This window comes from Aneurinibacillus aneurinilyticus ATCC 12856, assembly GCF_000466385.1.
Classification (GTDB): Bacteria; Bacillota; Bacilli; order Aneurinibacillales; family Aneurinibacillaceae; genus Aneurinibacillus; species Aneurinibacillus aneurinilyticus.
Genome location: NZ_KE952862.1, coordinates 8,510 through 51,564, shown reverse-complemented (window position 1 = coordinate 51,564; position 43,055 = coordinate 8,510). Strand labels below are relative to the sequence as shown.

Below are 43,055 nucleotides of genomic sequence, written 5' to 3'. Positions count from 1 at the left end.
CCTTCCAACCACGTTACCCTGTTAAAATATCAAGCGTAACTTAATATAGTACTTCATATGTATAGGGGCGAGACAAGCAATGAAGAAATATGCATCGATACTATTAATGATGTTGCTCATGGTTTTAATAGCGGCATGCGGTGCGAACCCTGCACCGAAGCCTTCCGGTGATACGGCACAAACTCCTGTCCAAGGACAGTTTCCACTTACTCTTAAAGACAGCACCGGAACAGAAGTGAAGATTGAGAAGAAGCCGGAGCGACTTGTCTCTGTTATGCCAAGTGCAACAGAAATCGCATATGCGGTAGGCGCCGGCGATAAGGTAGTAGGTGTATCTAATTACGATAATTACCCGGCAGATGTAAAAAAGAAAGAAAAAGTAGGCGACTTGAAAGTTAATATAGAGAAGGTTGTCTCGCTAGAGCCGGATGTCATCCTGGCGGACACAGGGAATGGGGAGGCTGTTGATGCATTACGCAAAACAGGGTTTCCTGTAGTTGTAATGGAAGCAAAGACATTCGATGAAATCTACAAATCGATCGAAATGATCGGTAAGGTGACAGGTAACGATACGAAGGCGAGTCAAGTAGTTAGCAAGATGAAAGCGGACGTACAGGATGTGCAGAATAAAGTGAAAAATGTGCCACAAGAGAAGCGACCGAATGTTTGGATCGAGGTGGACCCTTCTCTGTTTACAGCTGGCACAGGTACATTTATGCATGATTTAGTCACGATGGCAGGAGGCAAAAACATAGCGGGCGATCTGGACGGGTGGAAGCAGCTATCTGAAGAGAAAGTATTGCAGCGGAATCCGGATGTAATCCTGAATACATATGGCTACTATGATAAGGAAGCCGCCGCAAAAATTAAGCAGCGGCCGAAGTGGCAGCAGGTAAAAGCGATAAAGGAAGGGAAGGTATTTGCAGTTGATTCCGACGTAGTTAACCGTCCTGGACCACGCATTACTGAAGGATTGAAAGAAATCGCAGAAAAATTGCATCCGGAGTTATTTCAAAAATAAGGACTGATGGGTTTGAAGGAAGGTCAACGAAGGGTTGGGAAGAAGCTGGGATTCTGGCTGCTTCCCCTTCTTTTTGCACTTCTGTTCGTAATTATCGGCAGTGTTTCATTAGGGAGTGCGCAGCTATCTTTTTATATGGTATGGAAAATTATTCTTTCTCATGTTCCTTTCATGCCTGAGATGGAGAAAGATTGGTCTAAAGCGGCAGAAGTCATTGTTTGGAATATTCGAATGCCACGCATTTTACTAGCGGTTCTGGTCGGTGCAGCACTGGCGGTAGCCGGAGTGGCCTATCAGGGAGTGCTCCGCAATCCATTGGCTGATCCGTATATTCTCGGCGTATCATCGGGAGCCTCACTTGGTGCTGCGTGTTTTATGATGTTCGGACAAGGCATTGCGTTTTTCGGACAGTGGACGTTGCCGCTCATCGCCTTCATTTGCGGAATGGGGACATTGTTTGTCGTATATCGGCTTGCTTATATTGCCGGAAAGGTTCAGATGGAAACACTGCTTTTGTCCGGTGTAGTCGTACAAGCGTTTCTCGGTGCTGGACTTTCGTTGGTGATGTCGATGTCGGGCGAGAAAATGCAGCGTATCTTTTATTGGCTGATGGGAAGCCTGACCTTGAGTGATTGGTCTTCAGGTGTGGTTGTGGCACCGTATGTTATTGTCGGCGGCATTATTATTTTTCTGTTTGCTGGTGAATTGAATTTGCTTGCATTCGGAGAACAAAAAGCTCATCATCTTGGCATGAATGTAGAACGTACACGCCTGATGATTCTGATTGCTGCTTCGCTGACTGCAGGAGCCGCAGTATCAGTTTCGGGTGTTATCGGATTCGTGGGACTCATTGTCCCTCATATTATGCGGACGATCGTTGGCTCCGATCATCGTGTGCTGCTGCCGGTGTCCGCAGTAGCGGGGGCCATTCTGCTCATTGCGGCTGATACGATTGCGCGCACCGTAATGGAGCCGCAGGAGCTGCCCATTGGTGTAATTACCGCATTTTTGGGTGCTCCGTTCTTTGGGTATTTATTGCGTAAAAGAAGGCAACGTTTCTTCTAACGATATGGGAGAAGGAGACATGCATATGATTCAAGCAACTGGCGTAAGCCTGCAAATCGGACAGCGGGAGATATTATCGAACATTAGCTTTCAGGTAAGAAGAGGAGAGACGCTGGGAATTATCGGCCCGAATGGCTCCGGTAAGTCATCGCTCATAAAAGTAGTATCGCGCCTGCTCACACCATCAACAGGCAGCGTTTCGGTGGATGGGAAGCCCCTTGCCTCCTATTCTTCGAAAATGCTGGCGCGCAAAATGGCGGTCGTTAGTCAGGAAGGCATGGCGCCGTTGCCAATTACGGTAGAGGAAGCGGTGGCGATGGGACGCTATCCGTATCATGGCTTTTTTCGGCGCAATACGGCGCAGGATGCGGAAGTCATCCAGCATGCGCTTGCACGTACCGGTTTGGAGGTGGTGGCATGCAAGCTTCTGGATCAGTTGAGCGGTGGAGAGCGTCAGCGGGTCGCCATCGCTTGTGCAATGGCACAGGAGCCGGAGGTGCTGCTGCTCGACGAGCCAACAACCTATCTTGATATTGGCTATCAGGTAGGTATTCTCAATCTTGTGCGTGAATGGCGAAAGGAAACGGGTGGAACGGCGGTACTGGTGCTTCATGATTTGAATCTAGCTGCACAATACTGTGATCGGTTGATTCTAATGGAAGGTGGCACAATGACGCACAATGGTACCATCGAAGAAATTATGCAGGCACAGTTACTGTCAGAGGTATACGGAATAAAGCCTCTAATCGTCACCCATCCGAATTTGCAAATCCCGCAGATTCTTCTTGAACGCTCTTCCTGACAAGGTGGACAGGAAGTTTTGGGAACGAAGTAGAAGAGTTGAAAAGGATTTTTTACCTTGTCTATCGAATACACAAAGAGTTTGAAACACAAAATCATGTTAATTTGTCAAAATTGTATTTATACAGCGGAAGGATCGTGACTATATGGCAGACATTACAGCATATTTATATAATAAGTGCGGCACATGTCGCAAAGCGAAAAAGTGGCTGGAAGAGCAAGGCATTGCTTACTGTGAAGTGCCGATTGTAGATTCGCCGCCAGAAAAAGAACAGCTTCGTACATATTGGCAGCAAAGCGGACTTGAATTAAAGAAATTTTTCAATACGAGTGGACAATCGTACCGTGAACTTGGTCTGAAGGATCGTCTTAAAGATATGTCCGAAGAAGAAATGCTAGATCTCCTTGCAACAGATGGTAAACTGATTAAACGACCGCTGATTGCAGCAGAAGGAAAAGTGACTGTCGGCTTCAAGGCAGAGGAAATGGAGAAAACGTGGAAGTAGGGAGGAAGCCGTGTGGAGACAATGCGTACAATTCAGCCCGCTAAACGCCTATCTGGGCTTACATCAGCCATTTTTACAGAGATGAACCGCAGAAAGCGGATCATACAGGCCCGTGGTATGGAGGTTATTGATCTAGGTATTGGAAGCCCGGATCAGCCGCCTTCTCCGCTGGTAATGGAAGCGCTCACGAGAGCTGTACAGAACCCGGACAATTATGGGTATCCGACATCAGAAGGCTCCGTCCGTTTCCGAGAGACGACGGCCCGTTGGTACCGCCATCGTTTTGGTGTAGAGCTTGATCCAGAGTGCGAAGTATTGTCACTCATGGGATCGCAGGATGGTCTGGCTCATCTGGCCCAGGCTTGGGTTAATCCAGGAGATGTTGTGCTTGTGCCGGACCCGGGCTATCCAATTTATTTTGCCAGTGTTACGCTCGCGGGTGGAGAGGTGTATCCGCTGCCGTTACGTGAAGAAAATAATTTCCTTCCAGACCTTTCGAATATTCCGACGGAGATTAAGAACAGGGCTAAGCTGATGGTACTAAACTATCCGAACAATCCTGTGGCGGCGATAGCCACAGAGGATTTCTTCGCAGAGGTCGTTGCCTTTGCGACTAGCAACCGAATGATTGTAGCCCATGACCTTGCCTATTCGGAGCTGGCATTTGATGGCTACCGCCCGCCGAGCTTTTTGGAAACACCAGGCGCAAAAGAAATCGGTGTTGAATTCAACTCATTCTCTAAAAGCTTTAACATGGCTGGCTGCCGGATTGGTTATTTGGTCGGAAACAGTGAAGTTATCAAATCGTTAGCCATAATTAAATCCAACATTGATTACGGTGTATTCCTCGCTGTTCAGGAAGCGGCCGTAGCCGCGATGGAGCATGACATCGAGCATCCCGAGGAAAACGGGAATGGAATATTGTATCAGACTCGCCGTGATGTTTTGTTAGACGGGCTCAGGGAAATCGGCTGGAATATTCCGAAGCCGAAAGCGACTATGTTTGTCTGGGCACGTGTGCCAAGTGGATGGACTTCAGAAACATTTGCGTTTACGCTGCTTGAAAAAGCCGGTGTGGTCGTAATCCCTGGCAATGCATTTGGTGTACAAGGAGAAGGGTACGTGCGCATTGCTTTGGTGAAATCGGTCGACGTTCTGAAAGACGTAATTACGCGCATTAAAGAATCAGGAATACTTTTTACATAAATTGCACATGTTACGTGATGTGTGTTGCATTTCTGTAACAGCCTCTTCATAAAAGTTTAACATGCTTAATTAGAATAATTACAATCTTGTATTGACTGTCATCTTGTTGCTTGTTATGATGAAGGAGAACAAAAAAACATTCACTATTCCGGGTTGTCCCGGATTAGAATATTTCTATACTAGGAGGTAGTTACATATGGCAGAACGTTTAGTAGGCTTGCAGGCTCCTGATTTCCAAATGGAAATCGCTCAAGGTGACGGTGAGAATTTCGGTAATGTGAAGCTCTCTGATTACAAAGGAAAATGGCTGGTTATGTTCTTCTATCCGCTGGATTTCACATTCGTGTGCCCAACGGAAATCACTGCAATGAGCGACGCTTACGAGCAATTCCAAGAGCTGGATACAGAAATTCTGGCAGTCAGCACAGACAGCAAGTTCTCTCACCGTGCATGGATTAATACATCCCGTGATGAGAATGGTCTGGGTAAGTTGAACTTCCCAATCGCTTCTGATAATACACATAAAGTATCCCGTGACTATGGTGTACTCATCGAAGAGCAAGGTGTGGCACTTCGCGGCCTGTTCATCATCGATCCAGAAGGAACGTTGATGTACTCCGCAATCCACAATCTTGATGTTGGCCGTAGCGTAGATGAAACGCTTCGTGTGCTGCAAGCTTTCCAATCTGGCGGACTGTGCCCTGCGAACTGGCGTCCGGGACAAGCTCATCTCCAAGGCAAGTAATAGTGTTTGCCCTTTGAGCAGTCGATGTACGAGTAATGAAAAGGACCTAACTTTTGCGAAATTGTTAGGTCCTTTTTTACAATTATATTTGCTTGCGTTTGAATTGTTTTCGCTTCCACGAATACTCCGTGATTTTGATTCCTATACTAAGAAGTGGAAGAAAATTGGAGTGTTTTATTTTTAAGGAGGCGTTTTACATGAAACTGCGCGAGGAAATGCCGACATTTGACGGTGTAACAGAGTGGGTCAATGGTGAAGTAAGAAAAGCAGGCCTAAAAGGCTCGCCAGTTCTTGTTCATTATTGGTCCATTAGCTGTCATGCTTGCAAAGAAACGCTACCACAGTTGAACGAGTGGCGTGAACGTTATAAGGAGCGAGGTCTTCAGGTTGTGAGCATCCATATGCCTCGTTCGGAAAAGGATATGGAGCTGGGCCCGGTAAAGGCGGCGATTAAGCAATACGAACTCATTCATCCTGTAGCCATCGACAATGGCTATAAGCTAGTGGACGCCTATAAGAACCAATATGTGCCTGCATACTACCTCTTTGATGCAGAACAAAAGCTGCGTCACTACCAGGCAGGTGAGAAAGGGTTAAAGATGCTAAAAAAACGCCTGGATCGTATCTTGATGCCAGATGAGGCGGAATAATAATCTAAAGCAGACATAAGGGGGACTCGAAAAGATGAACTTGCCAGCAAACTTGAAATACAGCGAAGAGCACGAGTGGGTACGTATAGAAGGAAATAAAGCGTATATCGGTATCACAGACTTTGCACAATCCGAGCTGGGCGATATCGTATTCGTAGAACTGCCTTCTGTAGGAGATGAAGTGAAGCAGAACGAATCATTTGGCAGCGTAGAATCTGTTAAAACGGTATCTGAACTGTATGCGCCACTTACCGGAAAAGTGGTGGAAGTAAACGGCGAACTGGAAGATTCGCCGGAATTGGTAAACGAATCTCCTTATGAGAAGGCATGGATGATAGTTGTTGAGTTAGCGGATGAGGGCGAAGTAAGCAAGCTGATGGATGCAAAAGCTTACGAGGAAATGGTGAAGGAATAAAAATGGAGTAAAAAACGACTCTCTATGTTTAGGGTCGTTTTTTTGTTTCCATTAAGAAAATTCATCTCATTTTTATCAGACGGATTTTCTTCAAAATCACAATCCATCATAATAAAAATCTGCGTTCTTCGGCATACTATTGTTATCTTTTACACAAGGAGGGATTCTCATGTCACAGCTTCCTGATGTAAATCGGATTGATGTCACGAATAAAGTGCGTGGAGAAATGACGGAAGATTGTATTGTCCTAACGCTGAATGGACAGGAGATTGGTCATATTCCATTTGATATGGCGTCCTGTACGATGAATGCCGGATACGCAGTGGATCAGCAGCGTATTTTTCGTTTAGACTCAACCGACACGACTCATCCTTCCAGTTATGTGGAAGATTGTGGTTGGGGCTGGTGTTAAATTGATTTGGTTCACTGGAAGCGGAATTCTCCGCTTCTTTTTTTGCATAATGAAGTTGATACAGCAATACATATATAATAAAACGCGTATTTTCTATGCTTGTTTTATTTCAGGTATGGTAGAATAATAGAAAGCCATGCACATCTGATTTGATAACTGGACACATGTTTGTGGTGGGAGGTAAGAAAAGAAGGAGCGCAGGGCGCATCCACCTGCTTCTTTTTTCCGAATCTTCTCCTTTCAACCACTTGAACTTTTGATAATATGTCAAGTGATTTCTATATAGACAATTCCAGTAATTACGCATAGGAAAAGAAGAACCTCATCGTTACAATAGAAAATAGACACTTTTAGCATAGCTGCTATAGATAAAGGAGGAGTCCGGATGAGTTTTTGCTGCGGAGCCAGTATGATCGGCGCGCTGGGCAGTTTACGTCATTTCAAGACGCAGATTCATAACGTTCCTATTCTGTATTGCCCTGTGTGCAACCGTATTGACGTTCATCCAGAGATAGAAGAAGAATATGATATACTATCGGAATATGCACAGGCCGATTTGGCTCCCGAAGTTGACTTTCGCGATTATGTAACGGGAGAGCATGTTGACAGCACATTTGAGAATTGTGTTTCCATAGATAATGGAAATATTTCTTATATTCTTCGCAGTCAGATTGATAATGCGCTGGATTTGATGTCCGTTGCGAAACAGCTAGAAGATGAAGAATGGAGCAACGAACTAAAGCGCAGATTAAATAAGCTCAGTCAGCGGTTAAGTCGCTGGGAAGCCCAGAGCAACAAAACGCTTCCCTAAAGTATTAAGGTATTGAAAAAATGAAAACTTTATTTTAAGATTAGTCGCCAGAGCCTGCTCTTCTTTTATGGTAGAGAAAGGAAGGTGACTTTTTTTATGAAAATTTTATTTTGGGGAGAAGACAGAGAGGGTGTAAAGCCGTTGCTTATCTCCGTTTTTTTACCATGAAAGGTTGCCAATTCCTACATTTGTGAATAAGCTTATATTTGTTAAGATATGATTTTTTTATTTTTATTACATACAGCCTTATTACTCCCCCCTAAAAAGGTTTGGAGTACGCGAATAAATATGAAGCGAGGTGAACGTTCTTGTTACTCACACTTTTCCTGGGAAAATGGCGCCGTAAAGAAAAATCTCTACAGGAGAAAAATGAGACTGAGCACCTTCATCGAATGATCGAAAGAATTCACCAGGGCGAAGATGAGTTGCGCAACGAGTTACTTCAGCAGTACCGGCCGTTTATCGGTACGGTTGTTTCAAAAGTGTGCAAACGATACATTGATCAAAGCCACGATGAAGAGTTCAGCGTTGGACTAGAAGCGTTTAACGAAGCGATATCACAGTATTCCAGCGAGAGAGGTGGCAGTTTTTTGTCGTTTGCGGATCTTGTGATACGCAGGCGTGTTATAGATTATATTCGGAAAAATAAGCCGCGTGCCTCCTTTGTTTCTTTTGATGAAACGATGGACTCCGAATCACCGGAATACAATGTCTGGGATGTACAGGTAGCAGTTGAACAATATCAGGCAGAGCGCGAGGCGGATATGCGGCGGGAAGAAATCCTGCACTACCGGGAGCGTCTGAGTGAGTTTGACATTGCTTTGGAAGAGCTTCCTGAATATACGCCCCGACATGCAGATGCCCGAAATAATATGATTCGTATTGCCCGGATGATTGCGGACAATGAAAAATTGCGGGAATCGTTTCTGGAGAAGAAAAAAATTCCGGTTAAGTACCTTCTTCAGTTTATTTCCTTCTCCCGCAAAACGGTAGAAAGGAATCGGAACTACATTGTGGCAATTACGCTTATCTTCATTGGGAACTATCGGTTTTTGCGCTCCTACATTCAAATGGATGAAACGGAAGGAAAGGAGGAGCTCACGCGTGAAAAAGAAGGGCATCGTGCTGGAGATACGGGGACAGTATCTTATTGTCATGACATCCAGCGGAGAGTTCTGTAAGATTCCGCCTACCGAAGGACTGATTACCGAAGGCGAGGAGATTGAGTTTACTCATACGCTGGAAGCCAATGACTCCACTCCTGCGCGAGGCAAGCGGTATGCATGGAAAAGCTGGACGTATGCGGCAGCCGCCTGTTTGCTGCTGCTGATTACTGCGCTACCGCTCTGGAACATGGTATTTGCTTCTGCTTATGCCACAGTTTCCATTGATATTAACCCGAGCTTTGAGCTTGAAGTGAACGAAAGGTACGAAGTGACCGGTGTTCATGCGTTGAATAAGGATGCGGAACGTATAGTACCGGACATAGATTGGAAAAAACATACGCTGATTGAGGTCACAAAGGATATTATTTTTGAAGCCCGCAAGCAAGGATATCTGGAGAAGAACCATGATGTGCTTATTGTTCCTGTGGGGATGAAAAATCCGGCTGCCTCCCAAGAGCTGCTTGAGATTATGAAGAAGGAAGTGCCGGTCTTTACCAGCAGCGGTATGGGAGAGCTAACTGTTACGATGATGGAAAGTACAAAAGAGATGCGTGAACAGGCTCGCAAGCTAGGGATTTCCGCTGGAAAATATGCGCTTTATGACTCTATGAAGAGCATTGATAAAAGTTTGGGTGAAGATAGTATTCGTAGGATGAGCATTAGCGAAGTATCATCGGCGATCGGTGGATTTAAAAATATCCCGAATGCGGTGCAATACTCGAATGTTCCTTCTACATTGAAGAAAGAACAAAAAAAGCAACCGGAAAAGCAACCGGCGCAGGTTCCGTCTATTCCTAAACAGCTTGCAGACAATGCGGAAGCGTCACCACATAAAAACCCGGAGCCACAGAAAAAGAAGACGGCTTCCGTCCGCGCAGAGCAGGACAATCTTCCTGTTAAGCGCACGCCAAAGTTGACTGAACAGGAGCAAAAGGACAAGTCAACGGGGGTGCCGAAGCTAATTGCAGCGGATACGAAGCATAAAGCGGAGGTACAGGCGCAAAAAGAGGAGAAACGGTCTGAAGAGGATAAGAAATACAATTCCGGGTACGGCCAGCAGCAGCAACAGAGCCAACAGGGAGGCCGCACAATTAAAAAGGAAGAAAAAGAACGAAACGAAAAGTATAAAGAGGAACGCGAACAGAATAAGCAGAATGCCGATCGTTCTCCGCATAAGGAAACAGAGAAAAAAACACAGCACACGGATGAAAAAAAGGAAGACCAATCTGATAAGAAATCAACTTCATCCGCAGATAAACATGAGGAATCAAATAAGTAACAGAAGAAAGCCGATGTCATTCAGACATCGGCTTTACTTGTTAGATTGTTCAAAAATGGAGGTTCGCTTTCCACGCGAATCCACTCCGGTATAAGATATGCCATCAAAATCATCGAAACTTTGTGCTTCTGATAAAATAAGTGATTGGCCAGAGCACAAATGAGCATACTCATCTTCTGTAATATATTGGTATGCATATTGGTTCAATCTACGAATGCGCCACAATTTTTTGCCGTTGGCATTATGAAACCAGGCTTGTGCTTGATGACAAAGGTGATGGGAATCGTCTACAACCTTCTGACAGGGAGGACAAAAAAACTCCATGCGCTCACCTCATTTTCCGAGTTTTCTTACCTATATTATACAAAAAAGCTGGAAGGATGACATATATTTTTATGGATAAAATTTGGAGGAAAGAAGTTACAAATTCGTGTCGTCCTTCGATGGGGGAAGCAAAAAATGCTAAGATTATAAATAAAAGGATATAGTGAGGAAACGGGTATGAAAGAAGTTATTATATATATGGGCGCGGCAATGTCGATTTCGATTTTGCTGTTTATTTTGGCATTTTATGCGCTAGCTGGCAGAAAGGAAGGCAAAAGTGGTGTTGTTTCTATCGGATCGCAGCATTTCGACGTTCCGCTTTGGCAAGGAAAAGTAAAAGAGGTAATTCATGATGACAATGTACATATGACTGAAATGGATGTCATTGTATATAGCAAGAGCATTTTCATGGGATTTGCTTCGCAGGGCTTTCCTTTCGTTAACATAAATGCTGAAGACATTATCAGGGTGCAATATCATCGCCACAGTGTATCCATTGAAATAAAAGGGATGGACGGGCAATCAGGATATGTGACGATAAAAGGAGCGGAGGAGAAAGCGTTGCTACAATTCGCACGCAAAGTCGAATTTATAGCTAATCGGGCCAAAAAGCGTAGCGGAGGATGAGGGAAAACTCCCGCTAATTGAAGTTTCACTTTATAGTTTTTTTGAATTAGGCTATTCTATAGAACAGGCATAGAAAAGGTACTTTTTAAACAAATTTGTTTAAAAAATATCCATATATGTCTTTCCTTGATTTTCAACTATGTTATACTATATTATAAAAGAGGATTTAAAACAAAGAGTTTTCAAATACGTGACTTTTTACGTCATGTTTGAGGTTGATAAAAGTTAGATGGAGGGAATTTACTAATGGCAGGAACACCGCATTTGCAAATAAAAGACCTATCCGTTGCAATTGAAGACAAGCAGATCCTAAAAGGCTTGAATCTCGAAATCAAGGGTGGTGAAGTGCATGCCATCATGGGTCCGAACGGAACGGGAAAATCAACGCTTGCTTCTGCTGTTATGGGGCATCCTAAATATGAAGTAACAGGCGGCTCGGTAACGTTGAACGGGGAAGACGTACTGGAGATGGAAGTGGATGAGCGTGCACGCAAAGGCCTGTTCCTTGCGATGCAATACCCAAGTGAAATTAGCGGCGTAACGAATGCTGATTTTCTACGCAGCGCATTAAATGCACGTCAGGAAGAAGGCAAGGAAATTTCGCTGATTAAGTTTATCCGCCAAATGGAGAAGCAAATGGAATTACTGGAGATGGATCAGGTTTTTTCCCATCGTTATGTAAATGAGGGCTTTTCTGGGGGAGAGAAAAAGCGCAATGAAATTCTTCAGATGATGATGCTGAAGCCAGGCATTGCTATTCTTGATGAAATCGACTCTGGCCTTGATATTGATGCGCTGAAAATTGTAGCACGTGGCGTAAACGAACTCCGCAGTCCGGAAATGGGTGTGCTGATGATTACGCACTACCAGCGTCTGTTGAACTACATTAAGCCTGATTTTGTCCATGTGATGATGCAAGGTCGCATTGTGAAATCTGGTGGACCGGAACTGGCTCTGAAGCTTGAAGAGAACGGATATGATTGGATTAAAGAAGAGCTTGGTATTCAGGACGAAACAGTAGGCGCAGAAAGCTAGGGTTAGGAGGAATAACAGTAATGAGCGTAGAAGCGAATGTGCGATTCGACCAGGAAGCGGTAGCTCGCTTTTCTCAGGGCGAACCGGAATGGCTGACGCAGCTCCGCCAGGAAGGGTTTACAGGTTATCAGCAGCTCCCATTGCCGAAGTTGGAAAAGACAAAGATCGATAAATGGAACATTGACGAATTTACACCATATAAAGAGGAAGCGGAGCTTTCTTCACTGGAGCAGCTTCCGCAAGAAATTAAGGACCTGCTGGATGCAGATAATGATAATGTAATCGTTCAGAAGCATTCTGACATTGTATATGCCCGCGTAAGTGATTCCCTGAAGGAGCAGGGTGTGCTATTTATGCCGCTTTCCCAGGCAGTTCGGGAACATGGTGATTTGGTGAAGAAGCATCTATTCCAAAGCGGCATTGAGAAACATAAAATTACGGCACTGCATCAAGCTTTATGGAGCGGCGGATTTTTCGTATATGTGCCGAAAAACGTAGAAGTGAAAGAGCCTCTGCAAACAGTAATCTGGGGTATGGATGAAGAGGTTGCATTGCTTCCACATACATTGATTGTAGCTGATCTGAATAGTACGGTTACAGTTGTTGAAAACGTAGTAGGAGCCAATTATACACGGTCCGTCGTAGTAAATGGCATGGTAGAGGTGTTTGCACAAAGCGGTGCCAAAGTTCGGTACGCTTCGGCCCGTTCCCTTTCCGAGCAAGTTACGGATTATACGTATCGTCGTGGTATTACGGAAAATGATGCACGCATCGAGTGGTTACTAGGCGATATGAACCTGGGCAATACAGTAGCCAATACGACAACTATTCTAAGTGGAAACGGTTCTTCTGCTGATTTCAAGTCAGTAGCGATTGCCAATGGAAGCCAAAAAGAGAATTTTGTGGCACGTGTTGTTCATATTGGTACTCATACGGAGAGCAACATTTTATCACGGGGCGTTATGCTTGATGAAGCAACCGCCATTTTCAATGGAATTACCGAAATGAAAAAAGGTGCGGAGAAAGCCAACGGCGAACAGGCTGAGAACATCCTGATGATCGGTGAACGGGCTCGTGGTGACGCAAACCCAATTCTGCTGATTGATGAAGATGATGTAATGGCAGGCCATGCGGCATCCGTAGGTCCGATCAGTCCGCTGCAAGTATATTATATGATGTCCCGTGGCATTGGGAGAAAAGAAGCAGAACGGTTAATCATCAACGGTTTTGTAGCGCCAGTAGTGGACAGTCTTCCGATCGAGGGAATGCAAAAACGTTTGAGTAAGATGATTGAAGGTAAATTGTCTTGATGAATGCTAAAGAAATTCGCGAGCTGTTTCCTATTCTTAATCAGAGTGTAAACGGCCATCCGCTGGTGTACCTCGATAGTGCGGCTACTTCACAAAAGCCGGTTCAGGTAATCGAAGCGGTGGACCGTTATTACCGTGAATACAATTCCAACGTTCATCGTGGCGTTCACACCCTCGGAACGCTTGCAACGGATGGATACGAAGGAGCACGCGAAAAAGTTCGTACGTTCATTAACGCGAAAGAAACTGCGGAAGTAATTTTTACCCGCGGGACAACTACGTCATTGAACTTCGTCGCTCAAGGCTATGCCCGCAACTTCATTGAAGAGGGCGATGAGATTGTTATTACGGAAGTGGAGCATCACAGCAACTTCATTCCATGGCAGCAAATCGCCAAACAAACTGGTGCCACACTAAAGTTCATTCCGCTGGCGGAAGATGGTACGGTTACAGTGCAGGCAGCAGAGCAGACAATTACATCGAATACGAAGCTGGTTGCGATAGGCTATGTATCCAATGTGCTCGGTTCGATTAATCCAGTGAAAGAAATAGCGCAAATTGTGCATCGCCATGGTGGTGTGATAGTCGTCGATGGTGCACAAGCAGCACCTCATCTGAAGGTAGATGTTCAGGAACTGGATTGTGATTTCTTCGCTTTTTCTGGACATAAGATGGCGGGTCCGACAGGGATTGGTGTTCTTTACGGAAAACGTACTTTGCTTGAGAAGATGGAGCCTGTAGAGTACGGCGGAGAGATGATTGATTTTGTAGATTTGTATGATTCGACATGGAAAGAGCTTCCGTGGAAGTTCGAAGGTGGCACGCCGATTATTGCCGGGGCGATTGGCCTTGGCGCAGCGATTGATTTTGTAGAATCAATCGGCATAGATGCGATTCGTGAGCATGAACATCAGCTTGTAACGTATGCTATGGAACGCTTGCGTCAGATTGACGGCTTGAAAATATACGGGCCCGAAGAGAGAAGCGGCTTGGTTACGTTTACAATGAATGAGGCACATCCACATGATATCGCTACCGTACTTGATACGGAGGGGATTGCAATTCGTGCGGGACATCATTGTTGCCAGCCGCTCATGAAATGGCTGAAAGTATCGTCTACGGCGCGTGCCAGTTTCTACCTGTACAACACGGAAGAAGATATAGACGCATTGGTAAAAGGACTCATTAAGACAAAGGAGTATTTCGGCAATGTCTTCTCTTGATGATTTATACCGCAGAGTCATCATGGACCACTATCAAAAACCCCGCAACCGTGGGGAGTTCGAAGATGGTGCATTGACTGTAAACATGAATAATCCGACCTGCGGCGACCGTATTCAACTACAGATGAAAGTGGAAGACGGAAAAGTTACTGACGCCCGTTTTACCGGGGAAGGCTGTTCCATTAGTATGTCGTCTGCTTCGATGATGACAGAAGCCATCAAAGGACTTGAAGTGGATGAAGCCTTGGCAAGAGCTGATTTATTTTCCCGGATGATGAAAGGGGAAGCCTCGGAGGAAGAAATCGAAGAGGCTGACCTGGGTGATATTGAAGCGTTACAAGGCGTAAGCAAGTTTCCGGCCCGTATCAAGTGCGCTACTCTTGCATGGAAAGCCATGGAAAAGGGCCTCCGTGAGTAGCTTAAACATGAGGAGGCGTAACACGCCTTAGCAAGGAGGAAATAAGAATGAGCAAAAAAGCACCTGAGCTATCCTCAGAATATCAATATGGGTTTCATGACAAGGACATTTCGGTCTTCCGTGCGAAAAAAGGATTAACGAGAGAAATCGTGGAAGAAATCTCTCGCATGAAAGGCGAAGAACAATGGATGCTGGACTTCCGCCTGAAGTCTCTGGAGCTCTTCCAAAGCATGCCGATGCCAAACTGGGGCGGCGATTTGACGGAATTGGATTTCAACAGCATCACGTATTATGTCAAGCCATCCGAGAAGGCAGGGCGTAGCTGGGATGAAGTTCCGGAAGAAATCAAAAACACATTTGATCGTCTTGGAATTCCAGAAGCTGAACAGAAATTCCTGGCTGGTGTATCGGCGCAGTATGAATCCGAGGTTGTATACCACAATATGCAGCAAGACCTTGAAGAGATGGGTGTTATCTTCTGTGATATGGATACCGCTGTGCGTGAGCACCCGGATATTGTAAAGGAATATTTCAGCACAGTAATTCCTCCGACAGATAACAAATTTGCGGCGCTGAACAGCGCAGTATGGTCGGGTGGAAGCTTTATCTATGTACCGAAGGGCATTAAATGCGAAACGCCGCTGCAGGCATATTTCCGTATCAACTCCGAAAACATGGGTCAATTCGAGAGAACATTGATTATCGCTGATGAAGACAGCTTTGTTCACTATGTAGAAGGCTGTACAGCGCCAATTTACAGCACAGATTCACTGCACAGCGCGGTTGTTGAGATTATCGTAAAGAAGGGTGCCCGTTGCCGCTATACGACAATCCAGAACTGGTCGAACAATGTATACAATCTGGTTACGAAGCGCGCTGTGGCGGAAGAAGATGCGACTATGGAATGGATCGATGGCAACATCGGAAGTAAGCTTACGATGAAATATCCTGCGGTTATTATGAAAGGACCGCGTGCGAAGGGTGTCGTCATTTCCATCGCTGTAGCCGGTAAAGGCCAGCATCAAGATGCAGGTGCCAAGATGGTTCATCTGGCACCGGAATGTAGCTCGACTATCGTATCGAAGAGTATTAGTAAACACGGTGGTAAGGTCACATATCGTGGCTTGGCTAACTTTGGACGTAAGTCTGAAGGCTCTAAATCCAATGTGAAATGTGATACGATTATTCTTGATAAGCTGTCTACGTCGGATACGATTCCATACAATGAAATTTTGAATAACAACATTACGCTTGAGCATGAGGCAACCGTATCTAAGGTGAGTGAAGAACAGCTATTCTATTTGATGAGCCGTGGTCTTAAGGAAGACGAGGCTACACAAATGATTATCATGGGCTTCATTGAACCGTTTACGAAAGAATTGCCAATGGAATATGCGGTAGAAATGAACCGCCTTATTCAGTTCGAAATGGAAGGTTCTATTGGTTAACAGAAAAATACAAAAAACTCCCAAACAAATGGTTTGGGAGTTTTTTGTATGAAAATCGAAAATTAATGATTGGAAATGGAAAAAAGAAATGTGTGATATGATAGTAAGAAAATAAGAAAGATATATAGTGACATATCCTTCATATAATGATATGGTTTCACATTGGAGTGGATAAAAAATGGGTTGGTTCATTCTTACGCTTGTCGGTATTGCAGCCGGCACATTTGGGAGCTTGCTTGGGCTGGGAGGAGGAATTATTCTTGTACCTGCCTTGTTCTATTTGTCCAGCTTTATTCCAGGAGTGCCTGAAATAACACCTCAGCTTGCAATAGGTACATCGCTTATGCTTATTATTATTACAGCGTTTTCCTCAAGCATTAGCTATGCAAAGCAAAAATTAATCGATGTTTCAAGCGCTTTTTTATTTTTTATAGGTAGTGCGCCAGGAGCTATTATTGGTGCATGGCTATCCGCTTTTTTCGATAAAGGTTCTTTTAACTTGTACTATGGGATTTTCATGCTTTTTATGCTCGCTCTTTTGTCATATCGCTCTAAGTTTGCTACAGGCAAGGAAAAGCAGTGGAAAACGACGAAAACATATACGGATGTAAGTGGCCAGGTGTATACATATGGATATTCTAAACCTGCTGCGATTGGCATTGCACTAGTAGTCGGTATTTTGTCAAGCGTATTCGGTATCGGCGGCGGGGCGTTGCTTGTTCCCTTTTTACTCGTGATGTTTCGATTTCCGCCGCATGTGGCTGCAGCCACTTCGATGTTCGTTATTTTGTTATCTTCGCTCGTCGGCAGTATCACACATATCACTCTTGGTCATATCGTATGGAGCGCAGTTATTGCCATTGCGCCGGGAGCCTTAATCGGAGGGCTTTTAGGAAGCTGGTTATCCCGCAAGCTTTCGGGTAAATGGCTGGAAAGAATTTTGCGTTTTGTTCTGCTTTTGATCGCCGTGCGTATGCTTTGGCAAGGGCTATTATGAGATAAGGAGGAGATAAGGTGGAAAAAGGGGAAGGTATCCTACATATTCTGCATACAAACGATTTGCATAGTCATTTCGAATGGATGAGCTGCATTGCTGCCGGATTGAAATCGATCCGGCTTGCGGTACAGGAGAGAGAAGAGCCTGTTGTTACCGTCGATTTGGGCGATCATATGGACAGGGCACAACTGAAAACGGAAGCGACCTGGGGGCAGGCCAATATTGATGTGCTGAACGAAACAGGATACGACTTAGCAACCATCGGCAATAATGAAGGGTTAACTTTTCCTCGAATAAAGCTTGATCAACTATATCGCAATGCTACTTTTCCTGTCATCTGTGCCAATCTACTGGATGCAAAAACAAAGCAAATTCCACCTTTTCTTAAGCCTTATCTGATTAAGCAATATGGTGACCTAACTGTCGGTTGGATCGGTATTACAGCATCGTTTTCTTCAGTTTATGAGTTATTGGGATTAACTGCACTTGTGCCTGAGAAAGTCGTGGCGGAGTACGTAGCAGCTATTCGTTCACGCGTTGATCTTATTGTTATTCTTTCCCACATTGGATATAGCGGGGATGTTGAGATGGCCCGCAGCATTAAAGGAATCGATATTATATTAGGTGCACATACTCATACATATTTGGCAGAAGGAGAGATGGTAAAGAATACACTCATCTGCCAAACCGGAAAATTCGGGGAATACATCGGTCATGTAACTGTAACATATGATAAACAGACAAAAGCTGTACAGAAGATGCGTGCCGATTGCTTACCAACCCGGCTGTACGAACCCGATAAAAAGGTAGAGGAAGTAATTGAAAGGCATCAAGAGAGGGCCGAGAACATTATGGGAGAAGTCATCACTAGTTTAAAGTACGATCTTCCTGTATCATGGGAAGAAGAGTCACCGCTGTCTAACCTGTTGGCAGCGGGATTACGCGTCTGGGTAGACGCAGAAATTAGTCTTGTGAACTCGGGGACACTTTTGTTCTCTTTACGAAAGGGGAAGGTTACCCGTAAGGACTTGCTATCTCTGTGTCCTCATCCGATTAATCCGTGCAGAATGAAGCTAAACGGGAGGCAGTTGCTGGTGATTCTGGAAGAGGCGCTAGATGCATCAGTTATCCACAGAGAAGTAAATGGATTTGGCTTTCGTGGTAAAGTTATCGGCTGGTTAAGTATAGATGGTGCCGAGGTGCATTACGATAAATATGCTCCAGTAGGAAGGCGTATTAAGCGTGTAGAAATACAGGGCGCTCCCCTGCAGGAAGAGAGGTTATATACAGTCGGTACCATTGATATGTTTACGTTCGGCATTATATTTCCAATGTTCAAGCAGGGAACGGAAAATAAATTTTATCTTCCGGAATTTTTGCGGGATGTATTGCAAAAACAGCTACAGGATGAAAAAGAATTACAGAAAACTGCACACAAGCGATGGCATGAGATATAAGCGGGATATACTAGAAAAGACCGCATTAGTATTATAGAAGAGCATGTTCAAAAAGGAGGACAAACAGAGCCGTGAAGTTCAAGGAGCAGCAGATGCGAGCAGCGCAACGTAGAAATTCGTAGTTCTGTTTCCTAGACTTTTGAACATCATCTATATAAGTTACACTTGATATTTTGACATGATCACGTGGTTGGAAGTAGGAAATTCGAAAAAAAGAAGAGGTTGGTGCGCCCTGCGCTCCGGCAGAAGAAAGGCCAGTGTGTCTTTTTCCGACCGTGCCCACCCACCGCCCTTCCGTCTTTTCTTACTTCTTACCACAAAAGTTTGTCGATTTATCAAACCAGATGTATATAGAAGTGAAAGGGGTAATCGGATTTTATGAAGCTAGTCAATGACATTTATAACATGTATCGTGATAAGCTAACAGGTGATGAAGAGGATGTAACAGCGATCGTTATGGGGCTGTTACATGGGCAAAGTAAAGAGGAATTAATGCAATGGATTCAGGAGATGCAAGATACTGAAATTTATCAGATGCTCGGTCTGTATTTGATGGAGATGCTACGGGTGAAAATGGCGGAAGAAGGCGTGGGAAGCGTACGTCCGGAAACGTTCCGTCAGCACCGCTATCACTGAAAGTCACCACACGTACATTACTTACATACTGTAAAGAGAGACGGGAAGGTGTAAGGAGGATAAAAGAATGATTGAAATGAAACCGCTCATGCTTGATGGTCGGCAGGTGACTGCGATTTCGGTACAACTACCAAAAACCAATCTTTTAATGGTTACAACCGAAAGAGGTTATATTATGTGTGGTGCACTTGATGTTGGCCTATTGAATGAACGCCTTGCTGACCGCGGTATTATTGCAGGAAGAGCACTTGGCGTACGTACCATCGAGCAATTGCTGGAAGCACCGCTTGAGTCAGTCACGGTGGCGGCAAGAGAGATAGGAATCGAACCGGGGATGAAAGGAAAAGACGCGATTATTGCCATGTTGTAGCTTTCCTTTGGAAAGCTTTTTTTAGGTCGAATATATGATATATTTCCTGGAATAGCATATGTATAATGAGAAAAAGAGACTAGGGGACATGAGGAGCTAATTACGTATGCGACTAATTTCGATTCAGCGATGCCAAGTCGGTATGGTTTTGGCACAGCCAATTTGTACGGATCAGGGAACAATACTGCTCAATAAGGATATGGAGTTGACGGAGCATATCATTGAGCGACTCAAACAAAAAGGGATTCATACATTATACATACGGGATGAGGCAACAGAAGATCTGGAAGTGGAAGAGGCTGTATCATCAGAGACGAGGCGTGCCGCTGTAAAGGTGATTTATCAGGGATTTACGGAGATTATTCATGCGGAACAGAAATGGAAGGCTCGGCTTTCTCCTACCACAATTACGGCTTTTCGTAATGTATTTGAACTGATTCTTGGAGATTTGAAGCGCAATCACAAAGCATTGGGACTATTGAGCGATATGTATATACAAGACCATTATGTATATGCACATTCGCTGAATGTTACCATTTATTCGACCGCAGTCGGCCTTCAATTAGGTTATAGCGATAAAGAGTTGCTTGAACTTGGAATAGGTGCGATGCTACATGACATCGGAAAGCTGATGATTCCCGACGAAATTTTACACAAGCCTGGTCGATTAACAGACGATGAGTTTTTTCTTATGAAAAAGCATGCAGAATATGGGTTTGAATATTTACGGCATCAGCAAGGCATTCCGTTACTGGCGGCGCACTGCGCGTATCAGCATCATGAGCGAATGGATGGAACCGGGTATCCCCGTGGATTAAAAGGGGAGGATATTCATAAATATGCACGCTTGCTTGCAGTGTGTGATGTATTCGATGCACTAACGACGAATCGAGTATATCGGAGTGCGATGTTGCCGCATGATGCTATGGACATTATTTTTGGCGGAACTGGCCTGCAATTCGAGCCAGAGGTTGTAGAAGCTTTTCGCAAGACAGTCGCTATCTATCCGGTCGGGCTAACCGTCACACTAAGCAATGGTGCTACCGGTATTGTAGTGGATTATAACCGCAATCTTCCTGCGCGTCCGATTGTACGTGTGATTAAGAATGAAGATGGAAGCAGGGCGAATCCATATTATGAAATCGATCTTTCCAAGGAATTAAATGTAACGATTGTGCAGTGTGACACGATTTTGTAATAGCCGAGATGGATAAGTGAGATAAGGTACGGAAGGAAGAACAGGTATTGCTTGGCGGCGTACCAAGAAATAAAAGAATCTGAGCATATTATCTAAAAAACGCGCGGACATGCCCGCGCGTTTTTTATTGCTCCTTTTGCTTGAGAAGATATAGTACGTAAGTTAGTAGATATAGTACGATAAATAAAATGGAAACGCGGTACATAGTGGCATAACTTGCTAATTTAGCGACAAAGCCTAGAACCATAGCCCCAGCTCCTATCCCTAAATCAAAGCCGGAGAAGAATGTACCATTTGCGGCTCCGCGTCGGTTGACGGCCACACGGTTAATCGTCCATGCCTGAAGCGTCGGCTGAATGGCTCCAAAGCCGATACCATAAAATAATGAAGCGAAAATGAGTGAAGGTACGCTGCTGGAATATGATAGAAGCAGAAGTCCGACCATCGTAAAAAAGGCTCCGGGAAGGAGAATCCACACATGCCCCCTTCGATCAAACAGTTTCCCGGCTATGGGACGAACAAGCATGACCATCAGTGCATTGGCAAGAAAAAACCATCCTACATTGGCAATGCCTGCTTCCTGGCCGAACAATGTAATAAAAGTAACGATTCCCCCATAAGTAAGTCCTAGTAGCATAACGAGAAAAGAAGGAAAAAGGGCTTTCTTTTCAAGCAGATCATCCAGCTTGCCTCGCTGCTTATTTTCTTCAACAGAAGCGGGGGCGGGAATATCGGGATAGCGAATCGTCTGCGAGATAAGGAGACTGAAAACCGCCAACATTGTAGACAGGAAAAATAGCCAGCCAAACCCGGCTTTCTCCATCAGCCAAATGCCGAATAAGGGGGCTAAAGCCATAGCCAATGTGCTCGACAAACCGTAGTATCCCATTCCTTCACCGCGCCGTTCTGGGGGAATAATATCGGAGATTACTGTACCAAACGTTGTCGTAGTGATCCCCCAGCCAACACCATGAATGACACGGAGGCTTAAAATCAGAAAGATAGTCGTAACCCAGTAATATCCAGACATTGACAGAATAAAAATAATCAGTCCAATAACCATAACTTTTCTGCGGCCAAGATTATCAAGGGCTTTTCCTGCAAATGGACGGGTCAGCAGAGCGGACACGGTGAAAATGCCGATAACCAATCCAACTGCCAATTCATCTCCACCGTTTCTTTCGACATAGATGGGCAGTGTTGGAATTAACATCTGAAAGCTTGTAAATAAAAAAAGATTAGATAATGTGGTCAAAATGAATGCACGTGTCCAAAGTGAGGATACCGTAGCATTGTGCGGCAAAGAAGGCAAAAAACCATCTCCTTTTCCCGGGAAAGATTTACTATAATTTTAGCGCAAATGAGCAGGAATTGCTAAAAAATTCAAGCATTTACTTCTTGTTATAGACAGTTACGACTTTTTGTGCATTGAACAGTCATATAGCACTGCCTATAATGTGGGGAAGGAGAAAGAGGAGGTTACGCCAACATGAAGAAACAAATCTTAATGCCGGTGCTTCTATCCGCTTTTATACTAGGAGCCATAACAGGACCAATACATACCCGCGCAGAAGCAGCATCTACGCTCAAGTACGGTATGAAAAATGGCGATGTAAAGGATTTGCAAGTTCGTTTGGGTACTCTGGGTCACCTTTCTGCAAAGGCTACAGGATACTACGGTACATTGACTGAGGCTGCAGTGCGTAAGTTTCAGCGTGAGCAAGGCTTATCTGTCGATGGGGTGGCTGGTCCAAATACAATGGCCAGGCTTGCACGGTTAACGATAAGTAAAGCCGAACTCGACAAGCTGGCTCATGTGATTCACGGCGAAGCACGTGGTGAGTCTTTTGAAGGCCAGGTAGCAGTAGGGGCGGTCGTTATGAACCGTCTCAAATCGGATAAATTCCCGAAAACGATTCATGATGTGATTTTTCAACCGGGAGCATTTACAGCCGTGTCTGATGGACAGTATAAACTAAAGCCAAGTAAACAGGCGTATCGCGCTGCAAGGGCAGCGATACGCGGTCAGGATCCATCCGGTAAATCGCTATACTACTTTAATCCGGACATCGCCACTTCGAAATGGATTTGGACGCGTCATCAAACGAAGAAAATCGGAAAACATATTTTCGCCAAATAAACCTAAGCATCCCCGTTTCTTTATGAGACGGGGATTTTATTTGCGGCATGTAGGGGAAGAAGATGCGATGGAAGGGGGTCGTTCGCTTGTTTGGCCGTATCCGTTGCGTCAGGCGGCCCTGTTAATGCTGGGTTATATGTTAGGTACATCTTTTACGAGAGGAGCAGCGTTGCAAATTGTTCAGCAGTTGCCATTTATGCTGATATCCACAATTTTAACTGTGCTGGTAAGCTTGTCTATGGCAGTGTGCCTGGGGCGGGCAGCGAATCGGGATTGCAGATGGAGCCTCGCACACTTAAAAATATTAAGGTGCTAGGAAGCTATACGTTGCCTAGCAGCGTGCTTCTGGTACTATTCTTGCTGCTTCTTGCATTCCTGCTGACGCTTTGGACACCGATGATGTTAACTACTGCTTTCTTAAGCGCAGCGCCAGGTGGTGTTGCTGAGATGGGCGTGGCAGCTAGTATGGTTCATGCTGACCTATCTATGGTGAGTGGTTATCAGTTGTTTCGGGTATTTTTTATTATGTTTGTGATTTCTCCACTTTTGCAGCGTTGGCTGCAACGAAGTGCCCAAAATCAATGAATGACAAAGCTGAAATGGCGTAATTTATAATGAAGTGAGGAGGAGACGCATGATTGCATACGAACGAGAGCATGAATTTGTGATGGTAACCCAGCATCATCATGCTCTAGCCTCGGGAGAATTGGCTAACAGATGGAAGAATAAATATTTTATTGGAAAAGAGAAACGAAAAGAAGTAATTTGGAGTATTAGTCAGCATGATCGTGGCTGGATTAACCTGGATGATACGCCATTCTGGAATGATGCAAGCGGCAAACCGTATACATTTATCGATTTTCCGCTTGTACCCAAACTTTCCTTCTACCGAAAAGGAGTAGATGAAGTAGAGGCACGAAGTTTGTACGGCGGTCTTCTTTGCAGTATGCATTATGTTTCATTTTTACAAGGGTCTTCAGAAGAGGCAGCGTTGGCATATGTACAAGACGAGAAAATTCGTCAGTATTATTTAAAAGAAAAGTTGGGCATGGGGGAAGAAGGGCAAGCAGAACTGGATTTTCATTTCGAGCTGTTACAGTTTTGTGACAATCTTTCTTTGTATATGTGCCTTCAGGAGCCGGGAGTAACAAAGGAACAGGAAGTCGGTTGGTACAAGCAAGGCTTCCCTCAAAGATTTGCCTTCAGTGGTGAAAAGAAAATAATCGCCCGTTGGCTTGATCGGGGAACTGTCTGCCTTTTCCCGTTTCCATTTGAAGAAGCGTGCGAAGTTTCCGTACCGCTTAAAGAGGTTTCGAAAGCTGGGATACAACAAGTAGGGTTGGCTCAGGCATACAAAAAAACTCCATGGAAGACACGGGACATCGTGTTTGTTTCAGGATAAATCCATTTTGTCATATAGAATTCACTTGAAGTATTATTTTTGTGGTGGGAGGTAAGAAAAGAAGGAAGGGTGGGAACGGTCGGAAAAAGACACGCTGGCCTTCCTTCTGCCGAAGCGCAGGGCGCATCCAACCTCTTTTTTTTGCCGAATCTCCTACTTCGAACCACCTGAGCTTTTGTTAATACGTCAAGCAATTTCTATATAGAAGTAATATCCAATTGCAAAAAATAAAGTGTATTTTCATAGGTTGCAGAAAATTTCGTTCAAATGTGTCTAAAATATGAACATTTATGTGAAATTCTTCTCTTTTTCGATAGAATTCGATAAACTTAAACCGTTGTTGTTGGAAAAGAGATAGAAAAACATAGAAATATAGAAAAAGATTACTATTATAGAGGTGGCCAGTTAAATAGAAAAAGTTTACTTGCCGAATTCATACAACGTGAAGCGGGGGACGATTTAATTTTGGGGTGTATCCGCGTGAGCGGAAAGAGACCTTATCCTCTTAACCCGTCAACTAACCTCGTAGGCACGAAGGGAGTAAAACTAGGCTATGAAGAAAAAAAGTATTTTGACGGTGGCAATGACGAGCGTAATTGCGCTTGGTAGTCTTTTTGCGCCTGTGGGGACCAGTACGGCTTCTGCAGCTAATGAATCTCTTGTTACTAAAGCAATGAGCGTATTAGGAGCACCATACAAATGGGGCGGAACATCTAAAAGTGGTTTTGATTGTTCCGGATTTTTGAACTACGTATTTAAGGGAGAAAAAATCTCTTTGCCAAGAACTGCAAGCGCGATGTATAGCAAAGGAACGCCAGTGTCCCGTTCACAGCTTCGTACTGGAGATTTAGTATTCTTTAAAACATCTAGCCGTTCGGCTGTTACACATGCAGGTATGTATCTTGGAAGTGGGCGGTTTATTCATTCGTCTAGCAGCAGCGGCGTGTCGATTAGTAGCATCAACGATAAGTACTATTGGGGTAGCCGTTACGTTGGCGCCAAGCGTGTTACGAAGTAATAGGAACGACATGTCTACATAATATTCGTTATTAACTCTCAACTGAATGCGTTTCAGTTGGGGGTTTTTTATTTTTGATAAGGATGGATGACTATATCTATAATTTTCTGTTTTAGCTCGCTACCTTCAGGCATATATTTGCAGCAAGGAGGTGGGAAGATGAAAAGAAGGAAGCTTCGCAGCAGATCAGGTCGAGCGTCCGTTCCTTCCAAATATATGTTCCTCATCTCCCTGCTCATTTTCTTGGGTCTTACATTTCAAACGTTTTATTATGTGGAGAAAAACATTGAGCCTGTGCTCCACAATATCGCGCGTGTTCGTGCCGAACAACTCGCAACAAAAGCCATTCATGACGCCATTAACCAGAAGATTATGAAGGAGGAGGATTTAAAAAAGCTGATCGATGTTAGAGCAGATAAAGATGGGAAGATTCAGGCAGCTTTTTTGAATTCTAATGAGCATACCCGTATCGTGTTTGAGGCTACGGAAAATGTGATGCACACATTGAAGGAAATGGAGAACATGTCTGAACCCATTCCGCTTGGGCAGGCGCTACAAAGTAACCTTCTGGCACAGCTAGGGCCGGATTTGCCATTGAAGCTTGTGCCGCTGGGCAGTGTGCATGTTGAATTAAAACCGAAAATGCAGCAGGCAGGCATCAACATGGTACTGATGACAGTGTATATGAATGTTGAAGCAAAGGTGAGAATCGTCATTCCTTTTTCGACACAACCTGCGGTAGTTAGAACGGAGATCCCGATTTCAAATGCCCTGATTGTTGGAAATGTACCACAATTTTATTATGACGGTGCAGGGCGACCGATAGGGAGTGAAGTGCCGGGGGTACAGCCACCGCCAATTGTTCCACCCATCGGGATAAACAGTACAACAATCGAAAAATAATATGATACACATGTTTAGCATAAAGAAAGAGGGGGAATACTATTATTATTAGCATGAGAATTTTTTCTCTCTCTTTCTCCCCCTATATTTCCACTGCTTCCATAAGCAGTGGCTTTTTTTTGCATCATTTGGGCTGTGTTTGGTTGCTGTAGGGATGCTCGCTTCGTTGTGAAGCGAGGGTATTGCTGGTATGCTAATGTAAACATAAAGGAAAAAATTATGGAGGTTTACCGCATGAGAATGGTTGACTTAATCGAGAAGAAGCGCGATGGCAAAGAGCTAAGCAAGGCCGAAATCGATTTTATCATTAGCGGTTATACGAAGGGTGAAGTACCGGATTATCAGATGTCCGCTTTGGCTATGGCGATTTTCTTCCAGGATATGACGCAGGAGGAAAGAGCAAATCTCACTATGGCTATGGTGGAATCCGGAGATAAAATCGACTTATCGGCCATTGAAGGAATTAAGGTAGACAAGCATAGTACAGGCGGTGTAGGGGATACGACGACACTTGTGCTCGCTCCGCTCGTAGCGGCATTAGGCGTACCGGTAGCCAAAATGTCTGGACGTGGTCTCGGCCACACAGGAGGTACGATTGATAAACTGGAATCTGTTTCCGGATTTCACGTAGAAATTGATAATAAGCAATTTAATGAATTGGTTAATAAGAACAAAGTGGCAGTGGTTGGTCAGAGCGGGAACCTAACACCCGCAGACAAAAAATTGTATGCCTTGCGTGATGTAACCGCAACTGTTAATTCCATTTCTCTCATCGCAAGCTCTATTATGAGCAAGAAAATTGCATCAGGTGCTGATGCGATTGTACTGGACGTTAAAACAGGCAGTGGAGCATTTATGAAAGATCTTGAACGTGCGCGCGAATTAGCGCAGGCCATGGTCGATATTGGAAACAGTGTAGGGCGCAAGACGATGGCTGTCATCTCTGATATGAGTCAGCCGCTCGGATTTGCGGTGGGCAATGCGCTGGAAGTACAAGAAGCTATCGATACGTTGCGAGGTCAAGGACCAAAAGATCTGGAAGAGCTATGTCTAACACTCGGCAGTCATATGGTATACCTTGGCGGTAAAGCGGATAGTCCAGAGGCGGCCCGGGGCTTGCTTGAGGAAGTTATCCATAATGGCAAAGCACTGGAGACGTTTAAAACATTCTTGTCAGCTCAGGGAGGCGATGCTTCCCTTGTCGACGATCCATCGAAGCTTCCACAGGCGAAATATACATTTGAAGTGAAAGCGACCACTGATGGATATGTGTCATCCATTCAGGCAGACAGGATCGGTACGGCTGCGATGTTACTCGGAGCCGGGCGGGCCACGAAGGAATCGGCGATCGATTTGGCTGTCGGGGTGGTGTTACGCAAGAAAATCGGCGATTCTGTGCAACAAGGCGAGACGTTAGTAACGATCTTTAGTAATCGAGAAGACGTAACTGAAGTAAAAGATATTATTACAGATGCTTACAAGATTGTATCGGAAGCCGTAGAAGCACCTCCGCTCATCTACGGTGAAATCCGTGTAGGATAGGAGATATCTACCAAAAGAGCTTTGCAATCCTTATGATCGCAAAGCTCTTTTGATGCTTGAAAATAAGTGTTAGATTTTCGTTTGCTGATCCTGCTAATACTGATTACGCGGCAGTTCGTCAAGGAAGTCAACTGATTTTGGTTTCTTATAGCCGGCGCTTTTTCCTTCGCAATACCCGATTACTTCCTCCTGCGTCAATTCAGCTCCTTCGCGTGGTACTATGATCGCTTTTACCGACTCGTCCCATACTGGATCAGGCACTCCGATAACAGCCGCATCCAGAATTTTCGGGTGTGTATAGAGTACCTCTTCGACTTCTCGCGGGTAAATGTTTACACCGCCGCTAATGAGCAGGTCCTTTTTGCGATCCACAATATAATAGAAGCCTTCCTCATCCTGTATAGCCATATCGCCTACCGTAAAATATCCTTCATAAAAGGACATTGTTGTAGCTTCAGGATTTTTATAATATTCATGATTGTTCCGAAAGTTAGCATGGTTTCAATCTTTTCTGTCTATTCTATATCATAAAAAAATTATATCACTATATACACGGTAAGCGTATGGGATTTAGCCTTGAAAAATTAACACTTTTTGCATTTGATGTATGATATAGTTTAAATTATCTTCCGGGGGATTAGAAGGAAGTTTGAGTTATGGATATAAGGGGGAATTGGGGTGTACTTACCACAATTACAGATTGCGCATATGAAACCGCGCGTGCCGATTATGCAAGGGGGGATGGGCGTACGGATTTCATTAAGCAATCTGGCGGCGGCTGTCGCAAACGCCGGAGGTATAGGGATTATTTCTGGAACAGGAATTTCAGTTGAAGAGATGCGAGCTCATATTCGCCGTGCGAGAGAGTTGACACAAGGTAAGGGATACATTGGGGTTAATGTATTGTTTGCGATGAATGATTTTGCGGAAACGATAAAAGCGGCAATGGAAGAAAAGGTTGATTTTATTATTTCAGGTGCCGGATTTTCACGGGATATGTATGCTTGGGGGCGTGAATACAATGTTCCTGTCCTATCGATAGTCTCTTCAGCCAAATTGGCTAAGTTAGCTGAACGGCTGGGCGCGGCTGCGGTAGTAGTGGAAGGATTCGAAGCGGGCGGACATTTGGGGACCGACCGGCCTTTATTCGAGATCCTGCCCGAGGTCGTAGAAGCCGTTAATATTCCAGTCATCGCTGCCGGAGGTATTGTAGACGGGGTTGATATTGCGCGGGCAATTGAGCTAGGCGCCTCAGGTGTACAGATGGGGACACGATTCGTAGCAAGTGTAGAGTGTGATGCACCGCATGCATTTAAGCAGAAATATATCGAAACAACAGATGAGAACGATCTTGTGCTTGTAAAGACGACTGTTGGGCTTCAAGGGCGAGCCATACGCAACCATTTTACGAATGCGATTAGCGGCGAAAAGAAGCTGAAAATTGAAAAATGCCATGATTGCCTGAAAAATTGTTCATATCGTTTTTGTACGCTGGATTCTCTTATTACATCCGTGGATGGAGATGTAGAGAATGGTTTGGTCTTTGCCGGCGCCCGTGTACATGAGATTACAGAAATATTACCTGTACAGACAATTATTGATAGGCTTATGGCTGAGTATAATTCGGCTAAAACGGTCATCCATAGCCATGTTCTTTAGATTTTTCGCAGCTTTCCTTGATGGATAAAGCTGCTTTTTTTGTTGAAATATCAATCTTTAGCATATAGCCTATTGTCTAACTACTCTGAAGAAGGTAAAATGACATATTTGGGTGGTAATATAATAACAACACCATTCTAGTGTAAAACTAACTTGCAGAGTGGGAGATGTTGACAACATGGAAACAAATGAAGAAACCCTTTATGAGGCAGTTGTCGTAGGTGGAGGATTAGCCGGATTATCAGCGGCGGCATACTTGGCGAAAAAGGGGAGGAAAGTAGTTGTTCTCGAACGGGGTAATCTGGGTGGACGAGCCGTTACATTAAAAATTAAAGGCTTTTCATTTAACTTCGGTGCACATGCAATTTACGGGCGGGATACCTCCGTGCTGCGCAAATTCGAGAAAGAATTAGGTATTCGTATTGACTGGCGTGATTTTGAACCGAACAAAGCGAAGTATGATATCGGTGACAAAATAACGTCTATGCCAGCGAACATTCAAGGACTGTTTAATACTTCAATACTAAACAGCCTTGGCAAAATCAAGTTCACGTTTGAGATTTTTAAGACAATGCTGCATATGGAAAAAGGCCATCCACACATGTCAATCGAGAAATGGATGGAGGAGAAAGACATCAGTGCAGATGTGCGGGATATGATGCTAACCCTGGCTTCTTCTAACTTCTTCACACGTGAACCTGAACGGATTCCTTCAGACGTATTCTTCAACTATTACCAGCGTTTGTTTACGACGAACAAACCGGTAGCTTACATCGAAGGAGGCTGGCAGGCTCTTATTAATGAGTTCGTCCGCATAATTGAGGAGAATGGTGGTACGGTTGTAACGAAAGCAAAAGTAGAAGCGGTAGAAGCTGAGAATAGCCGTGTTACGGCTGTGCAGACAACACAGGGTGTGTTCAAAGGGCAGGAGTTCGTATTCTGCATTCCGCCGAAAGAATTGGAGAAAATCGTAGGCGGCACAAAAATCGAGCATTTCATTAAACAATATTCCAGCTATGAACCGAGCTATGTGTATGTATACGATATTGGTCTGTCAAAACGTATCGAAGTGCCATACACGTATATTTATGATAAACATAATAAAATGTTCATCACAGATATTTCGCATTATGATGAAACATGCGTACCGGAAGGCGGTCAATTGTTGCAGGCGATTGCGTACCTGACAGAAGAAGACTTGAAAGACAAAGAAAGAGTCCAGCAATACCATGAGAAAATCGAGGCTTTGTATGACAAGCACTTTACAGGCTGGCGGGAGCATCTAATCGTACCGCGTGTGTCCAAGCGAGCTGCAGCGCAGGAGATTAAATGGACGATGAACCAGGAAGCGATGCCGCTCTACTTGCCGGACTATCGCAATGTATTTTTTGCGGGAGATTGGTGCGAAGGCAAGGGACAGTTATCGGAGTTGTCTTTCCATAGTGCATACGAAGCCTGCAAGCTCATCTTGCAAAAATATTCGTGCGTATAGCTATAAAAATCAAATGTGCTCGTTTGGCTTACAAGAAAACGGGGAAAGATAAAAATAGTTATAGGAGTAAGTGTCTCCCTATATTCTCCCCCTTTTCCTCTGCCGCCTGAGAAGGCGGCTTTTTTTGATGGGTAACAAATGATATGTCGCCGTAAAACAGGAAAGTGACATATATCGAAACACCCAATTCCAATTTATGCGGTGGGCATTTCGAAATTAAACTGGCAGAAAAAGCGAGACAATTTTGTCTCGTTTTTTTACATATGAATTAAAAGCTCACATATAAAACTTTATTAATCATTAAAATATAGAGAAAAAGGCCGATATTCTCTATTACCAAAAGTCAGGAAATAGTGTATCTTTTTTACTAGATAAGTAGAAGGGGGGAATTCAACATGAAAAAAGCAAGAAAAAGTATTAAAAACAAACTAATTGTTGCGTTCGCCGTCATTCTGCTGCTTCCTAGCCTGGTTATCGGTGGAGCCTCATATGAGACAGCGAAAAGAAAAGTGGAACAGCAAATTATCCATAGTGCAAAAGAAAACGTAAAGTTGCTGGATACACTTATTACCCGCAATGTTGAACCGGGAATAAAAGACGTTGAGTATCTGGCTGCTACTTTAGAAGAAACGGGTGCCGAAGTGGACCCGGTGGATGTTCTCCGTAAACTTACAGCATTTCAGAATTTGCATCCTGAAATCCTGCATACGTTTGCCGGACTAAAAAATGGTCAAATGCTGCTTACGCCAGCCGGAAACCTGCCGAAAGACTATGATCCACGCACACGTATATGGTATAAGAAAGCCATGGAGAAACAGGGCGGGATTGCTATCACCGAACCATATGTTGACGCTGAGTCTGGCGGTATGGTAGTGACCGTGTCTATGATGATGGCTCAAGGGGGCGGAGTTACAGGAATTGACCTAAAATTGCAGGCGCTTTCAGATAATGTAAAGCAGGTAGCGATCGGTCGAGAAGGACATGCCTTCATCCTTGATCAGACAAAAAAGTATGTATCCCATCCGGTGCAAAAAGCCGGGGAGGAAGCGAAGGGCGAGTATATAATGAATATGTTCGCTTCAAATTCAGGTGACTTTACATATGAGATGGATGGTCAGGATAAGCGGATGTTTTTCGCCACGAATGAATTAACCGGATGGAAAATTGCAGGGACGATGAATGTGAGCGAAGCGAAAGAGGAGGCGCGTCCAATATTTTGGATAACACTGGGCGTGCTTGCAGCAGCCGTATTGTTTGGCGTGATTCGCAGTTTCTTTGTTATCCGTTCCATCGTTGTGCCGCTCGGCAAAGTAAATGCAGTTGCACATCGGATTAGTAAAGGGGATTTAACCGAGAGAATTGAAGTGCGTTCGGATGATGAGCTCGGCAAACTGGGTGAAAGCTTTAATCATATGGCGGATGCATTGGCATCGCTTATTCGTGAAGTGCAACATAAATCTGAACAGTTGGCTTCCTCTTCACAGGAATTGACAGCGAGTGCCGAGCAGACTGGCTATGCTACTGAGCAGATTACTGGCGTTATGCAAGAAGTAGCAGCCAGCTCGGAGCGACAGGTAAACGGTATGGAGAAGAGTGCCCAAACGATTTCTTCCATGTCGCAGGGTGCTCAGGAGATGGCGGCACATGCGCAGGGTGTCAATCATGCCGCATTGCAAACAAGAAGTATGGCGGAGGAAGGAAATCGGGCTCTTCAGCAAGCGGTAGAACAGATGCGTGCAATTGATAAGACGGTACATGAGCTTGCGGATATCGTTAAAGGGCTTGGCAGCCGCTCAAAAGAAATCGGGCAGATTATTGAGGTTATCACCGCAATTTCTGCACAAACGAATTTACTAGCGTTGAACGCGGCAATTGAGGCGGCACGCGCCGGAGAGCATGGTAAAGGATTCGCGGTCGTAGCGGATGAAGTGCGCAAACTGGCTGAGCAATCAACACAATCAGCAGGGCAAATCGCTTCCCTTATTCATGCGATTCAGCAAGAAACACAGGCTGCGGTTCAGTCGATGGCACAGAGTACGAAGGAAGTGGGAGAAGGAATTCAGGTGGTGGACGCGGCAGGGAACCTGTTCTCAAAAATTCAACATTCGATTGCCAAGGCGGCTGCCGAATTCCAGACAGTATATACGGGAGTTGAACAGATGTCAGCCGGTGCAAAAGAAATCGCGGCTACAATAGAGATGATAAACCGTATTACTGACGCTAATTCTGCTGATATCCAAACTGTATTCGCCGCAACGGAAGAGCAGACAGCATTCATGCAGGAAATTACTTCGTCTTCGGCAACATTATCCAGAATGGCCGACGAATTGCATGAAATCATTCGTAAGTTTACTGTATAAACTAACGGAAATGCTTATGAGTTTTTCTTATATTCTTGTGAAAGGTGGAAGGGTAGAAGAGGAAAAGTGGAGAAGTATTATAAAAAAAGGAGGTTTTTGGATAATGGGAAATCACAAGAATGCGGAAGAAGCATTTCGTGCCTATGTGAGAAAGATGGCTGACTATAAAGAAGCAAATGCCGTATTGAGCTGGGATTTGATGACTGGTGCACCTCCTAAGGGAAAGGAGCAACGGGCCGAAGTAATTGGCATGCTTGCCACTGAATTTTTCAAAATGAGCATTGCGCCAGAAATGCAAGAGATGCTCGCGCATCTCGAAGAAGAAGATACATATATAGGATTGGACCCGGTAATGAAGTCTATGGTGCGGGAGATGAGAAAAGAATACGAGAAAAATAAAAGCATTCCCGCAACGTTATTCCAAGAGTATACCATTCTTACTTCCAAGGCGCAGGTCGCTTGGGAGGGAGCCAAGCAAACGAGCGATTTTGCGGCATTCCGTCCATATCTGGAGAAGATTATTAACTACTTAAATCAATTCATTGACATTTGGGGTTATGAAGGACATCGTTACAATACGCTTCTTGACAAGTATGAACCGGGAATTACTGTGGAGATGATAGATCCGTTGTTTGCGGATTTGCGTAAAAAGTCGGTTTCTTTGCTGGAGCGTATACAGGAAAAAGGTAAGGCATCGAACACGGCATACTTGAAGAAGCAGTATCCAGCTTTGGAACAACGTAAATTCAGTGAATTCGTTCTGCAGAAAATTGGATACGATTTCCTTGCGGGACGATTAGATGAGAGTGCACATCCTTTTTCGATTGGACTCAATCCCGGTGATGTACGGGTGACCACCCGGATTCATGAGCGGGATTTGCAGATAGCGTTATTCAGTTCAATCCATGAGGCAGGTCACGCAATATACGAGCAAAATATTGCTCCTGAACTTGTCGGAACGTTGCTCTCGGAAGGGGCTTCGATGGGGATTCACGAGTCGCAATCCCGTTTCTGGGAGAATATCATTGGTCGCAGCGAAGCTTTTTGGAGCTATTTCTATCCGAATGCGGCCGCCGCTTTTCCTGAGCAGTTAGCCGGCGCTTCTGTTCAGACGTTGTACCGTGCGGTAAATCAAGTACAGCCGTCCCTTATTCGGATTGAGGCCGATGAGCTGACTTATAATTTGCATATTATGCTGCGTTACGAATTGGAAAAAGCCCTAATTACTGGTGATTTACAAGTTGCTGATTTGCCTGGAGCATGGACGGAGAAGATGGACGATTATCTGGGGATTACACCGTCTGATGATGCGAGCGGCGCATTACAGGATGTGCACTGGTCTGGAGGTGATTTCGGCTATTTCCCTACATATTCGCTTGGAAATATTTATGCAGCACAATTGGAGGCTGCGCTTGCCCGCGAGCTTCCAGACTATAAAGAGGCGGTGCGCCGCGGCGAATTTGACATGATTACTCGTTGGATGACGCAGCATGTTCACCGTCACGGCAAAATGCTGGAACCGGCTGAGATTATACGTTCTGCTACCGGAGAAGGGATTAATGCCGACTATTTAACGGCGTATTTAGAGAATAAATATACGGATGTGTATGAGCTTGTTTAATCCAGAGGGACGACCTGTCGCACTGGTGACGGGTTCATACAAATCAATGCTCTGCACTTCGCCGTATACCTCGATGATGGGCGTTCTTGATTCTTATCTGGCTGCCGGGCAGATGAGACTGGGAAATCCGCGAGAAGTAGCGGAGTTGGTGGCACATATCGCAGTAATGAAGCATGCCACCCTTCGTTATTCTCTTGGGGGGAAAAAGGTAGATAAAAAATAATGTATAAGTAAATAATAAGTAAGTACGCTTGTAATAATTGCGTAAAGTTAACTAAGGAAAGGATAAATGGAGAAAAGGATAAAAGATGTATATGGATAAAGTGCTTTTTTTTAAAAGCTTTTTACGTTCTCCACTTCAGGTTGCGAGCCTAATTCCAAGTTCCCCATTTCTTGTCAATCATATTGCTCGCCATGTGAACCAGCTTGCGCCTTTGCGTGTGGCAGAATTAGGAGCGGGCACGGGTGTGTTGACCCGAGCGCTTGTAGATGAATGTCCATCCATTCAATCGCTTCTCGTCTTTGAAAACGAAAAAAATCTAAAAAATCACCTGCGAAATATATTTCCGCGGCTACCTGTGTATGCAGATGCTTTTGCGTTACATGAGGCAATGCAAGAGCAGGGCATCGGACAGTTGGATTGTATTATCTCAGCACTTCCGGTTTCATGGTTTTCCGCAGAGCAGAATGAATATTTGATGGAGCTGGTATACCGTTGTTTGAAACCTGGTGGAGCCTTCATTATGTTCCAATTTTCTTTGCAGATGCGCAAATATTTACGCATGACCTTTCAAGACATTAAGATCAAATACGTTCCGTTGAACTTTTTGCCTGCGTTCGTATATTATTGCTATAAAATGTAAACAAATCTGCCCTGATGTCTATGGGGCAGATTTGTTTTTTGACAGGGAACTTTTGATAACGACCCGGGTTCCTAGCGGAATATTACGGTACAGCCATTCAATGTCTTCATTATGCATACGAATGCAGCCCTGACTCACATTATGTCCGATACTGGCCGGATTGTTTGTCCCGTGAATCCCATATTTATAACCGCTTGTTCCCGGTATGTTCAGCCCCAGCCAGCGTGTACCCAGGGGATTACGAGGATTGCCCCCTGCAATGTTTTTCGGTAGATACCAAGGTTCTTTTACCCGGGTAATAATAATGAATTCTCCTTCCGGTGTCAGGTGCTTGTCTTTACCTGTACCGACAGGGAACGTATAGACTGATATATCGTTCAAAAAGATACTCAGTTGGTTGGTTGTTTTATTGATTTCGATATGCACCTCATCTTCAAGTGCAAAGCTGGAAGAAGGAGGCAGACACAAGAAGAGTATAAAGATGAAGATGATGTAAGGAGCGGAGAAAAGTGGTCTGCGCATGGTGCTTCACCTTTCCCCTTATTTCTGCTTCTTTTTTGCTTTATACTCTTCACGCTCCCAACGTTTCAGGAGCGGATATGGATCGTAAGAATATTCGGTTTTGCCGTTGTCACGGTAGACGCCGTAGTGTAGATGTGGGGGGAATTTTCCAGAAGTACCGGGTTTACCGTATCCAGAACTGCCAACATATCCGATGACATCACCTGGCTGTACTACATCGCCTATTTTGAACTTTTTGTTGAATCCATTAAGATGGGCGTAGTAGTGGTACGTTGAGTCCACATCGCGAATGCCGATACGCCAGCCCCCGTACGGATTCCAGCCCATCGTCTCAATAACGCCATGCTTCGTCGCCCTTACAGGAGTCCCATAGCCCGCAAAAATATCAGTACCCTCATGAATACGCCGTCCACCCCAGCCACGAGGATCGCCCCATGTACTGCGATAGCTGTAATTATAATGAAGCGGAACCGGGAATGCACTTCCGCTCAGGTATAAACGATTATGATGTCGGAAGAGAGAGGCAAGTTCGGAGACGATTTCTACATTCTTATCTCGTGCATAATAATTCCATAGCGCGATGCGAATGTCATCTTCTGTGTAACCGAATTTACTTACATAGCTGGCCATTGTATATACGACATCGAGATCATTGTCCGGGTCTGCTTTGCCATCTCCATCTCCATCCTTGCCTAGACCTCCGAAGAAAGAAATGCTGGCCGGATTCGTATCCCCAGGATTCGGATTAAGGAAACCGCACCATCTTTCTGGTGAGAAGATAATGCCTGTTTTACGAGTAAGGCCAGAAGAAGCAGATGCATCGCCATTCTTTTTCGGTTTTTTATGAATACTGCGCTCGTATTGATCTATAGCTGCCAGATAATACCAAGGGGTTCCGGTAATCACTTGCATATGCTCGAAAAGTACCTGTCGTTCCCTGGCAAGCATTTCTGCCGTGGATTTTTCGGGAGATGCGGCTTGAATGGGAACGGGGATAAAGACAAGGCTCAAGGCGAGAATAAAAAATAATATTTTATATCTCATAGCGTCCTCCCGTAGTGAAAAGTCTTTTCCTTAGTGTGTACAGTATCGTTGATTTTATAATGGCAACAGTACCCTCTCTTTGCAGCAGCTCACCGGGAGAACGTTTGGAATTGCTTTACCGTCCGTACTTTTTTACAATAGGAGAGAGGAAAAACGATAATGAATGGAGATGAGCGCTTCATGGCAGAACGCAAGCCGGAGTGGTTGAAAATCAAACTGAATACGGGCGAGAACTTCAAAGAGCTAAAGCGAATGATGCGTGGCAAGACGCTGCATACAGTTTGTGAAGAAGCGCGTTGTCCAAATATATACGAATGCTGGGCGAATCGAACTGCTACTTTTATGATTCTGGGTGATTTATGTACGCGAGCTTGTAGATTCTGTGCAGTAAAAACGGGTCTTCCGACTGAGCTTGATTTGGCGGAGCCGGAACGTGTGGCAGAAGCAACAGAGCAAATGGGTCTTACACATGTCGTTGTAACTTCTGTGGCGCGTGATGATTTGAAGGATGGTGGTGCGCTGGTTTTTGCTAAGACGATTCAGGCGATCCGTAAGCGGACACCATTGTGCAGCATTGAAGTGTTAATCCCTGATTTCCTTGGCAATTGGGATGCTCTGAAGGTCGTAATGGATGCAAAGCCGGATATTCTCAACCATAACGTTGAAACGGTAGAACGTTTATCAGATCGGGTTCGTTCGAAAGCAAAATATAATCGTACACTGGAGCTTTTAGCCAAGTCAAAAGAATTTCAGCCAAAGGTCCCCACTAAATCCAGTATTATGATTGGGGTAGGTGAGACAACGGAAGAAATCATTGCGACTATGGATGATTTGCGCCAGGTCGATGTGGATATCCTGACGATTGGACAGTATCTCCAACCGTCGCCAAAGCACTTGCCTGTGAAAAAGTTTTATCATCCGGATGAATTTGCACGGTTGAAGGAGGAAGGATTGAAACGGGGCTTTAAGCATGTGGAATCCGGTCCGCTGGTGCGCAGTTCCTATCATGCGCATGAACAGGTAGAATCAGCAGCCAAAGCATTGTAAAAGCAAGAAAGGTCGATTATGGAATAAGCCCAGCCGCATGTTGCGTCTGGGCTTGGTTCGTTATTTCTTGATATGATGATGTTTATGCGTTGGGCTTGCTTTGCTACTGCTGGCCTTGTTTGATTCGCTGTTTGTCGATAGCTTGTGCATCGAATTGGCTTGATGGCCAATCATTTGTTCGAATTGCTGGTCGGTTTTTGTTCCCATTTGCTTGACATTGCTTTGGACTTTGTTAATAACTTTGTGATCGTTGGTCGTGTACACTTTGTAATAGCGTGGAGATACGTTTTCGCAGCCTTTTTGTACTTTTTCCAGCAATTTTTGTGCGTTAGCAGGAGTCATGCCGGATGTGTCACAGCCGACGAAGATTTGGTTGTCCGTCGCAAGCACTGTAGCACGCTTAACGCCAGGCATTTGCTTAGCTACACCAGCTACAGCGGAAGCCAGCATCTGACGGTCAACGTAGACGTTTGACGCAGTGGTGTCATGATGGGCTTGCTTGCCTTGGGACAGTGTGCTGCTTTTTGGTGCGGTACGATTTTGTACGGTTGTTCCTTTATGCGTATGGCCGGTACTCGTTTGAGTATCACCCAGGTGAGCATATCCGATACTTGGCTGATTGCTGCGCGTAAACACGTTGTAGTTATGAGTTTTTGGCTTGTAAATCGAATACTGATGCGCATTATGAGTGTAGCCATCTACTCCGGTAGTGCCATACGTTCCGGTTGTACCGTACATGCCTGTACGAGGTGTTCCATATGTTCCGGTAGTACCATACGTTCCAGGTGTACCGTACATACCTGTTCCGTATGTTCCGGTAGTGCCATACGTTCCAGTCGTACCATACATGCGTTGTCCGTAGTTGTTAACGCCCAGATTATTCATTCCCTGACCGCTCATGATTTTGTCTCTTGAATCATACAGAACGCCTGGGCGATGACCTGTCTGGTCCTTGATTACGCCATTTCGGTACGTTTCGTAACGGCCGTCGCCAGCGTAATTGTAGCCGGTAGCATTGTTGTAACGGTGATATTTATCATAACCCGTTACTGTACCAGTGGGATTATTTGGTCCAACGTTCATCGGACGATACTCGTTTGTTTTTGTATTCGCTGCCGGGGAACAAGCGGCCAGTGAAACGGCAAGACCAACTGCGGAAAGCACTGCGAAGAATTTTTTCATGGTTGCACCTCCTATCCTGTAGGTTGCCCGGGAGGGACAGGAGTTTTCGTGGCAATTTTGTGTGTAGCGTCAGAAATTGTGGTAAAATAGGAGTCGCACGCCACCAAGGTGATGCGGTGAGCAGAGAGGGGGCAACTGAAGTGATACGGGTCCAGGACCAGGTATACGAATTAATTGAGGAAAATAAAGATGGCTTTAACCAGGAAACATTTAAAGAGCGATACAGTGATATCTTGTCCAAGTTCGACTATATCGTGGGCGACTGGGGATACGGCCAACTTCGGTTGAAAGGGTTTTATGAAGATGCAAACCGCAAGGCGCCCTTTGACACGCGGATTAGTTTTTTTGACGAATACATTATGGAATATTGCAATTTCGGCTGTTCATATTTCCTGCTGAAAAAAGTAAAGCAGGCAAATCGATTGGAAGATGCGGAAGAAGCTGAACAATTAGACGGCGGAGATTCGGCAGAAAGAACGGAAGAGAGGCCGCCGCGTAACAAAGATGGCAAACGCCGTGATAAACGCCGTTCCCGCTCGCGACGTGGCAAGCCAAAAGAATCGAAGGAAAACAAGGAAAAGCAATCTGCTCATATGGAATAATGTAAAAAATGAGACCCTTAGCTGTTTTTCAGTCGGGTCTCATTTTACGTTCTTATGTGATGATGCGTCCAATGAGTGAGATATTAACAGAAAGAGTAGGGGAATTAGCCTTTCTGTTTCTGATCTAGTCCGGCTTTTACTTCGTTTAGCATCGGTTCTTCATTCTCTCCTGGATTGTCATGCGTCGGATGTGCGCCCGGATCCTGACGCGGTATGCCTTCGTGAAGTGAACGGTATTCGTATGCGAAAGCGGACTGCACTTTTTCTCCAGTATCCCATGATTCTTTACCAAGGAACGGATGAGAGAACGCTGCGGTTCCATAAGGACCTTCCGGGAATTCTTCCGGATAGCGGGTATGAATAACGCTCTCCTCTGTTTTAAGCGGTCGGAATTGTTCTTCACGCCTAACGGATAGCGGTTTTCTGGATAACAAGAAAAACCCCTCCTTTATTGATAAAAGATAGGGGTAGTATCCAACCGAAGCCGGAAACTTATACAAAAAAGTTAGATACTTAAACGAAGGAATTCGCGCAGCTCATTTGCTTCGCCTTCTGTCATGTTGAATGCCTCTTCCAGATATCCCGGTTCGTCCAAATCTTTTTGACCGAGAATTGCCATGCGGTGGGTCAGAATATTAAGCACTAGGCTTTTGCCATAGAAGTTCTGAGTTTGGATAATTGCGATATCGTGACGAGCTTCTTCACCGATGAAGCTTACGTACCTTGTCGTTGTTTCTTCTTTATTGTCGTATAGAAATGTCCAATCTCCATGTTGTGCCATGTGTCTTCCTCCTGTCAAATATGCTTGGCTGATACATTGGCATCCATTTCTGTATGCCTGGACCATAAAAGTTTTATATGGGCCATTATATGATAACTGGGTCATTGCAGCAACGCTTCAATAGGCAAAGCAATCTTAGTGCTTATAATATGTATCCTTGGCAACTCATGGTATACTGTCAGAAGAGGCTGCATTGAACAGGGAGTGAACGAAATGGAAATGGAGAATATCATGCAGGGTGTGACGATTTTTACCCTGTTGGTTTTGACATTTGTGATTACAATTATCGTATCCAAAAGAAAAAATAAAAAGAATAGGAAATAGGAGTGGAATATACGATGTACCAGGTCAATGTAGAGAAAATCGAACAACATTTATCTTATTTTGAACAGGTTCTTGCTGCTATTACCCCTGTTATACATACAGAAAAAGGAATGCAGATGGACAGGTTGACGGAGCTTGCGCTGGAAAGAGCGCTGCATATCGCACTTGAAACGGTGGCTGATGTCGGAAACTACTTAATCGATGGTTTCATTATGCGCGATCCGGGCAGTTATGAAGATATCGTAGATATTCTTGAGGATGAAACGGTAATTGAAGCGGAGATGGCAGAAACGCTAAGAACTGTGGTCAATATGCGTAAGAAGCTGATTACGCACTATACGAGTGTGAATAGTGGGGAAGTATATACGATATTGCAAACTCATTTCTCGCACTTGCAGCAATTTCCAATAAATGTTCGTGACTATTTGAAACGAGAACTGTACTAATTTAATAACATTGTGATGATAGTTTTTATATTATATTGTATAGAAATTTACTTATTTCATGAAATCGGGTAGAATATAGAGGAGGAAGGTGAGGGAAGATGAACAAGGACAAATCCTCTTCTACGCGCAATCAAATTATGCATATGTTGAAGATGAAAGGCTCGATGACAGTGGGAGACATGGCGCAAGAGCTGGGCATTACGGAAATGGCTGTGCGCCGTCATCTTAATACGCTGGAACGAGACAATCTGATTCAAGCGCGTTTGCTGCGTCAGGCAATGGGACGTCCAACTAATATATACTCCCTGTCTGAAGAAGCCGACAACATGTTTCCTAAGAATTACCAGGATCTTACGTTGGAATTTCTTAGCGACATCGAAGAAATGCAAGGGGCACAGATGGTTGAAGCGTTGTTTAAGCTTCGCCAGGAGCGGCAGGAGAATTTGTATCGTGATATCGTGCCTTCCGACAGTGGTTTTGAGACAAAGCTGGAAGCACTTGTAAAGATGCAGAATGATAAAGGGTATATGGCCGAGTTGAAGAAAGATGAGGAAACCGGTAAGTATATTTTCATTGAGTCCAATTGTCCGATTTCAACTGTGGCCAAGGAGTACACATACGCTTGTAATTGTGAAAAAACGCTATTTGAGAATGTACTCGGTGCCAAGGTTGAGCAAGAGCAATGCATGGCGACCGGTGGCGATAATTGCGTATATGTCATTGATGAAAAAGATGAAGAAAGCATCGAAAAAAAACAGTGATGTGTTTTGAGGGTGGAAGAAAGAGGGGGCACGCTCCACGCAGAAAAACAAAGGGGACGCACACCGTACGCGTCACTCTTTTCTATCCATTCTATGGATACCAAGGGTGTTGATTGTCCAAAGAAAGATACCAAGGGTGTTGATTGTCCAAAGAGGAAAAGGCCGCCACAACGGGACACAAACAAGGCCTTTTGTCTTCCTCTTCGCGTCTACCCAGATGTTTTGC

At 44.6% G+C, this 43,055-nt stretch carries 48 protein-coding genes and 1 riboswitch; of the genes, 40 read left to right on the top strand and 8 right to left on the bottom strand.

The genetic code is table 11. From position 1 onward, the window contains the following. The first annotated feature begins 79 nt into the window (after positions 1 to 79). The 12 genes from HMPREF0083_RS19580 to HMPREF0083_RS19525 all read left to right on the top strand — a co-directional run bounded on the left by HMPREF0083_RS19580 (position 80) and on the right by HMPREF0083_RS19525 (position 10,077). The gene (locus HMPREF0083_RS19580; protein WP_021623437.1) at positions 80 to 1,021 is read left to right on the top strand and encodes an ABC transporter substrate-binding protein; all 942 of its coding nucleotides are present in this window, start codon (positions 80 to 82) and stop codon (positions 1,019 to 1,021) included. 12 nt (positions 1,022 to 1,033) lie between these two features. After that, the gene (locus tag HMPREF0083_RS19575; RefSeq protein WP_240961310.1) at positions 1,034 to 2,086 is read left to right on the top strand and encodes a FecCD family ABC transporter permease; all 1,053 of its coding nucleotides are present in this window, start codon (positions 1,034 to 1,036) and stop codon (positions 2,084 to 2,086) included. Positions 2,087 to 2,111: 25 nt separating this feature from the next. Beyond that, positions 2,112 to 2,888, top strand: a complete 777-nt coding sequence (locus tag HMPREF0083_RS19570) for an ABC transporter ATP-binding protein (protein WP_051354730.1) — start codon at positions 2,112 to 2,114, stop codon at positions 2,886 to 2,888. A gap of 145 nt (positions 2,889 to 3,033) precedes the next feature. Further along, the gene (locus tag HMPREF0083_RS19565) at positions 3,034 to 3,393 is read left to right on the top strand and encodes an arsenate reductase family protein (RefSeq protein WP_021623434.1); all 360 of its coding nucleotides are present in this window, start codon (positions 3,034 to 3,036) and stop codon (positions 3,391 to 3,393) included. A gap of 21 nt (positions 3,394 to 3,414) precedes the next feature. Then, positions 3,415 to 4,599 (top strand): LL-diaminopimelate aminotransferase, encoded by a 1,185-nt coding sequence (locus HMPREF0083_RS19560; RefSeq protein WP_021623433.1) that lies wholly within the window; start codon positions 3,415 to 3,417, stop codon positions 4,597 to 4,599. A 196-nt stretch (positions 4,600 to 4,795) separates the two neighbouring features. After that, the gene (locus HMPREF0083_RS19555) at positions 4,796 to 5,344 is read left to right on the top strand and encodes a peroxiredoxin (RefSeq protein WP_021623432.1); all 549 of its coding nucleotides are present in this window, start codon (positions 4,796 to 4,798) and stop codon (positions 5,342 to 5,344) included. A gap of 197 nt (positions 5,345 to 5,541) precedes the next feature. Next, positions 5,542 to 5,994 carry a redoxin domain-containing protein gene (locus HMPREF0083_RS19550; protein WP_040303966.1) on the top strand — a complete coding sequence of 151 codons (453 nt, stop codon included), beginning with the start codon at positions 5,542 to 5,544 and terminating at the stop codon, positions 5,992 to 5,994. A 34-nt stretch (positions 5,995 to 6,028) separates the two neighbouring features. After that, positions 6,029 to 6,409: a glycine cleavage system protein GcvH gene (gcvH, locus tag HMPREF0083_RS19545; RefSeq protein WP_021623430.1), complete on the top strand. Its 381-nt coding sequence runs from the start codon at positions 6,029 to 6,031 to the stop codon at positions 6,407 to 6,409. A gap of 169 nt (positions 6,410 to 6,578) precedes the next feature. After that, on the top strand, positions 6,579 to 6,821 hold the full coding sequence (locus tag HMPREF0083_RS19540; RefSeq protein WP_021623428.1) for a DUF2553 family protein: 243 nt from the start codon (positions 6,579 to 6,581) through the stop codon (positions 6,819 to 6,821). Positions 6,822 to 7,206: 385 nt separating this feature from the next. Next, entirely contained in the window at positions 7,207 to 7,632 is a 426-nt protein-coding gene (locus HMPREF0083_RS19535; protein ID WP_040303964.1) for a hypothetical protein, read from the top strand. Positions 7,633 to 7,940: 308 nt separating this feature from the next. Then, positions 7,941 to 8,813 carry an RNA polymerase sigma-I factor gene (gene sigI, locus HMPREF0083_RS19530; protein ID WP_021623425.1) on the top strand — a complete coding sequence of 291 codons (873 nt, stop codon included), beginning with the start codon at positions 7,941 to 7,943 and terminating at the stop codon, positions 8,811 to 8,813. After that, positions 8,737 to 10,077, top strand: coding sequence for an anti-sigma factor domain-containing protein (locus HMPREF0083_RS19525; RefSeq protein ID WP_040303962.1), 1,341 nt, complete (start codon positions 8,737 to 8,739; stop codon positions 10,075 to 10,077). The genes sigI and HMPREF0083_RS19525 overlap by 77 nt, the downstream gene beginning before the upstream one ends. Before the next feature lie 33 nt (positions 10,078 to 10,110). Here the strand turns inward: HMPREF0083_RS19525 and HMPREF0083_RS19520 are convergent, their stop codons facing one another. Beyond that, positions 10,111 to 10,401, bottom strand: coding sequence for a hypothetical protein (locus HMPREF0083_RS19520; protein WP_040303960.1), 291 nt, complete (start codon positions 10,399 to 10,401; stop codon positions 10,111 to 10,113). A gap of 177 nt (positions 10,402 to 10,578) precedes the next feature. On the opposite strand from HMPREF0083_RS19520, the gene HMPREF0083_RS19515 reads away from it, so the two are divergent. The 11 genes from HMPREF0083_RS19515 (at position 10,579) to HMPREF0083_RS19465 (ending at position 21,120) form a co-directional block, all read left to right on the top strand. Next, on the top strand, positions 10,579 to 11,028 hold the full coding sequence (locus HMPREF0083_RS19515; protein WP_021623421.1) for a hypothetical protein: 450 nt from the start codon (positions 10,579 to 10,581) through the stop codon (positions 11,026 to 11,028). Positions 11,029 to 11,274: 246 nt separating this feature from the next. After that, positions 11,275 to 12,063 (top strand): Fe-S cluster assembly ATPase SufC, encoded by a 789-nt coding sequence (gene sufC / locus HMPREF0083_RS19510; protein WP_021623420.1) that lies wholly within the window; start codon positions 11,275 to 11,277, stop codon positions 12,061 to 12,063. A gap of 20 nt (positions 12,064 to 12,083) precedes the next feature. Next, positions 12,084 to 13,373, top strand: a complete 1,290-nt coding sequence (sufD, locus tag HMPREF0083_RS19505; RefSeq protein ID WP_021623419.1) for a Fe-S cluster assembly protein SufD — start codon at positions 12,084 to 12,086, stop codon at positions 13,371 to 13,373. Continuing rightward, on the top strand, positions 13,373 to 14,596 hold the full coding sequence (locus tag HMPREF0083_RS19500) for a cysteine desulfurase (protein WP_021623418.1): 1,224 nt from the start codon (positions 13,373 to 13,375) through the stop codon (positions 14,594 to 14,596). Before sufD ends, HMPREF0083_RS19500 begins: the two co-directional genes overlap by 1 nt. Continuing rightward, positions 14,583 to 15,014, top strand: coding sequence for a Fe-S cluster assembly sulfur transfer protein SufU (sufU, locus tag HMPREF0083_RS19495; RefSeq protein WP_021623417.1), 432 nt, complete (start codon positions 14,583 to 14,585; stop codon positions 15,012 to 15,014). Before HMPREF0083_RS19500 ends, sufU begins: the two co-directional genes overlap by 14 nt. A 47-nt stretch (positions 15,015 to 15,061) precedes the next feature. After that, entirely contained in the window at positions 15,062 to 16,462 is a 1,401-nt protein-coding gene (gene sufB / locus HMPREF0083_RS19490) for a Fe-S cluster assembly protein SufB (RefSeq protein WP_021623416.1), read from the top strand. A 178-nt stretch (positions 16,463 to 16,640) separates the two neighbouring features. Further along, on the top strand, positions 16,641 to 17,459 hold the full coding sequence (locus HMPREF0083_RS19485; RefSeq protein ID WP_021623415.1) for a sulfite exporter TauE/SafE family protein: 819 nt from the start codon (positions 16,641 to 16,643) through the stop codon (positions 17,457 to 17,459). A gap of 17 nt (positions 17,460 to 17,476) precedes the next feature. After that, positions 17,477 to 18,916 carry a bifunctional metallophosphatase/5'-nucleotidase gene (locus HMPREF0083_RS19480; RefSeq protein ID WP_021623414.1) on the top strand — a complete coding sequence of 480 codons (1,440 nt, stop codon included), beginning with the start codon at positions 17,477 to 17,479 and terminating at the stop codon, positions 18,914 to 18,916. A gap of 378 nt (positions 18,917 to 19,294) precedes the next feature. Continuing rightward, positions 19,295 to 19,552: a DUF6154 family protein gene (locus tag HMPREF0083_RS19475; RefSeq protein ID WP_021623412.1), complete on the top strand. Its 258-nt coding sequence runs from the start codon at positions 19,295 to 19,297 to the stop codon at positions 19,550 to 19,552. Positions 19,553 to 19,619: 67 nt separating this feature from the next. Continuing rightward, a complete protein-coding gene (locus HMPREF0083_RS19470) occupies positions 19,620 to 19,922 on the top strand; it encodes a YunC family protein (protein WP_021623411.1) in 303 nt (100 codons plus the stop codon). Positions 19,923 to 20,028: 106 nt separating this feature from the next. Continuing rightward, positions 20,029 to 21,120 (top strand): HD-GYP domain-containing protein, encoded by a 1,092-nt coding sequence (locus HMPREF0083_RS19465; RefSeq protein WP_040303958.1) that lies wholly within the window; start codon positions 20,029 to 20,031, stop codon positions 21,118 to 21,120. A gap of 124 nt (positions 21,121 to 21,244) precedes the next feature. Here HMPREF0083_RS19465 and HMPREF0083_RS19460 read toward each other — a convergent pair whose 3' ends face one another. Continuing rightward, positions 21,245 to 22,423, bottom strand: a complete 1,179-nt coding sequence (locus HMPREF0083_RS19460; RefSeq protein ID WP_040303991.1) for an MFS transporter — start codon at positions 22,421 to 22,423, stop codon at positions 21,245 to 21,247. Positions 22,424 to 22,609: 186 nt separating this feature from the next. Here HMPREF0083_RS19460 and HMPREF0083_RS19455 point away from each other — a divergent pair, with 186 nt between their 5' ends. From HMPREF0083_RS19455 to HMPREF0083_RS19430, 7 genes are all read left to right on the top strand, one after another. Further along, positions 22,610 to 23,260, top strand: a complete 651-nt coding sequence (locus HMPREF0083_RS19455) for a cell wall hydrolase (protein WP_021623408.1) — start codon at positions 22,610 to 22,612, stop codon at positions 23,258 to 23,260. A 22-nt stretch (positions 23,261 to 23,282) separates the two neighbouring features. Then, on the top strand, positions 23,283 to 23,576 hold the full coding sequence (locus HMPREF0083_RS30230; RefSeq protein ID WP_081696124.1) for an AbrB family transcriptional regulator: 294 nt from the start codon (positions 23,283 to 23,285) through the stop codon (positions 23,574 to 23,576). Then, positions 23,540 to 23,845 carry an AbrB family transcriptional regulator gene (locus HMPREF0083_RS30225; protein WP_081696123.1) on the top strand — a complete coding sequence of 102 codons (306 nt, stop codon included), beginning with the start codon at positions 23,540 to 23,542 and terminating at the stop codon, positions 23,843 to 23,845. Before HMPREF0083_RS30230 ends, HMPREF0083_RS30225 begins: the two co-directional genes overlap by 37 nt. Before the next feature lie 49 nt (positions 23,846 to 23,894). Then, positions 23,895 to 24,662 (top strand): DUF3891 family protein, encoded by a 768-nt coding sequence (locus HMPREF0083_RS19445; protein ID WP_021623406.1) that lies wholly within the window; start codon positions 23,895 to 23,897, stop codon positions 24,660 to 24,662. Between the two features lie 415 nt (positions 24,663 to 25,077). Continuing rightward, positions 25,078 to 25,208, top strand: a riboswitch (cyclic di-AMP (ydaO/yuaA leader). Between the two features lie 7 nt (positions 25,209 to 25,215). After that, positions 25,216 to 25,680, top strand: coding sequence for a C40 family peptidase (locus HMPREF0083_RS19440; protein WP_021623405.1), 465 nt, complete (start codon positions 25,216 to 25,218; stop codon positions 25,678 to 25,680). Positions 25,681 to 25,839: 159 nt separating this feature from the next. Continuing rightward, complete coding sequence (yunB, locus tag HMPREF0083_RS19435) at positions 25,840 to 26,583, top strand: sporulation protein YunB (protein ID WP_051354729.1); 744 nt, start codon at positions 25,840 to 25,842, stop codon at positions 26,581 to 26,583. Positions 26,584 to 26,817: 234 nt separating this feature from the next. Then, a complete protein-coding gene (locus HMPREF0083_RS19430; RefSeq protein ID WP_040303956.1) occupies positions 26,818 to 28,125 on the top strand; it encodes a pyrimidine-nucleoside phosphorylase in 1,308 nt (435 codons plus the stop codon). A gap of 93 nt (positions 28,126 to 28,218) precedes the next feature. Here HMPREF0083_RS19430 and HMPREF0083_RS19425 read toward each other — a convergent pair whose 3' ends face one another. Further along, on the bottom strand, positions 28,219 to 28,569 hold the full coding sequence (locus HMPREF0083_RS19425) for an AMP-binding enzyme (RefSeq protein WP_021623401.1): 351 nt from the start codon (positions 28,567 to 28,569) through the stop codon (positions 28,219 to 28,221). Positions 28,570 to 28,833: 264 nt separating this feature from the next. Here HMPREF0083_RS19425 and HMPREF0083_RS19420 point away from each other — a divergent pair, with 264 nt between their 5' ends. From HMPREF0083_RS19420 to HMPREF0083_RS19395, 6 genes are all read left to right on the top strand, one after another. After that, the gene (locus tag HMPREF0083_RS19420) at positions 28,834 to 29,784 is read left to right on the top strand and encodes an NAD(P)H-dependent flavin oxidoreductase (protein WP_021623400.1); all 951 of its coding nucleotides are present in this window, start codon (positions 28,834 to 28,836) and stop codon (positions 29,782 to 29,784) included. Between the two features lie 178 nt (positions 29,785 to 29,962). Further along, positions 29,963 to 31,276: a phytoene desaturase family protein gene (locus HMPREF0083_RS19415; RefSeq protein WP_040303955.1), complete on the top strand. Its 1,314-nt coding sequence runs from the start codon at positions 29,963 to 29,965 to the stop codon at positions 31,274 to 31,276. A 395-nt stretch (positions 31,277 to 31,671) separates the two neighbouring features. Then, positions 31,672 to 33,636, top strand: coding sequence for a methyl-accepting chemotaxis protein (locus HMPREF0083_RS19410; protein ID WP_021623397.1), 1,965 nt, complete (start codon positions 31,672 to 31,674; stop codon positions 33,634 to 33,636). A gap of 103 nt (positions 33,637 to 33,739) precedes the next feature. Beyond that, positions 33,740 to 35,257, top strand: a complete 1,518-nt coding sequence (locus HMPREF0083_RS19405; protein WP_040303954.1) for a carboxypeptidase M32 — start codon at positions 33,740 to 33,742, stop codon at positions 35,255 to 35,257. Continuing rightward, the gene (locus HMPREF0083_RS19400) at positions 35,250 to 35,480 is read left to right on the top strand and encodes a Rossmann-fold NAD(P)-binding domain-containing protein (protein WP_040303953.1); all 231 of its coding nucleotides are present in this window, start codon (positions 35,250 to 35,252) and stop codon (positions 35,478 to 35,480) included. Before HMPREF0083_RS19405 ends, HMPREF0083_RS19400 begins: the two co-directional genes overlap by 8 nt. A gap of 91 nt (positions 35,481 to 35,571) precedes the next feature. Then, positions 35,572 to 36,120: a class I SAM-dependent methyltransferase gene (locus HMPREF0083_RS19395; RefSeq protein ID WP_167331587.1), complete on the top strand. Its 549-nt coding sequence runs from the start codon at positions 35,572 to 35,574 to the stop codon at positions 36,118 to 36,120. 18 nt (positions 36,121 to 36,138) lie between these two features. On the opposite strand, the gene HMPREF0083_RS19390 is transcribed toward HMPREF0083_RS19395, so the two are convergent. Next, positions 36,139 to 36,642: a L,D-transpeptidase gene (locus HMPREF0083_RS19390; protein WP_021623393.1), complete on the bottom strand. Its 504-nt coding sequence runs from the start codon at positions 36,640 to 36,642 to the stop codon at positions 36,139 to 36,141. Between the two features lie 18 nt (positions 36,643 to 36,660). Further along, on the bottom strand, positions 36,661 to 37,686 hold the full coding sequence (locus HMPREF0083_RS19385) for a M23 family metallopeptidase (RefSeq protein ID WP_021623392.1): 1,026 nt from the start codon (positions 37,684 to 37,686) through the stop codon (positions 36,661 to 36,663). A 180-nt stretch (positions 37,687 to 37,866) separates the two neighbouring features. Between HMPREF0083_RS19385 and lipA the strand changes: the two genes are divergently transcribed. Continuing rightward, positions 37,867 to 38,733, top strand: a complete 867-nt coding sequence (gene lipA, locus HMPREF0083_RS19380) for a lipoyl synthase (RefSeq protein ID WP_040303983.1) — start codon at positions 37,867 to 37,869, stop codon at positions 38,731 to 38,733. A 60-nt stretch (positions 38,734 to 38,793) separates the two neighbouring features. On the opposite strand, the gene HMPREF0083_RS26575 is transcribed toward lipA, so the two are convergent. Further along, entirely contained in the window at positions 38,794 to 39,915 is a 1,122-nt protein-coding gene (locus HMPREF0083_RS26575) for a YhcN/YlaJ family sporulation lipoprotein (protein WP_021623390.1), read from the bottom strand. Positions 39,916 to 40,055: 140 nt separating this feature from the next. Here HMPREF0083_RS26575 and HMPREF0083_RS27415 point away from each other — a divergent pair, with 140 nt between their 5' ends. Next, positions 40,056 to 40,517: a YutD family protein gene (locus HMPREF0083_RS27415; RefSeq protein ID WP_040303949.1), complete on the top strand. Its 462-nt coding sequence runs from the start codon at positions 40,056 to 40,058 to the stop codon at positions 40,515 to 40,517. A 104-nt stretch (positions 40,518 to 40,621) separates the two neighbouring features. On the opposite strand, the gene HMPREF0083_RS19365 is transcribed toward HMPREF0083_RS27415, so the two are convergent. Both HMPREF0083_RS19365 and HMPREF0083_RS19360 read right to left on the bottom strand, forming a co-directional pair. Then, positions 40,622 to 40,951, bottom strand: a complete 330-nt coding sequence (locus tag HMPREF0083_RS19365) for a hypothetical protein (protein ID WP_051354728.1) — start codon at positions 40,949 to 40,951, stop codon at positions 40,622 to 40,624. Between the two features lie 71 nt (positions 40,952 to 41,022). Next, on the bottom strand, positions 41,023 to 41,298 hold the full coding sequence (locus HMPREF0083_RS19360; RefSeq protein WP_040303947.1) for a DUF3055 domain-containing protein: 276 nt from the start codon (positions 41,296 to 41,298) through the stop codon (positions 41,023 to 41,025). 338 nt (positions 41,299 to 41,636) lie between these two features. Here HMPREF0083_RS19360 and hepT point away from each other — a divergent pair, with 338 nt between their 5' ends. Further along, positions 41,637 to 42,068, top strand: a complete 432-nt coding sequence (gene hepT, locus HMPREF0083_RS19355; RefSeq protein WP_021623385.1) for a type VII toxin-antitoxin system HepT family RNase toxin — start codon at positions 41,637 to 41,639, stop codon at positions 42,066 to 42,068. 98 nt (positions 42,069 to 42,166) lie between these two features. Continuing rightward, complete coding sequence (locus HMPREF0083_RS19350; protein WP_021623384.1) at positions 42,167 to 42,829, top strand: helix-turn-helix transcriptional regulator; 663 nt, start codon at positions 42,167 to 42,169, stop codon at positions 42,827 to 42,829. The last annotated feature ends 226 nt before the right edge of the window (positions 42,830 to 43,055 follow it).

Bases quoted from the DNA above. Each gene is read 5' to 3' on its own strand.
- HMPREF0083_RS19580 (WP_021623437.1), top strand. From the start codon at position 80: ATGAAGAAATATGCATCGATACTATTAATGATGTTGCTCATGGTTTTA.
- HMPREF0083_RS19570 (WP_051354730.1), top strand. From the start codon at position 2,112: ATGATTCAAGCAACTGGCGTAAGCCTGCAAATCGGACAGCGGGAGATA.
- HMPREF0083_RS19565 (WP_021623434.1), top strand. From the start codon at position 3,034: ATGGCAGACATTACAGCATATTTATATAATAAGTGCGGCACATGTCGC.
- HMPREF0083_RS19560 (WP_021623433.1), top strand. From the start codon at position 3,415: ATGCGTACAATTCAGCCCGCTAAACGCCTATCTGGGCTTACATCAGCC.
- HMPREF0083_RS19555 (WP_021623432.1), top strand. From the start codon at position 4,796: ATGGCAGAACGTTTAGTAGGCTTGCAGGCTCCTGATTTCCAAATGGAA.
- HMPREF0083_RS19550 (WP_040303966.1), top strand. From the start codon at position 5,542: ATGAAACTGCGCGAGGAAATGCCGACATTTGACGGTGTAACAGAGTGG.
- gcvH (WP_021623430.1), top strand. From the start codon at position 6,029: ATGAACTTGCCAGCAAACTTGAAATACAGCGAAGAGCACGAGTGGGTA.
- HMPREF0083_RS19540 (WP_021623428.1), top strand. From the start codon at position 6,579: ATGTCACAGCTTCCTGATGTAAATCGGATTGATGTCACGAATAAAGTG.
- HMPREF0083_RS19535 (WP_040303964.1), top strand. From the start codon at position 7,207: ATGAGTTTTTGCTGCGGAGCCAGTATGATCGGCGCGCTGGGCAGTTTA.
- HMPREF0083_RS19520 (WP_040303960.1), bottom strand. From the start codon at position 10,401: ATGGAGTTTTTTTGTCCTCCCTGTCAGAAGGTTGTAGACGATTCCCAT.
- HMPREF0083_RS19515 (WP_021623421.1), top strand. From the start codon at position 10,579: ATGAAAGAAGTTATTATATATATGGGCGCGGCAATGTCGATTTCGATT.
- sufC (WP_021623420.1), top strand. From the start codon at position 11,275: ATGGCAGGAACACCGCATTTGCAAATAAAAGACCTATCCGTTGCAATT.
- sufD (WP_021623419.1), top strand. From the start codon at position 12,084: ATGAGCGTAGAAGCGAATGTGCGATTCGACCAGGAAGCGGTAGCTCGC.
- HMPREF0083_RS19500 (WP_021623418.1), top strand. From the start codon at position 13,373: ATGAATGCTAAAGAAATTCGCGAGCTGTTTCCTATTCTTAATCAGAGT.
- sufU (WP_021623417.1), top strand. From the start codon at position 14,583: ATGTCTTCTCTTGATGATTTATACCGCAGAGTCATCATGGACCACTAT.
- sufB (WP_021623416.1), top strand. From the start codon at position 15,062: ATGAGCAAAAAAGCACCTGAGCTATCCTCAGAATATCAATATGGGTTT.
- HMPREF0083_RS19485 (WP_021623415.1), top strand. From the start codon at position 16,641: ATGGGTTGGTTCATTCTTACGCTTGTCGGTATTGCAGCCGGCACATTT.
- HMPREF0083_RS19475 (WP_021623412.1), top strand. From the start codon at position 19,295: ATGAAGCTAGTCAATGACATTTATAACATGTATCGTGATAAGCTAACA.
- HMPREF0083_RS19470 (WP_021623411.1), top strand. From the start codon at position 19,620: ATGATTGAAATGAAACCGCTCATGCTTGATGGTCGGCAGGTGACTGCG.
- HMPREF0083_RS19465 (WP_040303958.1), top strand. From the start codon at position 20,029: ATGCGACTAATTTCGATTCAGCGATGCCAAGTCGGTATGGTTTTGGCA.
- HMPREF0083_RS19455 (WP_021623408.1), top strand. From the start codon at position 22,610: ATGAAGAAACAAATCTTAATGCCGGTGCTTCTATCCGCTTTTATACTA.
- HMPREF0083_RS30230 (WP_081696124.1), top strand. From the start codon at position 23,283: ATGAGACGGGGATTTTATTTGCGGCATGTAGGGGAAGAAGATGCGATG.
- HMPREF0083_RS30225 (WP_081696123.1), top strand. From the start codon at position 23,540: ATGGAGCCTCGCACACTTAAAAATATTAAGGTGCTAGGAAGCTATACG.
- HMPREF0083_RS19445 (WP_021623406.1), top strand. From the start codon at position 23,895: ATGATTGCATACGAACGAGAGCATGAATTTGTGATGGTAACCCAGCAT.
- HMPREF0083_RS19440 (WP_021623405.1), top strand. From the start codon at position 25,216: ATGAAGAAAAAAAGTATTTTGACGGTGGCAATGACGAGCGTAATTGCG.
- yunB (WP_051354729.1), top strand. From the start codon at position 25,840: ATGAAAAGAAGGAAGCTTCGCAGCAGATCAGGTCGAGCGTCCGTTCCT.
- HMPREF0083_RS19430 (WP_040303956.1), top strand. From the start codon at position 26,818: ATGAGAATGGTTGACTTAATCGAGAAGAAGCGCGATGGCAAAGAGCTA.
- HMPREF0083_RS19425 (WP_021623401.1), bottom strand. From the start codon at position 28,569: ATGTCCTTTTATGAAGGATATTTTACGGTAGGCGATATGGCTATACAG.
- HMPREF0083_RS19420 (WP_021623400.1), top strand. From the start codon at position 28,834: ATGAAACCGCGCGTGCCGATTATGCAAGGGGGGATGGGCGTACGGATT.
- HMPREF0083_RS19415 (WP_040303955.1), top strand. From the start codon at position 29,963: ATGGAAACAAATGAAGAAACCCTTTATGAGGCAGTTGTCGTAGGTGGA.
- HMPREF0083_RS19410 (WP_021623397.1), top strand. From the start codon at position 31,672: ATGAAAAAAGCAAGAAAAAGTATTAAAAACAAACTAATTGTTGCGTTC.
- HMPREF0083_RS19405 (WP_040303954.1), top strand. From the start codon at position 33,740: ATGGGAAATCACAAGAATGCGGAAGAAGCATTTCGTGCCTATGTGAGA.
- HMPREF0083_RS19395 (WP_167331587.1), top strand. From the start codon at position 35,572: ATGGATAAAGTGCTTTTTTTTAAAAGCTTTTTACGTTCTCCACTTCAG.
- HMPREF0083_RS19390 (WP_021623393.1), bottom strand. From the start codon at position 36,642: ATGCGCAGACCACTTTTCTCCGCTCCTTACATCATCTTCATCTTTATA.
- HMPREF0083_RS19385 (WP_021623392.1), bottom strand. From the start codon at position 37,686: ATGAGATATAAAATATTATTTTTTATTCTCGCCTTGAGCCTTGTCTTT.
- lipA (WP_040303983.1), top strand. From the start codon at position 37,867: ATGGCAGAACGCAAGCCGGAGTGGTTGAAAATCAAACTGAATACGGGC.
- HMPREF0083_RS26575 (WP_021623390.1), bottom strand. From the start codon at position 39,915: ATGAAAAAATTCTTCGCAGTGCTTTCCGCAGTTGGTCTTGCCGTTTCA.
- HMPREF0083_RS19360 (WP_040303947.1), bottom strand. From the start codon at position 41,298: ATGGCACAACATGGAGATTGGACATTTCTATACGACAATAAAGAAGAA.
- hepT (WP_021623385.1), top strand. From the start codon at position 41,637: ATGTACCAGGTCAATGTAGAGAAAATCGAACAACATTTATCTTATTTT.
- HMPREF0083_RS19350 (WP_021623384.1), top strand. From the start codon at position 42,167: ATGAACAAGGACAAATCCTCTTCTACGCGCAATCAAATTATGCATATG.